We start from the raw sequence: 46,568 nt of genomic DNA, 5'->3' as shown, positions 1-46,568 counted from the left end.
GCTCGATCTCTAGATCTTTTTCGCCTAGGAGTTTAATCGCAGTGTCCATCTTGTCCTCTAACTCCTGAACACGTTTTGCATCTTCGATACGTTCGCTAACAGAGGGTGTTGCCTGCTCACCGAATCGTTCTTTGTAGAACTTCACCCAGTTCGCAATCGTGCTCGGAGAAACTGAATACTTACGGGCAAGGAAAGATATCTTTGTTCCATTAATCGCTTCTTGGGCAACTTTGATCCGTTGTTCGTCGTACAACTTATTGCTCTTCATGTTCCTCATCCCCTTCTCTATTAGTGTACCTTATGCATCTTGAGGACTCCAATTCGATTAGGGGGCTTGAGAGAAAATCCCACTATTGAGCCGCCACCCCACAGCCCGCGGCCGGCATCAGTCATAGGCAATAATCCCCTTGACCTGCCCCCGCAGTTAAGCCGTTCCTCCCATCTTGCTGCAAAACGCCGCGCAACGCTTGAATAACGGCTGTCGCCAGCCGATATAAATCATGATTACTTAAAATTTTGATGATTTTGATTCAGTAAATTTAAAAATTTATAAGTCTTTTATTATGTATGCAAATATTTGGTTGTCATAAACGATTTACTGAAAAAGGTGGCTACAACATGTACAAAGTTGAATCGCTGGAACAGCTCATGGCGGCGGTGCCGGTGATCAGGGCGGCCGTTCCTGCCGACTTATCAATCGCGATCTGCGACCTGGAGAAATTCCTCGCCTATTGGCCGGGAGAAAATATAAATTTGCATATCCAAGAGGGCCAGCTTCTTCATGCCGAGGAGCCGCTGACGGCAGCCATCCGCAATAATACGCCACTTAGGGCGGAGGTTCCTGCTGAGTTTTACGGCTTCGAATTCACCGGGACGGCCACCCCGATCCATGACACGGAGGGCCGCGTCATCGGCGGTATTGCCGTGCAGCTGCGCCGCCAGCGTGAGCTGCGGATCATATCGGACCAGATCGCCGCGTCGCTGGCCCAGGCGAGCACACGGCTGATGCAAGTGGCAGACGGCGCGGGTGAACTCGCCGCCTCTACCCAGGAGCTGCTTGCTCTGGCACAAAAAAGCGGAGAGCAGGTTAGCGAGACGGATAAGGTAGTGGCGATTATAAACAATGTGGCCAGCCAGACGCATCTGCTGGGCATTAATGCTGCGATCGAAGCAGCCCATGCCGGCGATAAAGGCAGGGGCTTCGGGGTCGTAGCCCAGGAGATCCGCAAGCTGTCGAATGAAACGGTCAGCCGGGCCAGGACGATTCAGGACACATTGGGAGCTTTCAAAACGGCAACGTCACAAATGGGCGTCTCTATAGAACGGATCGCTTCGATTGTACAGGAGCAGGCCGCAACCTCGGAGCAGATATCGGCCTTCATTGAAGAAATCCAGCAGATGTCCGAAAAGCTGAACGCCTTCGCCCAAAAGCTGTAGGCAATAAGCAGGGCTGCCCGAAACGAGGCAATAAAAGTTTGTGTTAATGCCACATTTCAGCTGGAACGATCAGGGGGATTGGCCTAACGATTACCTTGTTATTTAGGCCGCCCGCCCTCACAATGAGGGATAGTATTTTGGAGAATGAGGGAGTTACAGCGAATGAATGATATTTGGGCCAGGAACAAAGTGAAAGTAACCGGAGAGGGTGAGCGGACCATTGTGTTTGCCCACGGCTTCGGGTGTGACCAGAGCATGTGGCAGTTTATAACACCGGCTTTTGAGCAGGAGTACCGGCTGGTGCTTTTTGATTATGTAGGCTCGGGTAATTCCGATCTAAGCGCATATAGTTCTGAGCGGTATGGAAACTTCAGCGGATATGTACAGGATTTGCTGGATGTTATCGGACTGCTGCAGCTGAGCGATATTATTTTTATAGGACATTCTGTCAGTTCCATGATTGGGATGCTGGCTTCCATTGAACGGCCGGAGCTGTTTGCCAAAATGGTGATGATCGGCCCGTCCCCCCGGTACTTAAATGATGGTGAGGACTACTTCGGCGGATTCGAGAAAAGCGATATTGCCGAGCTGCTGGAGATGATGGAAATGAATTTCAGCGGCTGGGCCAGCTTTATGGCACCGCTTGCTATGAACAATCCGCATTTGCCGGAGCTGACCCTGGATCTACAGCGCAGCTTTATTTCAGCCGATCCGGTGATTACCCGGGAGTTCGCCGAGGTTACATTCCTGTCGGATCACCGCGGGTCGCTGGCTGAAGCCGCAGTGCCTACGCTGATTCTGCAGTGCTCGGATGACAGTATTGTGCCTATTGAAGTAGGTGAATACCTGCATAAGCACTTGAAGAACAGCGAGCTGCGGCTGATGCAGGCCAAGGGGCATTATCCGCATATCAGTCATCCGGAGGAGACCATTGCGCTGATTCAAGGCTATCTGTAAACAGATTTTGAACACTATGCAGTATTGTGAGGTTATTTAAAAATGGATGAACGGCTGGAATACGCCCCGTGCGGATATTTGTCGATTACACATCAGGGCATCATTACGGATATGAACCATACCTTCCTTTTCTTGATGGGATACACACGGGAGGCGCTGCTGCATAAACATATTGAATCGATTATGTCCAAGGCGAACCAGCTGGTTTTCCATTCTTATTTCTACCCGAATATCAAGCTGCATGGTCATGTAGAAGAGCTGTTTATCAGCCTGAAGGACGTAAGCGGTGGGACGGTTCCCTACATTCTGAACGGGCGGAGTCTGGTGGTTGAGGGTGTGGCGGTGATAGACTGTGTACTGGTGCAGATGAGCAAACGGATGGATTACGAGCAGGAGCTGCGTTCGGCCAAGAAACAGATCGAAGAGGCTTACTGGGAAAAAGAGCAGGCGCTGGCCAGACTGGGCCAGATCCATACCGAAATCCAGCAGAAGCAGAGTGAGCTGATGGAGCTTAATGCCATTCTGGTGGAGCGGTCCACGACGGACAAGCTTACAGGACTCAGGAACAGGCGTTATTTGGAAGAGAAGCTGAGCGGGCAGCTGGAGCTGTTCCGGGAGACAGGGGAGCCGTTTTCTCTGCTGATGATAGACATTGACTACTTTAAGCGGATCAACGATACCTTCGGGCATCAGACAGGTGATTATGTGCTGGAGAAGCTGGGGAGCCTGCTGAGATTTCATTCCCGGGAAAAGGATACGGCCGCCCGGTACGGCGGAGAAGAGTTCGTGCTGATTTTGCCTGATATGGCTGCTGACGAATCCAGGCTGGTCGCTGAGAATCTGCGGCAGGAGGCCGAGCTTGCTGTCTGGGATACCGGACGGCTTACGGTCAGCATCGGAATCGCTACATGTACGGCCGGGGATTCGGAAAAAACGCTGCTCCACAAAGCCGACACTGCGCTCTACGCATCCAAAGAAGGTGGAAGAAACCGCGTGACGCACTGCTTTGATTTTACCGCGAAGCTATAGTATGCCTTATTACTCATATACAAAAAAAGCCCTCAACAGACACCGTCCGGTGACATCTGCTGGGGGCTTTTGCTGCTGCCGGCGGGAGGCCTGCTGCTAAGCTACAAAATTCTGCGGGCGGTCACAAAGCGTTTTTTCCACTGGCCGTCAAAATCTTCTGTGTGAACGCCCTCTTTGGAGGAATAGGTGTGCAGAATCTTGTTGTTTCCGGCGTAGATTGCTACATGGCCGATATCAAGACCCCGCGCGGTAAAGAACAGCAGATCGCCCGGACGCAGCTCGTTCAGCTTGACCTTGGTACCTTCCTTTGCCTGATTGTAGGATACGCGGGGCAGCTCGACGGACAGGATATCCTCGAACAGGCGCTTCACAAAGGAAGAACAGTCAAACGTATCCGTCTGGTCGGGGGAGGCGCCGAATTCGTAGGGCGTGCCGTTAAAAGTCCTGCCGTATGCGAGCAGAGCTGCAGCCTGCTTTTCGGTGAGGGAAGAGCTGGTGTAGTCGGTAAACTTCGGCTTGGCCGAGATGTAGCCGATCAGGTTGTCCTCTGTCCGGACCTTCAGCCAGAGCGCGTCGGCTACACTGATTACGTGCACTTTGGTTCCTGCAGACAGCAGGTTCTCCGTAACGGGCTTGCTTTCACCATCCGGCTTGCTGCGCAGCGTTACACCCTGGAGGATCGAGGTTTCATAAATGACCGCTGCCGATGAGATCTGCACCGACTGGGTGGCTGGAACCCAATTCACGGTATTGCCCAGGGCTTCGCTGGCCATCCGCAGGGGAATCATCGCCGTATCGTCAGCGATTACGCCGGGAACATCCATCTCAACGGGCTGGCCGTTCAGATTGGCAGAGGAGGTGCCCATCTGATAAGTGAGCGTGGTATCGTCTTTGGATGCAGTGACCGTCTTGCCGGTGTTGTCCCAGCTCAGCACAGCTCCCTGCGCCTCGAACAGCCCGCGCATCGGCACGAGCACTGTTCCGTCGACATTCAGGGGCGGCACCTCTGAACGAAGCGGCTGGCCGTCCAGATAGACTGAGATAGCCGGAGAATCCACCTGCTCCTGTGGAAGCGCGTCTGCATAGGCGGCACCTCCCCCGCATAGCGATAGAAGGAGCAGTGGAAGAAGGGCGGGATTGCATTTTGTCATGTGTGTATCACCTTGGCCTATAGATTTATTGTCTATAGTTGGACGCTGGCCTGGCGCATTGGTTTTGTGGTAAATGATGGGTGAATTAGTGCGGTATAGAGAGGGCTCAGTAAAAAACCTTTTGCTGCAAAAGCCCAAGCGCCTGCCCGATCTCCCGGCGCTCCTCCTCCGATAGATGGGCAATACGCTCCTCAAAGCGGCGGCCGATGGTCTGGAAGGCTTCACCCATCATTACCTCTCCGGCAGGTGATAGAGTAATGCCCTGCCTGCGGCGGTCAGACGGATCAGTAACTCTGGAACAGAGCTGCTTTTCGGTCAGCTTCTTCAGTTCGCGGCTCGTATTGGGCATCGACATATGCATGCAATCGCTGATTTCGCTTAGGGTCACAGGCTGGCTTACTGCAATGTATTCGAGAATTTTATATTGGACAGGAGTCAATGCCCCTGACTTCACATCCTTGGTTAAATCGCTTGTAACCTGATGTACGGCTGTAGTAAAGGTTACGATTTGCTGGAATAACAGGTTATTGTCCATGGGATCACCTCTGCCTTGACGATAGCAAAAACATTATCATAAAACAATTATCATTTGACAACTAATTTTCGGATGTGCTAGGATTTTGTTATCAAATGATAAGTAAAGGGGTGCCGACATGAATACACTGGTAATCTACACACATCCGAATCATCAAAGCCTGAGCTATGCTTTTTTGCAGGAGGTGCTGCGGGGCAGCCGGGAAAATGAAGCCGTAACGGATATACAGGTGCTGGATTTATACGGGGAAGGCTTTGATCCGGTGCTGGTATTCAACGAACAGAAGCGGCGGCGGGATATGCATAGTGACCCGGGGCTGGCCAAATACCGTGAGCAGCTGAGCTGGGCTGACCGGATTGTACTGGTCTACCCGATCTGGTGGGGACGGCCTCCGGCTATGCTAATGGGCTATATTGACAAGATGTTCGCCTCCGGATTTGCCTACAGGGACAAGAGCGGGCTGCTGCCCGAGGGGCTGCTCAAGGGAAAATCGGTAGTGTGTATTTCGGTGATGAAAGGGCCGGCGCATTATCCGCTGCTGTGGCTGGGAAATGCGCACAAGATGTTGATGCGCAAGGCATTGTTCAACTTTGTCGGCATACGCAAGGTGAAGTTTTTCGAATTCGGCAGCATGGAAAGCCCGCGCGGTAAGCATGCCCGCAAGCTGGAGCAGGTGTACCGCTACTTTAAGACGGCGCGGTAGCAATATGCACAGCAGCCCCGCGGAGGGATTATCCCGCGGAGCCGCTTGTCAGGAAGTAAAGGATGGATGTGCAGGGCTTAGCTGTTTTGCTCCACATACCAGTCAATTATTTTGCGGGCGATGCTGACCCGCGGCGGGATATTCGGCAGGCTGTCCGGCCGGAACCAGGCGGCATGATCGAGCTCAATCCCGTCCACGCTGATTTCACCGCTCTCATATTCGGCCAGGAAGCCAACCATCAGTGAATGGGGGAACGGCCACTGCTGGCTCCCGAAATAGGTGATGTTCTTCACCGTAATTCCGACTTCCTCCCTGATCTCGCGCGCCACACAGTCCTCCAGCGTCTCACCCGGCTCGACGAACCCGGCAATCAGCCCGTACATATTGTTCTGGAAATGGGGGGCGTGGGCGAGCAGAATCTGGCCGTCCTTCAGGATAGCTGTAATAACCGCCGGGGCCAGGCGCGGATAAAAGAGCTGCCCGCACGCAGGGCAGCTGCGGACATGCTCTGCAGCGGAGAGTACCGTTGCAGAGCCGCATTTGCCGCAGAACTGATGGGTCTCATCCCACGCCAGCAGCTGCAGTGCCCTTCCGGCCAGATGGAACACATCCTCATCGAGCACATCGTATAAAGTGCGCAGAGGGTGGAAAGCCATGCCCGGCGGCTCGGGCGTATCGGCTGGAACATCTGCAGCGAAGCAGGGAATGCCTGCAAGAGAGCCGAGATAGAGCGTGCGGTTCGGAACGGCTGCAAGCAAGTCAAGCGAAGGCAGCAGGGGAATGGAGGTCTGCTCAGGTGACTCTGTTACCAGCAGCCTGCCGGAATGGGTGACAAGCCAGTAGACTGAGCCGGTATATTGCGGGTCCGGCGTAACGGACGGAAGGTAGCGTGCATAAATAGATACTCGAGGTTTAGACATGAGGACAGAACCTTTCTTATTCGGTATAAGTACATGTTGTAAGAATAGCACCATGCGGGAAAGCTAACAAATACATACACTGCAGCGGGTCTTTCGGAGGTGGGAGGGCCTTTTTTTATTTGCAGGAACAAAGGGTTTGACAAATGATCAAGTTGTAACTACAATGGTTACAGGAGCGATGAATTACGTAATAAAAGGAGATACAAGCAGTATTTCTTATAAAAAATAAATGGGTAATGGAGGAGTTTAAGATGAAGATCGGATTCACAGGAGCAACAGGACAATTTGGTGCTATTGTAGCAGAGGCTTTGCTGAAGGCTGTACCGGCTGACAGTCTAGTAGCCAGCGTTAGAAATCCTGAGAAGGCAGAGAGCCTGCGGGCCCTCGGCGTGGATGTCCGCCATGGCGATTTTGATCAGCCGGACACTTTGGATCAGGCTTTTGCCGGTGTGGACCGGCTGCTGATTGTTTCGGCAGACGGGGACAACGACACCCGTATCCGCCAGCACAAAGCGGCAGTAGATGCGGCTGTCCGTGCAGGCGTAGGCTTCATCGCTTACACCAGTGTCGGACATGCGGAATCAAGTACACTGTTCCTTGCGCCGGTACACAAGGCAACTGAACAATTCATTCGTGAATCCGGCATTCCGTATGCTTTCCTCCGCAACAACTGGTACCTGGAAAATGAGGCCGGCTCCATCCATGCAGCAGCTGCCGGAGCGCCATGGCTGACCTCCGCCGGTGAAGGCAAGGTAGGCTGGGCAACCCGCCGCGACTATGCAGAAGCCGCCGCCGCTGTTCTTACCGGTGAAGGCCATGAGAATGCCGTATACGAATTATCCGGCAAGCCGCTTACCCAGGCAGAGCTGGCTGCTATTGCCGGTGGTGTGCTCGGCAAAGACATCCCTGTGCAGCAGGTGGATGATGCCACCTACTCAAGCGTAATGGCCGGAGCAGGCGTACCGGAAGCGGCCCTGCCGATCGTCGTAGCTATCCAGGCAGCAATCCGCGAAGGCGCGCTGGACATCGAGAGCGGTGACCTGGAAAAGCTGCTTCAGCGCCCGCAGACCCCGCTCAGCGAAGGAATCAGTGCCCTGGTGAACAGCGCGCAGGCATAAGCTTGCAAGAGACAGCGGTTGAGCTATTTGGCTCTATAGCTGAATAAGATCATATAGCGGAATAGACAAAAGGCTGCCCTCCGGTCAATGACCAGGGGCAGCTTTTTTTGCATATAGTCCGGGGGAAGTGGAGTTACAGCACCTGCTGGCTGCGGGAATAGAGGGCGTAAATCCTATAAAGTAGCTCTATCAGCGCTGCTGGCGGCAGGGATAGTGGGAAAAATCCTATAAAGTAGCTCCATCAACCCCGCTGGCGGCAGGGAAAGAGGGAGGAATTCCACAAAGCTCGCGGGGACGGGGCTTTCTTGCATAATTAGGTGGAAAAACGCCACTTAATTCGTGCATTTTTAAGGTTTTTCAGGTTTTAAGTGGATTTTCGCCACTTATTTTCTCCGATATCGTGAATATAAGGAGAAAGGGGAAGATTTAAGTGGCGAATTTCCAACTAATTCTCCGATAGTGGAAATTTTCAAGGATTTAAGTGGTGAAAATCCACTTAGTCCCCGGCCCCCGCCATACAACACACCGCCCAACTAGTATGCTCTACACACCCGTTCCCGCACACCGCCCAACTAGCCGCGCCCTACACACCGCTCCCGCACAACACATTAGCTGTGCCACTAGCTTTGCCCTACATACCGCTCCATTCGCGGTGCCCCTTCTCCACAAGGCGCCAACTGAAGAAGCCGGCTGGCTAATCTACCTCCTCCAGCTGCTCAAGGCAGTCTGCCAGCAGCTTGACCACGGCGTCTGCCAGCAGAGACTCGGGTGCAGCGGCAAGCCATTCCGGCGGGATAATCAGATAGTTGCCGGAGCTGCTCTTGAGGTAGCTGTAAATTATCTGCGCTTCATCAATGGTGTGGCGGTTAATTGTACCGGCACCCTCGGGAGCCTCAGCGGTGAAATGCTCAAAAATAGCTGAATGGACCGCAGCCTGCAGCCGCTCATGGTCCATATGCCGCAGATCCAGTGAAGTCCTGTATATAATCCGGGCACCTTTAATCAGGATCAGCTTGATTACGTCTCCGTCCATCGGCTCCAGCACGGCGATATTATTGTTCTCGCCGGTGAACCGCGAGACCTTTTCTTTCTGAAGCAGCGCCTGAACCGCTCCCGCGTAGTCGCGGTATTTGGCTGCTGCCTCAAAGTCGAACCGCTCCGCTGCCTCGTTCATGCGCTGCTCCAGATCATTCAGTATACTCAGATCCCGCCCGTCCAGCAGCGCGATTACTCTGTCTATAATCCTGTTATAGGCTTCCATCGAAGCGCCTCCGCCGCACATGCCAATGCAGAGGCCGAGCGAATGGTTGAGGCAGAGGGAGCTCCGGGTATGCGGATTGCTGCAAAGAATCCGCTGGCTCTCCTTGATGCCCTGCAGCGCCCGCTCCACAGTGCTCCTGCTCGTATAGGGGCCGAAATGCAGCTTTTCTCCGGGAGGGCCGGGATCATAGCTGACTTCAAGCTGGCGGCGTACTTTATCCTCACGGACCGAGATGTAGCTATAGGCCAGCGGATTTTTCATTTTCCGGTTATACATCGGTTTGATTTCTTTAATCAGCTGGCACTCCAGCATGAAGGCTTCAAATTCCGTATCGGTCAGCCGGTACTCCAGGTCCCTGATATTGCGGACAAGCTGGACAACCTTGGGGGAGTGGCCTTTGTTATTATAAAAATAAGACTGTACCCGTTTGCGGAGCTGCTTGGCCTTACCGACATAAATAATGTGGCCAAGACTGTCCTTCATCAGGTAGACGCCGGGTGTTAAGGGGAGGCTGTGAACTTTTTCCTTCAGATTCATTGAGGAATCACCTCTGCGTATAGCATAGATTGGTATATTGTAAGTATATACGAGATTTAGACCGGCAGGCGACTGGAAAAGCACATGCCTTAGCCCTACAATGGGAGTAATCTTTGCGATTTGCATTCGGACTGGAGGTATTCAGATGAAGTTCCGGACAACAGTAATCCTTGGCGGCAAGACAGCTACGGGCATTCCCGTTCCTCCCGAAGTGGTAGCCAGCCTGGGGTCAGGCAAGAAGCCGGCGGTCAAAGTAACGATTAACGGCTATACGTATGCCAGCACGGTAGCGGTAATGGGCGGACAGTTCATGCTCCCGCTCAGTGCGGAGAACCGGAAGGGCGCGGGCGTCAGCGCCGGGGAGGAAATTGAGGTAGAGCTTGCACCCGATAATGAGCCGAGAGAAGTGGCGGTGCCGCCGGATTTCAGTGAGGCGCTGGACCGTGAGCCGGCGGCGCGCAGCTTTTTTGACGGATTATCCTACAGCAACAAACGGCGGTTTGTATTATCCATCGAGGACGCCAAAACGGCGGAGACACGGCAGCGGCGTATCAGCAAATCCGTTCAGACGCTGAGCGAGGGAAGGATTCAATAGGTTTGATCTAACAGTATAAGTGGACAAGGGCGGCCTGCGGGCCGCTTTTTTTGCTGCAGCCAGCCGTGTGATATACACCACAAAAGCTTCCAGACGAACCAACTATCATGAAGAGTATAAATAACATGAAATTTCGGCAAAGCTGGGGGGCTTTTTATGAAATATTCAATAGGGGAGTTCGCATCGATCCTTGGCATAACGGCGGATACGCTGCGTTTATACGAGAAACACGATATTGTCAGGCCGGAAAAGGGCTGCCGTAACAACTACAGGTACTTCAATGATCTGGATGCCAGGAATCTGCTGTCGAGCCGCTGGTACCGCAGTATGCAGATACCGCTGCAAAATGTGGCCGAGCTGATTAACGAGGCGCCTGCAGAGCGGGTGGTGGACTCCATATACGCCGCACAGCTGCAGCTGGAGGAGGAGATCCGGCGGAGCACCATGCTGCTGGACAAGATCAACAGCATCCATGACGAGCTTAAGGGGCTGGGGGAGGCGCTTTATACATGCCGGATCAAGCAGATGCCGGGAATGTACCGGATTCAGCAGACGGATAAGAACCAGCTCCTGCAAAAGGAGTCCCTCAAGCAGACGGTACAGGCCTGGATGGAGCTGCTGCCGTTCACCTTCTATTCCTTTCGCACGGAGAATACGGACAGCCTCAGCCGGGACGGGGAGCTTGATTACGGCTGGGGGCTGGCGCTTCTCGAAGAGGATCAGCACAAGCTGGGCGTACGCATCAATGACAGCATGCAGTACATTCCGCCCGGCGTATGCATCTCATCCGTCATCATAATCTCCTATGAAGATTACCTTGAACGTAAGGACTTCCAGTTTATGCTGGATTACGCAGGGGAGCAGGGCTACACCGTGAACGGCGGTGTTTACGGCAAAATCTTGTTCACAGAACGGCTGGAGGACGAGAATAGGACGTATCTGGAAATCAATATTCCAATCAGCACCTGATGATCCGGACCCTTCCGCACACCTGGCTTTGAGAAAAAATTCACAACTCCTTCATTGACCTTGGTGCTGCACCAAGGTTTACACTCGGTGGCATCAGCATTAAGTATGCAGCATTATGCGACAGGGGGAAATTGAAAGTGAGAAAGCCAAGCTTAACCAGAATGTTCAATGTGTCCATCAGTCTGATCATGATCCTGGCCGTCATCGGCGGCTGCAGTGGAAATTCCGCAGAGCCGGCGGCAACCGGGCAGCCGACAGCATCGCCCGAGGCTACGCAGCCGGCGGCAGACAGCAGCGGGATACCGGCTTCTTTTAAGGCGGGGACCTACACAGCAGAGGCGGACGGCAAGGACGGCAAAATCCAGGTAGAGGTCACATTGGACGACAAACAGACCATTACGGACATCAAGGTCGTCAGCCAGACCGAAACCGCCGGAATCGGCGTTGAGGCGATCGACAAGATCAAGGAGCAGATTATTGCCGGGCAGACGCTGAAGGTGGATGCCGTCAGCGGAGCTTCCGAGTCCAGCAATGCCATTCTGGCTGCCGTTGAGGATGCCCTTAACCAGGCAGGCGGCGACGTTGCCGCCTTCAAATCCCGGGAAGTTGCCAAAGCAGGCGCAGGCAAAACAGAGCAGCTTACGGCTGACGTAGTCGTTGTCGGTGCAGGAGCATCCGGCGTGTCGGCGGCAGTATCGGCTGCGGATAAAGGCGCCAAGGTGATCCTTATCGAAAAAACAGCGACCATCGGCGGGGCGAGCAATCTGTCCTGGGCGGGGAAATTTTATAACTCCTCAGCCGCAGTCAGCAGCGGACTTAAAGTGAGCGTCGAGAAGGAAATTTCCGACTGGATCGTTAACAATCACTGGCGGGTGGATGCGGCAGCGGTCCGTCAATATGTAACCAAGTCCGGTGAAACCTACGACTGGCTGACCGGGAAGGGGTATCAGACGACCTTTATCAATTTTGGCGGCGAACAGCTGCATATGCTTCCGGCTTATGAGACACGCCAGGATCTGCTGCGGGCCATGCTGGCTGAATCAGTGGAAAAAGGAGGCGGCCAGGTCCTCACCGAAACGACTGCCAAGAAGCTGCTTACCGGCGCAAGCGGTGAAGTAACCGGAGTAGTAGCCGAGAAAGCAGACGGCACGACCCTCGAAATTACCGGCAAAAGCGTTGTAATGGCAACCGGCGGTTACGCGGCTAATAAGGAAATGGTCAAGGAGGCCTTCGGGTTTGAAGGTGTAAACGGCGGGCTGGGCCAGAATATCGGGGAAGGCCTGAAGATGGCCTGGGAAGCCGGAGCCAAGGTGCCGGATAATTTCGGGGGACAAATGCTGCACCAGACGCTGGCCAGAGCAACAGAGAAGCTGAAGGCCCAGTACGAGCCGTTCCAGGCCAGTTATCCGCTGATGACAACCTATCTGCCTAATTTCATGAACGTTGGCCCTTCGGGAGCGAGATTCAGGGACGAAGCGGCGACGCTTACCGCTGTAGCGGCGGCGAATACCAGTGCTTTTAACGGAGCCTATCATCTGGTTATCGTCTCAAAGGCACAGCTTGACGCGCTGAAGACAAAGGGGATGAACGGGGTAAAGGCACCAGCCCTGCCGGGAATGCCGCCGGAATTCTACGCGGCCTTCACAGACAAGTTCACCCTGGACAATCCTTGGAAGGACGCGGACAAGGTATTTGATGCCATGGCTGCAAACGGTGACGGATTTAAAGGCAATACGATCGAAGAGCTGGCTGCAAATGCCGGCATGGATGCCGTTGTGTTCAAGGAGGCCTTCACCAAATATGAGGCGGCTGCCAAGAGCGGTGTGGATACGGAATTCGGCAAAGCAAAGGAATATCTGCTGCCGATGGGTGAAAGCGGCCCCTATTATGCGGTAATTGCAGAGATCAACAATCTCGGTTCGGTCGGCGGCCTGCTCGTAAACACCAAGTTCCAGGTGCTGAACGACAAACGGGTGCCGGTTAAGGGACTGTATGCCGTCGGTTTGGAATCCGAAGGTGTGCTGTATAATGATACCTATGTCGGCAACGGCGTGGGCCTCGGCTACTCCTTTACCTCCGGACGTCTCGGCGGCGAAGATGCGGCTGCAGCTGCACTAGGAAAATAGCTTCTAGCAGAACACCAAAGTATGCAAGCAGGGGGAGCCGTCAGGCTTCCCCTTGTTGTATCTGCATGCTACTATGAAGAGGTGACACCAGCTTACTCATTTGAAGGTGAGGGAATTGTGATGGTGATTAAACGAGGTAACTGCCCGGTGCAGCCAGACTGATCTGATAACAGGATCGCACCGGGCCATAGAAGAATACAACTTGTTATCAGGCTGGTCTCTTGGCTGCACCTCATTCGCAAAGCTTACATTATACACATGCGAGAGGGGCATTATGATGGGAACAGACAAAATGGATATGGATTATTGGAAAAAAAGCTGGCTGCAGGAGGAGCAGCGCTCCTTCCGGGGCTGGGATTTCTCCGCGCTGTCCGGGCGAATGGATGAGGAAGCGCTGCCCTGGGATTACGAAGCAGCCGTTAGAACATATATGAGTGCAGCAGCAGGCAACCTGCTGGACATGGGCACAGGCGGCGGAGAGTTTCTGCTGTCACTGTCGCCTCCGCCGGGGCGGACTTACGCTACAGAGGCTTATCCGCCTAATGTGGAGATTTGCAGTAAGCTGCTTCCGCCTCACGGGATTGAGCTGAGGCAGGTGTATTCGGATGATGCACTGCCGTTTGCGGACGGATCGTTTGAGCTGGTTATGAACCGGCATGAGGCTTTTTCTTGCCGGGAGGTGCACCGGATTCTGCAGCCGGGCGGGGTCTTTATTACCCAGCAGGTCGGAGGCCGGAACAACAGGGCTTTATCGGAGTTTTTGCTTGGTGAACACGCAGCTCCAGCCGATCATCATTTCTGCATGGAGCCGGTCTGCAGTGAACTGCAGCGCAGCGGGTTCAAGGTTATAGAGGCTGCTGAGGTGTTCCCGCTGCTGCGGTTCAGGGATATAGGGGCGCTGGTGTATTTTGCAAAAATAATAGAATGGGAATTCCCCGGCTTTTCGGTTGAGAAATGTTATGACCGGCTTGTTCTGCTTCAGCAGCAGCTTGAGCGTGACGGCTATATTGAAAGCGTGGAACACCGCTTTATGATCACTGCAGTCAAAATATAGGATCGATTTGGGCCGCTCCGGCAACGGGGCGGTCTTTTTGGTGTGCTGCCGGCATGGGCGCGAATATTGTCACTTCAGCCCGGAACCTGCGAACATACGCCCAGCCTCCTGCATAACATATAGCACCATTCTGCTGTAGAAGAAAGGGGGCGCGCTTCACAATGGGTATCCATTTAAGTGCAATCCACTATGTATATCTGGTCTTTATCGTGTTCATCCTGGCGCTGCTTATCCGGCGGCGTGATACGACGATGATCTGTGTGGCCGGAATTTTTGCCTTGGGGCTGCTTGCTACGACAACAGTTACCGGCTCTGTATCGGGGATATTCAATTCGTTTATTTATGCTACCAAGGAACTGATGGGCACTATTATGATCATCTCCATTATTGTTGCGATGAGCCGCATTCTGATCATTACAGGTATTAATGAAATGATGGTCGCTCCGTTAACCCGTTTCCTGCGGACGCCGGCGCTGGCTTACTGGGGAATCGGGCTGATCATGATGGTAACCTCCTTCTTTTTCTGGCCCTCACCGGCAGTGGCGCTGGTCGGTGCTGTGCTGCTGCCGGTTGCAGTCCGGGTAGGCCTGCCGGCGCTCGGTGCGGCGATGGCAATGAATCTGTTCGGCCATGGCATCGCCTTATCCGGGGATTACATTATTCAGGGTGCGCCCAAGCTGACCGCCGATGCAGCCGGCCTTCCGGTATCCAGCGTGATGCAGGCCAGTGTACCGCTGGTCATTGTGATGGGGCTCGTAACCACAGTTACAGCCTTCTGGATGATGCGCCGGGACCAGAAGAACGGAACGTGGAGAGACGGGCTGGTTACGGGAAAAGGGCCGGCAGACCTCGCGGCATCCGGAGCGGATGAGGCGGCGCCGGTCTACATGAGTGCAGGGCTGCGCAAAGGGCTGGCAATCGCTATTCCGCTGCTGTTCCTGCTGGATGTCATCTGCATGTTCGTTCTGAACCTGCAGGGAGGGGATGCGACAGCCCTTGTAGGCGGCACAGCCGTGCTTATTCTGATCGTGACGACGCTGCTGGCACACCGCAATCAGGGGCTTGAGAAGACTACCAGCTACCTGATCGAAGGCTTCGTCTTCGGCTTCAAGGTGTTCGGCCCGGTTATCCCGATCGCCGCCTTCTTCTATCTCGGCGACTCTGCGTTTACCGCGCTGTACGGCAATGCGCTGCCGGACGGCTCGCACGGCATCGTCAACGACCTCGGCGTCGCCCTGGCGGAGCATGTGCCGCTTAACGGCGCAGTAGGAGCCGTAACGCTGACGGTGATCGGCGCGATCACCGGTCTCGACGGCTCCGGCTTCTCCGGCATCTCGCTGGCCGGCTCGATTGCCCAGATGTTCGCGGCGGCGATTAACTCCGGCGCCGCCACGCTGACCGCCCTTGGGCAGGTAGCCGCCATCTGGGTCGGCGGCGGCACCCTGATCCCGTGGGCGCTCATTCCCGCTGCCGCCATCTGCGGCGTCAGCCCGTTCGAGCTGGCCCGGCGCAATCTCAAGCCGGTCCTGCTGGGGCTGGCGGCCATGACAGTAGCCGCCATGTTCCTGATCTAGACCGCCATGCCTGCAGGCAATCAACCGGGTATAGGCCGCCCTGCCGCAGGCAGGTGCATAAGAACGCCTCCCCTTATCCATCCTAAAGAAGAAAGACAGTGTGAGAAAAGGGGGAGTATCCAGCATGAAACCACATTACGAGTCCAGCCTGCGGACCAACAGCACCGTGGATCAGGCCCATGATTCGGTTACTAAGCTGCATAATGCAGTCTCACAGGCGTTAAGCCATCCTGATGAGCAGACGATTGCCCAGGCGGAAAACAGTCTGGAACATGCAGAGGAAGCCGTCAGTCATGCACCGGAAGGCTCGGTGGACGACCATGGCGTAGAGCTGGTAGAAGAGCGGCTGGCCGATGAACAGGAAAGGCTGGCGGGCCTGAAGCAGCAGCCGGGCGGATTTGAGGACTAGAGTATCGCTGTGCAGCATACCTCCGGCATTTCCGGCATTGTCCGGGAATGCCTTTTTCTGCAACAGTAACAAAGGAGGCAGATTATCCGGCATCCCGGCATTCAAGCAGGCCATTTGCGGTTAATTCTCTTAGAGATGATGAATATGGAGGGGATCGAATGCCGGACAACACAGGGAAGGCTGCATCATTGGAGACGCGGGAGGAACTGCTCAGCGCACTTTCCGGGATTGCTGCGTGGGAAAAGGAACAGAATAAGCTGATGATCTGGGACCGGATTACCCGTCTCCCGTTCAAACTGCTCGACAAAGTCACCCCAAAGGTCATTCATGAAAAAATAGGCAGGCTGCTGGACGAGCTGGGCAGCTATATTCAGAACGGCGGCAATTATCTGGTAGCCGGACGCAAGGTAGGGCAGCTTGTAGAGGCTGCAGGCAGAGCTGCCGGGGCTCCGGAGCATGGGCCTTATCCTCTGGCGGTTATGGATGCCGCTGCGGAGAAGCTTAGCGGGAGCAGCCGGAACGTCGCCACCGTGCAGGGCGCGACAACGGGCTTCGGCGGGGTATTTACGCTGGCTGCAGATATCCCGGCCATTCTGGGGCTGTCGCTGAAGGTGATTCAGGAGATCGGCCTGTGCTACGGCTATGATCCGACTGATAAGACCGAGCGGATCTTTACGGTAAAAGTGATGCAGTTCGCTTCCTCCGATGTGGTCGGCAAGCGGACTATACTGCAGGAGCTGAATCTGCAGGCCGGCGGCAGCGGCGATATTACAGCCGGCGCCAATGCCGCTGTCTCCAAAATCCAGGGCTGGAAGGAAGTCATCACCGTATACCGCGATAACTGGGGCTGGAAGAAGCTGCTGCAGACGGTTCCGGTAGCGGGGATGTTCTTCGGTGCGTATACTAACCGCAAGGCGCTCGAGGATGTGGCGGAGGCGGCGCAGATGCTCTACCGAAAGCGGAGAATTATGGCGAGGCTGGCCGAGCTGGATGAGGAATAGGTAAAGCTGCCCCCTGCGCCTTTGATTCAGGGGGCAGCCGGGCGTACCAGTCGGCTGGACGCAGGAATGATCAGGCTCCGCCACGGATAATAACAGACTAAATGCCATTGCTGAAGGTTAACCCTTTTCCGCCGACCGGCTGGATTTTTGTTGACTCCACACCGGCAATCAGCGGCATCGCCCGCCCGATTGCAGCTCTTGTAGCGTCAAGGGCAAGCGAGGCTGCATGGGCCTCCCGGCTGCTCCAGACCTCTGTTACCCAGAGGACATCAGGCTCTGTCTCAGCATGATTGATGATGTACAGCTCACATTCTGCCACCACTTCAGCCGCTGCAGCACTTTCCAGCAAAATGGCCGAGAGTGCATCCCGTTCACCAGGCTTGGCGGTGAACTTGGCATACATACCGAATTTGCTCATCATTTACCCTCCACTACTTTGGATTTAGAACACTGTCAGCCTTCCATATTCAACAGCTGCTCTGTTTTTTCCTTGATAACGTCTGCATTTGAGGTGAATAATAGATAAGACCGTTGCTTTGTCCGGATAACAACCCTGCCGGTGGTTCCATAAGGTGTGCCGATACGGATAGCTTCCTTGTCTGAGCCTCCATAAGTGTCATCCAGCGTTACTCCTGTTATTTCCGTAACCGGCACTTCAATTTTTGTTAACTGCCAGCGGATGATGAGGGTTTCACCTTGACGATTGATTTTAATTCCCGGCATATCGCAGCTCCTTTCTATCATTGATATCCAATAATTAACTGTCCAATAATAATATACGATTCCCGGATGATTTACACTATTCGCAGGAAATACGCAGGAAGAGGACCATATGGAAATGAAGACCCGCGAAACAGCAAGCATGGAAGAATTAATAGAACAGGCCGAGTCGTTCCTCCGGCAGTGTTACAGTGAATTAGAGAAATCACCTGCTGAGCTGAATGGACGCATAGAGGCAGTACATAAAGAAATCAGACAGACGGGAACCTATCATCATACAGCAGATGAGCTCACGCACGGTGCCAGAATGGCCTGGCGGAACAACAGCCGCTGTATCGGCAGGCTATTCTGGCATACGCTGGAGGTTAACGATGCCCGTCAGGCTAACACAGCCCCACAAGTGGCGGAAGCGCTGCTCAGGCATCTTGAGCGGGCGGGCAACGGCGGCCGGATCCGTCCGGTCATGACCGTGTTCCGCAGCGGTACTGAGCCGGACAGAGCCATCCGGATATGGAACCACCAGCTGATCCGCTATGCCGGATACCCGGCAGCAGACGGGCAGCCCCGCCGCGGCGACCCGGCCTCGGATGCCTTTACGGCAGTCTGCCGGAAGCTCGGCTGGCAGGGCAGCGGCGGCGACTTCGATGTGCTGCCGCTGGTCATCAGCATCGGGGAAGAGCCGCCGCGCTGGTTCACCATACCCGGTTCGCTGGTGCAGGAGGTGCCGCTCAGCCATCCGGAGATTGAACGCTTCGGCGAGCTTGGGCTGCGCTGGTATGCCGTTCCTGTCGTATCCGATATGCTGCTGGAGATTGGCGGAATCCGCTATCCGGCAGCACCTTTTAACGGATGGTATATGGAGACGGAAATCGGCTCCCGTAATCTGGGTGATTACGGACGGTACAACCGCCTTCCTGAGGTAGCTGATCTGCTGGGACTGGACCGTTCGACGAACACTTCGCTCTGGAAGGACCGGGCGCTGCTGGAGCTTAACCGCGCTGTACTGCATTCCTTTAAGCTGGCAGGAGTCAGCATTGTGGATCATCATACGGCCGCCGACCAGTTCGTCCGGTTTCAGGAGCAGGAGAGGCAGAAGGGCCGGGAGGTGTCCGGCAAATGGCACTGGCTGATCCCCCCGATGTCACCCTCCTCGACACCGATCTGGGAAGACAACAAGCTGAGGGAGCTTAACCTCAGTCCGCGCCTGATTTATCAGAAGCCCGCTTATGCTGGACGGGACAGCAATCCGGAACGTGACGAACCCGCCGGCCAAGAGGCATCTGCGCTGCCTGTCCAGGAGATGAAGTGCCCTTTTCATCAATAGTCAGGCCGTTTGATCTGTGATACTATTTAAGCTTAGTCCAGTAAAAAAAGGGAAGTGAGCACGAATGATTAATATTACAATTCCTGCACCGGATGTTACGATCATCAAGCAAGAGAACCCGGTGCTGAGCCATATTTACGGATTTACCGATTTTCACCTGATTACGCGGGAGGCAGGCGGCATCTTTATGTTCTATAACGATAAGGACGAGCTGCTGTTCGTAGGCAAAGCCAGAAAGCTTAGACCGCGGATCAAAAAGCATTTCGAGGATAATGTCTCTGTAATGAAGCCTCACCGGGATGAAGTAACCAAGATTGAGGTCTGCATCGTGGAAGATCCGGTGGACCGGGAGATCTATGAAACGTACATTGTGAACAAGCTAAGAGCAAAATACAATGTAGAAAAGGTACTCTATAAATAAACTGCCCTGTGCAGATGAGCGTAGTCCTTTCGGGCTGCGCTTTTTGCTGTGCCGGCAACCGGTTGTCGGTCTAAAGACTGGGGTAATTATCCCTTTTGGAGGAAGATGGTCCTTTGGATATACAACGGAAAGTTAGACAATTCGGCTCACTTCCGGACCAGGTAAATCATCTATAATAATCTCGTAAATGCTCGACATTTTTTGACATTTTATCTCGAGGTGATGGATAGATGGCAGGTTCTTTTTTTAGGAAAAAGGATGCAGCAGAACGGACGCTGAATCCCGGAGCAGCGGCGGTGCCGCAGGCGGAGGAAGCAACTGCAGGGGAGCCGGACAGCAGCGGGCACAATGACAGCACAGACGGCCTGATCTCGGCAGGCAAAACACAGCTGGATAAGAAATCGCTGGATCTGATTTTTGCGGTGGAACAGATGATTCAGGCCAGAGCGCATGCCGAATCAAGCAATTATGAGCTTCAGGACCGGCTGAACCACTCTAACAGCCATATTGAGCGGCTCGGCAAGGATCTTAGATATCTGAACAAGGTCATTGAGGACCGGGAGAAGGATATTCTGGAGCTGGAACAGCGCCTGGCCGAGAAGAATCTGAAAATGGACCAGGTGCTGGAGGATCACCGCGAGCTTCAGGACACAATGTCAGCCAAGGCCGATGAGCTCAAAAGCACGATTGATCTGGAGCAGCAGAAGTACGCCAAGCTGATGCAGAAGCATCATGAAGCCCATGTGGATAAGCACAAGCGGATTATTGAGCTGGAGGACCGGATCAGCCGGCTGGAGACAGAAAACGGGCATTTGCGGCAGAAGTACGAAACAGTGCGGCAGGAGAAGGCTTACCTCTCCGGAATGATCAGTGATTTTACGAGCCGGATGACTGTTCCCTTCAGTGCCGGCAGTGCTGCCGCAGAGCGTAATGAAGAATACGGGGATACATAACGGGTATGGCTGCACATGATGATAACACCGGCCTGCTGGCCGAACTGCTGGCGCTCGGCAACCGGGACGGAAGCTGTCAATTGGAGCTTGGAATAACCCGCCGGGACAGCTGCAGAAGACATATACTCAGCATTGATGAACATACATATCTGCAAATCGCTGCACTCGGCCCCTTAAGCGGGCATAAGGTGCGGCTGTCGTTATACATGAAATGGGACCCTTTCCGCCGTACGTATTTCAGCTGTCTGATCAGGATAAGGGACACCTTCAGCGAAACCCTCTACTTTGACTGCTCAGAGAGCTACGGGCGGCAGCTGCTTGAGCTGAAGGCACAGGAATATGCTCTCTCCCTGCAAATGGACCGGCAGGAGGCTGCGGCGGATGCCCGCATCATGCCTGTGCTGTCAGGGTATAAGCAGGCGGCGCTACCAGGTTCTAAATATAAACGGAAGGTTCTGCTGCGCGGCCTGATGTTCGGTTTTCTGCTGGTTCTGCTCCTGCTGCGCATGGATGTGGGAGAGACCTGGCTGTTTGCAGACAGCGTTGAAGCCAGGCACACGAATACGAATGCAGACACGGCATCCTCAGGTGCATCAGCGGCGGACAGGGAGAGGACGGGAGGTACTGGCATTGCTGCTGCCGCTAAGGAACCCGTACATAACGTATCAGAGGCACCGGAAGCAATCCGCCCGGAAGGGCTACAGCTGCTTCCGCTTTCGGGCGTGGCCCAGGCTGCTCCGGCACCGGTGGACCAGTCCGCGCAGCCGCAGGCGCTTTATGAGACGATTGAGCTTTCCGGAGACAGCTATACCTACAGCTTGCCGGAGGGCTACGTAGCCCTCACCTTTGATGACGGCCCCTCATCCTATACCAGACAGCTGGTAGATATTCTGGTGAAGGAAGGGGTGGCGGCAAATTTCCTGTTCATCGGCGTGAATGTCAGCCGTAATCCCGGGGCGGTCCGCTATGCCGATGAGCATGGCATGCCGGTCGGGAACCATTCCTGGGATCACAGCGATATGACAGCTAACCCGGCAGAGGAGAACCGGATTAACCTGGAACGGGCAAGCCGGTCGCTGGAACAGCTTACAGCTGCACCAGTTACAATCTTCAGGCCGCCCTATGGAGCGGTGAACAGCCGGCTCGCCGAAGAGGCGGACAGCCGGCTCGCCGAAGAGGCGGACAGCCGGCGGCTAAAAGTTCTGCTCTGGAACCGTGACCCGGAGGACTGGAAAGCGGCAGGCCCGGAGGATATTCTTGACTACTTCAAGGAATCTGAACCGTCGGGCGGCATATATCTGCTGCATGAGAAGCAAATGACCCTGCAGGCGCTTCCCGAAATCATTGCCTATCTGAAAGGGCGGGGGCTAAAGTTTGCTGTTTTTAAATAATCCAGCCTGAATAACCAACTGTACAAGCAGCGTGTCCTGTAGAAGAAGCAGGAGCGCTGCTTCTTCTACAGGACACGCTGCTTCTTTATGTGCATAAACGTTTGTTATATCAGCGCTCCTGTGAAAGCTTTGTGTAATCTTGCAATTGAAGCTCCCGGAGTGCGGATTGCTCTTGTTTTAATAAGTAAAATTTGAGAGAATGAGAAGATATTGTTGTTGGCATATAAGGCTATGAAAGCTACAATAGAAAGTTGGAACGGATTTAACTTTAATGTTTTGAAAAGAGGTAAACCATGGATAAAAAATCCATTTATGGATTAACTTTAGAAGAGTTGACGTCATGGCTGATGGAGCACGGGCATAAGAAGTCCCGCGCTGCCAAGGTCTGGGAATATGTGTACCGCAAACGGGTTACTGATTTTGAAGAGATGACAGAGGCCAACAAGGAATGCGTCCGGCTGCTGTCCGAGCATTTTGTCTTTCAGACGATGGAGGAGCATGTGAAGCAGGAGTCAGCTGACGGTACCGTCAAGTTCCTGTTCCGCCTGTATGACGGCAATTTGATTGAAACCGTGCTGATGCGGCAAAAATACGGCCTGTCCGTCTGTGTGACCACCCAGGTCGGCTGCAACATCGGCTGCAGCTTCTGCGCGAGCGGGCTGCTGGCAAAGAGCCGTGACCTGTCGAGCGGAGAGATTGTCGAGCAGATCATGAAGGTCCAGCTGCATCTGGATCAGGCCGGCCTGGGCCAGCGGGTCAGCCATGTTGTAGTCATGGGGATCGGCGAGCCGTTCGATAACTTCACGAACCTGCTGAAATTCCTGACAACCGTCAAGGATCATAAGGGACTTGCGATCGCCGGCAAGGGCATCACCGTATCGACAAGCGGCCTGGCCGGCAAAATCAGAGAATTTGCTGATGCCAACACGCAGGTGAATCTTGCCATCTCGCTGCATGCGCCGAATAACGAGCTGCGGACCTCGATCATGAAGATTAACCGCGCCATTCCTTTGGAGAAATTGATGCCGGCGATTGACTACTATCTGGAGAAGACGAACCGGCGGATTACGCTGGAATATATTCTGCTGAAGGATATCAATGACCGGCAGGAGCATGCGCTTGAGCTGGCCGAGCTGATCGGCGAGCACCGCCGGCAGCTGGTTAATGTCAACCTGATTCCGTACAATCCGGTCGATGAGCACAGCCAGTACCAGCGGACGGACCGCGAAGTGGTGCGAGCCTTCTTTGATACCCTGAAGAAGCAGGGAGTCAGCGTCAGCACACGGCTGGAGCATGGAGTGGACATCGACGCCGCCTGCGGACAGCTGCGCAGCAAGCAGATCAAGAAGACCCAGGAAGCTATCTAAAGAAAGAAGGTTCGTATGTGCTGATATTTACAAGTTATACGGTCGAGGATGTTAAAGATCCGTTTGGCATTCTGAGCGGCAAGCGGTATGAGTTCATGATTAATCTGGATATTCCGGAAGAGGATGAGCTGTTCGAGGAGAACGGGGTATCTGTACGTGCTGTAGTCAAGGCAGAAGCGGGTGAAGCGGTGCTGGTCACTTACGATCTGCTGGAGACAACTACCGGCAGACTGCTGGAGTTCGACCTGGAGGATGAAGAGGAAGCCGAGCTGGCACAGTTCTGCAAGGAGCATCTGCCGGAGTAACCTATTGCCACATTAACAACCAAGCAGCCCCGGAGCCAAGGCTCCGGGGCTTTCTGCTCGCGTAAATATTTTTACAAAACGCCGCTTATATAATAATAAATCTGCCTGTTCCACCAGTACCAGTCGTGATCCACATCATACCCCCAGTAATCCACCTGCGCCGGAATGCCTTTTCGCGTAAGCAGCTCCTCGATCAGCCGGGTTTCATGCAGCATTTCATCTTCGTAGGCACCCTGGCCGACACACAGGATAATCCTGCTGCTACGGTACTCGTTCAGGTAATCCTCATCCGCAAGGTTCGGCAGGTAATGGAGCGGAGAGTTGTAATAGACATTTTCACTCATATAATCGCCGAAGAAGTAATAAGTGGAATACACGCCGCTCAGGGCGATCAGCGTATCGAAAAAGTGCGGATAACGGAAAAAGAAGCTGCCGCTGTAATAGGCGCCCATCGAGCAGCCGGAAATCAGGATTTTCTGATCATGTCCGCCGTTGTTCCCTTTGCTCTCATGGAGGATAGCGGGAATAAGCTCCTGCGTGATGTATTTGTCATACTGCTCATGCCGGACCGCCTTATCTTCATGGTTCCAGTGGGAGGAGAAAAACGTCTCCTCATCAATGCTGTCGCAGGCCCAGATCTGCAGCTTGCCCGCTTCGATGAAACTGGAGAGGGTCGCAATCATCCCCGAGTCCTCATATTGATAAAACCGGCCAAGCGAGGTGGGGAAGACAAGCATCGGTTTGCCGGCGTGGCCGTATACTTTATACTCCATGTCCCTGTTCAGGTGACGGCTGTATTCCTTGCGGTAGCTTGTCTTCATCCGTAAGCACATCCTATCCTTCTTCTTGTTGTATATACTTCACGATTTCTCTGACAGTCTCAAGGTCCGGGGAGCGGAACTGATAGGCGCTGTTGCCCATCGCTCTGCTGAACACCTCTTCGATCTCTGCGTAGTTTACGATTTTATCACCATAGGTACGGTAAATGTCTTCATGGCTGTGGGTGTAGTGCTTGTGCCGCTTGCGGCTGGCATAGCCGGTGTAGTACTTGCCTTCATACGGGCCGCCGACCTCATTCCTGGCCACCATCCCTGCCCATTCCTTATACACGTCCACATCATAGGAGAAGTTAATGGCATCCGTCATCCAGGCGCCCGGCGGCCGCATATTCACTTCGAGCGCGATGATCCGTCCTTCCTTATTCGATTTGAACAGCTCGATATGGAAGAACCGTTCCCTGATGTCAAAAGCTTTCAGGATGCTTCTTCCGGCTTCCTCAACCTCCGGACTAATGTCCTTCAGACAAAAATAATAGAGATGGTTGTCCGTATTCACGACGTCCATGACGCTGTTCTCAAACAGATGGCTGACGGCAAAGCGTACCTCTCCATTTCGATCAACCAGACCGTCATAGGTAAGAATCACTCCGTCGATAAACTCCTCAATAATAAACGAAACATCCGCAGGCTTGTGGTCAAAAAAATGCTGCAGCTCAGCTTCGTTACTGATCTTGAAGGTGTTGCTGGCTCCTGAGCCGAGGTCAGGCTTCACCACCAGCGGGAATCCGGCGCTTTGAATAAATTCATTCACACTTTCACGGGTGGTTCCGGTCGAGAACTGGACGGTGCTTACCCCGCTTTTACGGAAAAATTCCTTCATCCTGGACTTCTGCTTGAGGTTCTGGACGAAATCGTTTTTGGTGCCGTAGATGTTAAAATCGGTCCGGATCGCGGCATCCTGCTCCAGCCAGTATTCATTCAGCGACTCAAACCGGTCAATTTTACCGTATTTATGGGTGAAATAGCCGACAGCCCGCAAAATTTCTTCGTAATTTTCGAGGTCCGATACCTTATAGTATTCCGTCAGCGCAAGCTGCAGCCGATCCTCCAGATGATCATATTCGGCATCGCCGATCCCGAGCACGAACACCCCCTGGCGCTGCAGCTGGATACAGAAATCAGCACTGTTTCTGGGGAAATGAGGGGAAAAGAAAACAAAGTTAATGGTGACCAGCCCCTTTGGCTAAAATGTAATTCCGAGTCAATCCGTGTGATTAATTTAATCTAATCTACCAGCTGCGCTGCTTTTCGTCAATCCTTTTACAGAACACGAATATAGGGTAGAATACAATAAAGCAGGCAAAAATAGGAGTTGTGATCATGTCCAATGAAGAAGTATTCTTGACCAAAGAAGGTTTGGCCAAGCTTGAGGAAGAGCTTAGAGAGCTTAAGGAAGTAGGGCGCAAGGAGCTTGCAGCCCGGCTTAAGCTGGCGATCAGCTATGGCGACCTGAAGGAGAACAGCGAGTATCATTCGGCCAAGGAAGATCAGTCCTTCATGGAGACCCGCATCATGATCCTGGAGAAGATGCTGACCAAGGCGCAGATCGTCGACTCCAGCAGTGTGGATCTGAGTACCGTGAGTGTAGGCACCGTTGTCATCCTTAACGATGTGGAGTTCGCCGAAAAGATTGAATACAGAGTAGTCGGTCCCGCTGAGGCCGATGTGCTGAACAACAAGATTTCGTATGAAAGCCCGCTGGGTAAAGAGCTGATCGGCAAAAAGGTCGGCGATGTTATAGCAGTCAACGCTCCTATGGGTGTCATTCAATATGAGCTCCTGGAGATCAAAGCAGATTAAAGACAGAAATCCCTGTTTCCCGGTATTCCGGGGACAGGGATTTTTTGGTGTGCCTGCCTATAGTATTCAGTCTCTCCATAGGCGTTGTCTATTAAGCATATTGTCTCCAAATCTTGGACGCTGCCTGCTTCCAGGGGTATAGTAGGGAATAACTATAGCATAGAGGAGTCCTGGAACGTGATTCAGCAGGTATTATCGACCTTAGTGGAGGTTATCGTGCCGCTGGCCATCCCCGTTACGGCAGGGGCGCTGTTGGCCCGCTACAAGAATCTGGACACCAAGCCGTTACTGACGCTTTATCTGTACTTTCTGACCCCGGCGATCATTCTGGATACGCTGGCTAATGCCGAAATTTCCTTTGGCGATGTATATCAGACGATTGCCTTCGCGCTGTTAAATCTGCTGCTCCTGTGGGTTGTGTCGCTGGTGCTCGGCAGGCTGCTGAAGCTGGCTCCGCCGGAGGCAGCCGGGCTGACCCTGATCTCCACCTTCACAAACAGCGTCAATTACGGGCTGCCGCTTGTCCTGCTGGCCTTCGGCCAGCTTGGACTCGACAAGGCCTCGGTCTATGTGATCGTCCAGATGGTGATCGTGAATACGATCGGCGTCTATTTTGCAGCCCGGTCACAGTTTAATGTAAAAAGCGCAGTGAAGTCCGTCTTTGCCCTTCCCGCCGTCTATGCCGCTTTGCTCGCTCTGCTGCTGAGAGGGCTTGGCCTGCAGCTGCCGCAGGAGCTGGCCTCAGGCGTCTCCATGGTAGCAGGTGCGTATTCGCCTGTGGTCCTGGCGATTCTCGGCGCCCAAATGGTCAGGGTCCAGGCCGGCCACACCGAACGCAATGTGCAGATGGCCTTCTGGACTGGCCTGTCCGTCCGCCTGCTGCTGTCACCGCTGATTGCCCTGCTGGTCCTGCTGCTGCTGAATATTTCCGGCACCCTGTTCTCGGTGCTGCTGGTTCTGGCCTCCATGCCGGTCGCCGTCAACTCTGTCGTGCTGGCTGAGCGGTTCGGCAGCTCGCCTTCACTGGTGTCGCGCTGCATCGTCTGGACCACGCTGGCCTCTTTCCTGGTGCTGCCGGTGCTGATTACGGCGGTGGGTAGTGTCCAGCCTTAGAAATCAAAGTTATCCGGGTCCGGACCGACCCGCTGATCACGGTTTAAGCCGTCGATGACGGCCATTTCTTCATCGCTCAGCTCGAAATCAAACAGCGCGGCGTTCTCCTGAATCCGCAGCTCCTTTGTTGACTTCGGAATCGTAACAATGCCGTGCTGCAGGTCCCAGCGCAGAATAACCTGGGCGACTGACTTTCCGGCTCTGGCAGCGATGCTCTGCAGGTCAGGCTGATCAAGCAACCCGCCCTGCATCAGCGGCGACCAGGCCTCGATCTGAATGCCCTGCTCACGGCAGTAGCTTCTGAGCGCCTGCTGGGACAGGTAGGGGTGGAGCTCGACCTGGTTAACTGCCGGGCGGATTTCCGCATCCTTCAGCAGATCCTCCAAGTGATGAATCTGGAAATTGCTGACCCCGACCGCTTTAACCCGGCCTGCCTTGAAGAGCGTTTCGAGTGCTCTCCAGGCCTCTTTGTATTTATCCTTCACCGGCCAGTGGATCAGGTACAGATCCAGATATTCCAGGCCGAGTCTTTCCAGGCTGGCCTCATAGGCGGCCAGCGTTTCCTCATAGCCAAGATCGGCATTCCACACTTTAGAGGTGATGAAAAGCTCTTCACGCCGCAGGCCGTTCTCCGCCAGTGCCTCGGCAATAGCCTGTCCTACTCCCCGCTCATTCTGGTAAATGGCCGCTGTATCAATGCTCCGGTAGCCGTGGGCAATGGCCGATTTGACCGCCTGCACCAGCTCTTCGCCGTCCTCCACCTGGAATACGCCCAGGCCGAGCCACGGCATCTTTACGCCTCCCGTTAATACGGTTGTATCCTGCAAATGCTGTGCTGTATGCTGTGTCATTAGAAATAACCTCCGAGACGGATTAGTATAATCCGGATTTAGTTGATCTTGCAGTGTAATAAATGGATACTTCCCCATCAGGCAGTTGTACGATGCGTCAGCTGTTCATCTCTGCGCTCGAGCGAACGGCTCCGCGCGGTAAGTACCACCGCTCCAAGCACCATGACCGACCCCACCCAGGCTGTATGAATCAGGCCCAGCTGCTCTGTGACCATTCCACCTAGATAGGCGCCGATGGCGATGCCGGCATTGAAGGCGGCGATGTTAACCGCAGAGGCAATGTCTCTGGCTCCAGGCGCGTAGCGGTCAGCCAGCATTACAACATAGGATTGCAGCCCGGGTACGTTCATGAATGCGAGCAGCCCCATGAAGATGATGCTGATGAGTGCGGCGGTTTTGAACGGAGCTGTGAAGGTCAGGATGAGCAGTACAACTGCCTGCATGGCGAACATATAGAACAGGGCATTCATCGGCTTATGATTGGCGGCTTTGCCGCCGATAATATTGCCGGCGGCAATCGCTAAGCCATAAACGAGCAGGATTACGGCAACGGTCTGCTCTTTGAAGCCGCTGATTTCATGCAGCAGCGGAGACAGATAGGTGAAGACGGCGAAGGTGCCGCCATATCCGAGGGCTGTTATGGCAAAAGCCAGCAGCAGCCGCCCGTTCGTCACCAGCTTGATCTGCTCGCTGAGGGGTGTACGCTGACCCTTGCGTAATCCGGAAGGGATGAGCAGCAGATTGGCGGCAAGTGCAGCAACACCAACAGCGGCAATAGCGACAAAGGCTGCCCGCCAGCCCAGGTGCTGTCCCAGCAGCGTGCCAAGCGGTACGCCTGTTACGGTGGCGACGGTCAGGCCGGTGAACATGATCGAGATGGCACTGGCCTTGCGGTTCTCCGGCACAAGATCTGCGGCGATCGTCGAGGCGATTGACATGAACAGGCCATGGGACAAGGCGGAGATGACCCGGGCTGTCAGCAGCAGGGCAATGCCGCTTGAAGCGGCTGCAAGGCTGTTGCCGAGAATGAACAGCATCATCAGCGCCAGCAGCAGTGTTTTGCGGGACACCGCCGTTGTCAGGGAAGTCAGGACAGGCGCCCCGAAGGTAACGCCGAGAGCGTAGAGGGTGACCGTCAGTCCAGCCGCCGTTACGGATATATGCAGGTCATCAGCGATCAGCGGCAGCAGCCCGACACTGATAAACTCGGTTGTTCCGATAGCAAAAGCGCTGACTGCAAGCGCCAGCAGCGCAAGCGTGCTTCTTTTTTGATTCAGGGACATGTTTTCCACTCCTGTAGTATGGTAATCACCGGCCGGTAAATGCTATTATGAAGCATGTAGGCGGAAGTGGATAGTACGTACTTGAAAGTACTATAGGTACTAAAAAGTACCTATAGCATGCTAACAAAACCTTTAGGAGGACCCCATGTCCAAAAAATATAATATCTCCGTTGAAGCTACTCTGGAAGTGATCGGCGGCAAATGGAAATGCGTAATTCTCTGCCATCTGACCCACGGCAAGCTGCGGACCAGTGATTTAAAGCGGCATATGCCGAACATTACACAAAAGATGCTCACTCAGCAGCTCCGCGAGCTGGAGGAGGACGGCATTGTTAACCGGATCAGCTACAATCAGGTGCCGCCCAAGGTGGAATATGAGCTGAGTGAATACGGACAGTCGCTGCGCACCATTCTTGATTCGCTGTGCGCCTGGGGCGAACGGCATATTATCAGGGAGTATGGTGATAAATTCGCTGTGCTGGAGGACAATGTGCTGAACCATAAGGACCTGGAAGACCAGCCGGACGGTATAGAACAGCTGTAGTTATTCCGCGGATAAGCTGAATGATGACACAAAAAAACCGTAAGTGCTCCTTCCCGGAGACTTGCGGTTTTTTTGGTAGGGGAGAAAAAAGGAGCTTAATCCGGTCTGCCTTCCGTGACCTGAATGGTGAACACAAAGGCTGCACCCTGCTCCATGCCTGTTCTGGCATAGATCGTGCCGCCCATCAGCTCGACGAGCATTTTGCAGATGGACAAGCCAAGGCCGGTCCCGCCGAATTTCCGGTTAATGGTTGCATCAACCTGGGTAAACGGCTGGAACAGATATTTCATTTTATCGTCCGGAATTCCTACGCCGGTATCCTCAACCAAGAATTCCAGCTGCAGTACGCCGTCCATCGCCTGTCTGAGACGGGCATGCACCTTTACACTGCCGCTGGCGGTGAATTTAATGGCATTCCCGATCAGGTTGTTAAGCACCTGTCTCAAGCGGTTGGAGTCTCCTACCAGCAGGGCGGGGATGTTGGGGTCAATCCGCATCTCCAGTGCCAGGCTGCGTTCCATCGCCAGCGCCCTGAACAGGTCGAGCGTTTCCTTCAGGCAGGAATGGAGGTTAAACAGCTCGTAGTCCAGCTCCATTTTGCCGGATTCAATCTTGGTGAAGTCCAGGATATGGTTGATTACCGACAGCAGGGCATGACCGCTGGTATGGATAATATCGGCCATCTCCAGATCATCTGATGACAGCTCCGAGGTCCGCAGCATATCAGACATGGCGATGATCCCGTTGAGCGGGGTTCTGATCTCATGGCTCATCATGGCAAGAAAGCCGCTTTTGATCCGCAGTGCCACCTCGGCCGTATCCTTCAGCTCGGTGAGCACGACATTGGCCGACTCCAGCTCCTGCGTTTTGAGCTGCAGCTCCTTGCGGGTCTGGAACATGCGGACGAATCCGTCAATCTTGCTCTTCAGCACCAGCGGATGGAACGGCTTGGTCAGGAAATCTATAGCTCCCGCCGTGTAGGCCATCATATAATTCTCCAGCTCCGAGGTGAGCGAGGTCAGAAAGATGATCGGAATATCTTTTGATTTTTTGCGCATCTTGATCCGTTTGGCTGTCTCAAAACCGTTCATATCGGGCATCAGGACATCCATAATGATCAGGGCAAATTCCTGCTCCAGCAGGTGCTTCAAGGCATCCATCCCCGAGGTGGCATGTACGAGCCGGTACGGTTTATCCGCAAGCAGAGCTTGAACAGAGAGAAACTCGTCGGGACGATCATCTACAATCAAAATATTAACAGGATAATCCATAGTTCCTCCCAAGACAAGTTAGAATGACAATGACAGATGGCGATTAGTTAGAGCTATTGGATTAACCATACCTTTAATACAGTAACCAACTGGGTAGTGTTGATTGGCTTGGAGATATAATCCGAGGCTCCGGCCTGCAGACATTTGGTCCGGTCCTCCTCCAGCGCACGGGCGGTCAGGGCAATGATAACGATATGATCATAAGCCGGGTTCTCGCGGATCCGCTTCATCGTCTCATAACCATCCATTTCCGGCATCATAATGTCCATGAACACAAGCTGGGTTTCCGGATGCTGCTCCAGATGCGCGAGCGCCTCCAGGCCGTTCTGGGCAAAGCTTATCTCCATATTATAACCCTCAAGCACACTCGATAACGCAAAAATATTACGCATGTCATCGTCGACCAGCAGAATCTGCTTGCCGGCAAAGGCCGCTTCCGGGTTATGCAGCTTCTCGATCAGCTGCTGCTTGTCCGGCGGCAGGTCGGCGTGTCTGCGGTGCAGGTACAATGCTGTTTCATCATACAGCCGTTCCATTGAGCGCACATTCTTGATGACGATGCTCTCGGCATAATGCTTCAGGCGCTGCTCATCGGTTTTGCTGAGATCCTTGCCTGTATAGATGATGACCGGCAGTGTCTGCAGCTTGCGGTTGGTCTTGATCTGCTCCATCAGATCGAAGCCGCTGATATCCGAAAGTCCAAGATCGAGCACCATGCAGTCAAAATGATGGCTGCTCAGCTGCTCGAGCGCTTCGCGGCCGGTGCCGACGGCGACCACCCTGACGTCCGGATGGGCAATGAATTCCACCAGACTGCTGCGCAGCACCTGGTTGTCCTCCACGATTAGAAGGCTCTTGACCGGACGGCGGATATAAGTCTCTATCTGAAGGAAAGCTGTCTCCAGCTCTGTCTGGTCACTCGGCTTCTTCCAGAAGGAAAGAGCACCCATCGCCAGACTCTGCTGGTTCTCTTCTGCAGTGGAGATAACATGGACCGGAATATGGCGCAGCTCCGGACGGCTCTTCAGCCGGCTGATAATGGCCCAGCCGTCGAGTACCGGCAGATGCAGGTCGAGCAGGATGGCATCCGGCTTGTAGGCATGGGCGAGGGCAAGGCCCTGGTCGCCCTGGAAAGCCACAATGGCCTTGAAGCCTCTGCTCCGCGCCAGATCAAGCAGGATCGAGGCGAACTCCGCATCCTCCTCAATGATCAGGAGCAGGGTATCACCGCTCTCGAGATTATTCCGGTCATCATCCATCTCCGCATACTGAAGAAGTTTCGGATTGGAAATCGAAATGTCCGGAACAAAGGATTCACGGAATGAAGGATGCTCTTTAGCGGCAGGAGCCGAATCCGGCTCATATACCTGGCTGGCTGCTGCAGCAAAGGTGGAAGCGGCCTGGGACAGGGCAAGCTCATCAGGCAGCTCGGCAGGCAGAAGCAGCGAGAAGGTGCTTCCCTTGCCTTCGACGGAATCGACTTCGATTCTTCCGCCCAGCAGGCCGGCCAGCTCGCGGCAGATGGTCAGGCCGAGGCCCGTACCGCCGTATTTGCGGCTGGTGGTTCCGTCCGCCTGCTGGAAGGCCTCAAAGATACTCTCCAGCTTGGAGGCGGGAATGCCAATGCCGGTATCGCTGACAGCGAAGACAATCTCGCTCCCGCTTGTCCGGATCGACAGCGAGACGGAGCCGTCCTCCGGCGTAAACTTAAGGGCATTGGAAAGCAGGTTGTTCAGAATCTGCTGCAGCCTGTGTCCGTCGGTCAGCAGATGCTCAGGCAGCCTGCTGTCACAATGAACGTCAAAGCGCAGATGCTTGGTCTTCGCCTGCTGTTCAAACCGGCGGTACAGATGGCTGCTGATATCCTGCAGCGGCACCGGCTCCAGCACAGGCGTCATTTTACCGACTTCAAGCTTGGCCAGGTCAAGAATCTCATCGATCAGCTGCAGCAGATCTTTACCTGCAGAGAAGATAGTGTGCACATATTCCAGCTGCTTGACATCCAGATTGCCCTCTTTGTTCTCGGCCAGAATCTGGGACAGAATCAGCAGGCTGTTCAGCGGTGTACGCAGCTCATGGGATACATTGGCCAGGAATTCAGACTTATACTGGGCAGCCATGAAGATTTCTTCCGCCTGCACCTTGATTTCTTCCTTCTGCTGCTCTGTCAGCTCCATCTGCTGCAGCAGGCTGCTGTTGGAGACAGCGAGCTCTTCGGTCTGGACCTGCAGCTCTTCTGTCTGCGCTTCGAGCTCCTGAGCCTGAGCCTGGAGCTGCTCCTTCTGATCCTGCAGCTCTCTGGTCTGTGCAAGGAGCTCATCGGCCTGCACCTGAATCTCTTCCTTCTGCCGTGCGGTGATTTCCATCTGCCCGCGCAGCTCGGCAGCCTGTCCTTCAATTTCAAGCTTTTGCCGGGCTGTGAGCTCCATCTGCTCGCGGAGGTCTTCCGTCTGGGCCAGCAGCTCCTCCGTCTGCGCTTCGAGCTCCTGAGCCTGAGCCTGGAGCTGCTCCTTCTGATCCTGCAGCTCTCTGGTCTGCGCAAACAGTTCATCGGCCTGCTCCTGAATTTCTTCCTTCTGCCGTGCGGTGATTTCCATCTGCTCACGCAGCTCGGCTGCCTGGGTTTCGATTTCCGACTTCTGCCGTTCGGTCAGCTCCATCTGGTGCTGCAGATTCTGATTGGAGGTATGCAATTCCTCGGTCTGGGCCAGGAGCTCCTGTGCCTGAGCCTGAAGCTGCTCCTTCTGGTCCTGCAGCTCCTCGGTCTGGGCGAGGAGCTCATCGGCCTGCGCCTGGATTTCCTCTTTCTGCTGTGCGGTAAGCTTCATCTGATCCTGCAGGCTGCTGTTGGAGGCAGCCAGTTCCTCGGTTTGGGCCAGCAGCTCGTCCGCCTGATCCTGAATCTCCTCTTTCTGGCGTGCCGTCAGCTCCATCTGGTGCTGCAGATTGCTGTTGGAGGTAGCTAATTCCGCGGTCTGGGCGATTAACTCCTCAGTCTGCGCCTCCAGCTCCTGGGTCTGTGCCTGGAGTTCTTCCGTCTGGGCTTCCAGCTCTTCTTTTTGCAGCTGGGTGTGGTTAAGCAGCTCTTCAATCCGCGCAACATCAGCCAGGGTATTAATCAGTACCCCCATGTTCTGGCCGGTCCGCTCGATCAACTGCCGCTCCTTGTCGCCGAGTTCCTTCAAGGTGGCCAGCTCAACTACGGCGACAACGTCATTCTCATAAAGAACCGGAAGTACAATCAGTGTCGACGGAGGGGCTTCCCCCAGTCCGGAGTGCACTCTTACGTAATGCTCCGGCAGATCGTTCAGGATAATCATCTGCTTGTCAACCGCGCATTGGCCCACCAGCCCGCTGCCGAGTGCGAATGGTTCACGGCTTACAGAGGCCTCATCAAAGGCATAGCCGGCCGTGAACTGCAGCCGGTTGTGCTGGAGCATGTACATGGCGCCATAGCTCCCGCCGACAGCTGTGGCCAGCCGTGAGATGAAGATGCGCGCTGCAGTCTGCAGATGGACGGAGCCTTGAAGGCGCAGTGCCATCTCCGAGACCTCTGTGTTGATCCAGGCCTGATCCTCGGCCTTCAGGCGCAGAATGCGCTCCTCGGCAGTCTTGTGATGCAGGTCAACTCCCAGTCGGTAAAAGGACTGGGCCAGCTGCCCGAATTCATCACTGCGGGTAGTCATTCCCGAGGCATCGAGTGTGCCGCCGGCAATATCTTCGGATATCGTCCTGATCTGTTCAATGCCCTGCGTTACATTACGGTGAATCTGTGTCATGAAATAGGCACAGAGCAGAACACCTGCTACACCTGTTCCTAAGACCAGATATAGAGGTGCTCCTTCAAGATAGATCATTGCTATAGTGATCATACTGCTGAGCAGCAGTATGGAAGTAACAGCTGCTAACCAAATCTGTTGTTTTATTTTCATGCTCGCCCGCCTTTATCTAGCTAGTTTTATTAATTATACTTTTAATAGAGAAGGGATGATAGAGGAAACGCAGGAAAACGCCAGTTAAACCAAAAATTAGCCTGATTATCTGGCGTTTTTATGACAACTGCTTTTTTACCCTTTACCGGGGGCGTCTGCGGGCCTGTTTCCGGCCGGAAGATGCCCGGTTTACGGCATGGCCGCCTGCGCCTCCGCCTACCGCCTGCTGCTGTCTTGTATATGGGCTCTCGATAGCCGAGTTGGTGCCGCCCGTGCTGTATGTGCCGCCTCCGCTTCCTACCTGGGTAGCAGAGGAGCTCTGGCTGCCTTTGGGCAGCTTCACTGTCTGGTTATTAACCACAATGACGATTTCCTTGCCCCCGGCAATCAGCGGAAGCCGAGCGTTATGGCGTCCCCGGTATCTCTTGCCTTTGCTGCCGCGGTTAACCGCATCTCCTCCGGCGCCGACGCTCTGCTGCTGGCGGGTATAGGGGGAGGCGATGGCCGAGTTGCTCCCGCCCGCACTGCTGCGCCCTGCGCCGCTGGCAATCTGTGTAGTATTGGCGGCATTAGTATACTGGTTATTGATCACAAACACCAGCCGGCCGACCCCTGCAAGCGGAGTGCGGGTCACAATCCGCCGTTTTCCCTTTTGAATGATGACCAGAATCCCGTCTTTTCTGCTTAGCCATCTGCATCGTGCCTTCCCGTTTGGACTTCTATATCATTAATGCGCCGGCGGAAAATGCGTGAGCAATACGGGTCCGGCGGAGCACGAAATCAACGCCTGCCTACAGGTTGGATGAAAATAGATGAATTACATGAAAAATTGTCAAAATTAATGACTGATTTTCAAAATTGGGGGCTTGTAAGGAGCGTACAGAGCGTGTAAGATATACGAAGGTTTAACTACGGATATTCATATAACAACTCATATAATCTTGGGAATATGGCCCATAAGTTTCTACCGGATAACCACTGTAAATATCCGACTATGAGTGAAATAGCGCATCTAGGGTTCCGCTTCTGTCTGTCGTCCGGCCGGCAGAAGGCTGGTCCAAGCGATGCGGACACTGCTGATGTGTTACACCGCTTAGGGATAAAAACCCAGAAGGACAGATTCACTTGAGAGAAACGCTCAAGTGAATCTGTCCTTTTTTTTGTTTCTGCCGGTCACTCAGCTGCCACGACTATTGAAGGAGAGAAGCTGCCATTATGAAAGTGTTGGAGGAACGCATTAGAGAAGAGGGCCGGATTCTCTCGGATACCGTGCTGAAGGTGGACTCGTTTCTGAATCATCAGGTGGACACCGGGCTTGCCCTGCAGATCGGCCGGGAGTTCAGGGAAGTGTTCGGTGATTTGCCGGTTACCAAAATATTGACGGTTGAAGCCAGCGGTATACAGTTCGCGATGGCTGCGGGGATTGCATATAAGGTTCCCTTTATTTATGCCAAGAAAAAGAAGGCTGTAACCTTGTCCGAAAGCGTCTATTCGGCCCCGGTGCATTCCTTCACCCGCCAGGAGGACTACCGAATCAGCATCTCGCAGAACTATCTCGGACCGGATGACAAGGTGCTGATTATCGATGATTTCCTTGCCACCGGCGCAGCGCTGGTGGGCCTGGCCGATATTGTGGAGCAATCCGGCGCACAGCTGCTGGGTGTCGGCTGCGTGATCGAAAAGAGCTTTCAGGAAGGGCGGAGCCTGCTGGAGAAGAAGGGGATTGCGGTGCATGCACTGGCAAGAATCTCGTCCATGGCTCCGGGAGAAGTTCATTTTATTGCAAATGAAGAGATGATTAAGGAGAGTGCAGGATGTTAAGCAAGCAAAAGATTTTCGCTCTGGGGCTGCAGCATGTGCTGGCCATGTATGCCGGAGCTGTTATTGTACCGCTGGTCGTCGGAGGCGCACTGAATTTGAGTCCGGCGCAGATGGCCTATCTGATCGCAGCTGATCTGTTTACCTGCGGACTGGCCACACTGCTTCAGGTAATGGGCAGCAAGTATTTCGGCAGCGGGCTGCCGGTCGTGCTGGGCTGTACCTTTACTGCCGTCAGCCCGATTATTGCCATTGCTTCAGGCTCAAATCTCGCGACCGCCTATGGCGCAATCATTATATCCGGCCTGTTCGTTGTACTGGCGGCCCCTATCTATGGCAGACTGCTGAAATTCTTTCCTACAGTCGTTACCGGATCTGTGGTGACCATCATCGGGCTTTCGCTTATTCCTGTTGCCATGAACAATGTGGCCGGCGGACAGGGCAGCCCTGACTTCGGACAGCCGCGCAATCTGCTGCTGGCTTTGATTACGCTGCTGGTTATCCTTGCCGTGAACCGTCTGGCAACCGGCTTCCTGCGTTCTGTTTCCGTACTGGTGGGTCTCGTCATCGGAACAGCCATTGGTTATTTTATGGGGATCGTTGATTTCTCTTCTGTCGGCACCGCATCTTATGTAAGCATTGCCCAGCCTTTCTACTTCGGCTGGCCGCAGTTCAGCGTAACGGCAATCTTCACGATGATTATCGTCAATATTGTATCCATGGTTGAATCGACCGGCGTATATTTTGCAGTCGGCAAGGCTACAGACCAGAAAGTGGAAGACCGGCAGATTGTAAACGGCCTGCGCTCGGAAGGGCTTGCCATCATGCTGGGCGGCCTTTTTAATGCATTCCCTTATACGGCATTTTCACAGAATGTCGGATTGTTGTCTCTGACCCGTGTCAAGACGCGCAATGTCATTTTCGCTGCGGGCGGGATTATGGTGGTGCTGGGTCTGCTTCCCAAGCTGGCTGCACTGACCACCGTTGTGCCCAATGCCGTGCTGGGCGGTGCGATGATCGTTATGTTCGGTTCCGTTGCCGCCTCGGGAATGTCGATTCTGTCCGAGGTTGATCTTCGCAAGGACGGGAATCTGCTGATTGCCGCCTGCAGTATTGCCGTGGGCCTCGGCTCGGCTGTCCTGCCTTCCATGTTCGACCAGCTGCCGGAGTTTGCCAGAATGCTCCTGCAGAACGGGATTGTATCGGGTTCCCTGACAGCGATTGTCCTGAATATTTTCCTCTCCAGATCACAGGATCACACCGGCGCGGCAGCACCGGCTGCAGCGCCCGAATTGAAATAAAACTTACCAGTTTTGAAGTATAACAAGATCAGCCGCCGATTCCGAAATATAAGGGATCGGTTTTTTTCTTTTTTATAACAGCATTCCAATGTATAATTTTTTGGAAAATATTAAATTTTTATAAGCTTGAATTTTAGGAGGGGGCCCTGAGTATGAGGAAGTACTGGCTGAGCGTGCTGGCCAGCCTGCTGCTGGTCTGCATAGTGCCGCTGTTCTCCATCCTTCAGAATTTAACGGGTTCTCAGGTGCTGCCTGTGTCGAGGCAGGGGGTAATCGATCTGCGGGACTGGGATTTCCGGCAGGACGGGGCGCTGAAGCTGAACGGGGAGTGGGAGTTTTACCGCGGCAGGCTGCTTACGCCGGAAGATTTCCAGCCTGCCCGTACAGGGAGGTCTGCTCCCGAAGTATCCGCGATGATCAATGTGCCGGATAAATGGAACGACTACCTGGCAGATGACGGTACCAGCCAGGCCAAGGGCTATGCCACATACCGCCTGCAGGCCATGATTCCTGACGGCAAGTCAGTCGTATACGGCTTGCGTTCGCTAAATATCCGGATGGCCAGCAAGATCTTCCTGAACGGCCAGGAGATTGGAAACAGCGGCCTGCCGGCATCCTCCCCTTCCGAGAGCAAGGCCAACAATATTCCCTATATGGGATTTGCCGGTGTAGACGGCAGCAGGCTGGAGATTATTGTACAGGTGGCGAACTATAACTATTCTTCCGGCGGCATCATTCAGCCGATTATTATCGGTGATCAGGCATCGATCCTGAAGCACCGGGAGTTCGCCTTGTTTGTCGACGGGGCAACCATATTCGGTTTTTTTGCCCTGGCCCTGTTTCTGCTGATGTTCTCCAAGGTAAAGGCCAGCCGGGGGATTACCCTGTACCTGGGCCTGTTCAGCATCGCTGCCCTGGTGTATATTCTGACGCATGGTGAAAAGCTCATTGCCGCCGTGCTTCCCGGACTGTCGTATGAAATTGTACTGAAGCTCCAGCTGGCATCCTCCACACTGGTTTATTATTACCTGCTCCGCTATGTGGCTAATTCAATCAATTATCCGATGCCTCAGGCGGTTATGAAGGCATCAAGGGCAATTACGGCAGTGCTGCTGCTGATTGCCGTGTTCGTTCCGGCACAGTATTTCAGTTATCTGGAAGGGCTGCTGCTAACCTGGGGCGTTGTTGCCATAAGCTTTGTGCTTTACTCTATGATTACGGGTACACTGCAGAACCGCAAAAACAGGTTTATGATGATGGTCAGTATAGAGAGCCTCAGCGTAGTTATCATCTTTTATCTGGTCAGCTTCAGCAGCATGCCCTTTCATTACTATGTGCTGTCCTATGAAATTATCCTGTTCGGCTTCTTTCAGGCCATTCTGATGACCCGCCAATACGCTGCCTCTTTCCTTGAAGTAGAGCAGCTGTCCCGCAGGCTGCAGACACTGGATGGGCTAAAGGATGATTTCATGGCTGATACCTCCCGCGAGCTGCGAGATCCTCTGCAGGGGATCGTCAATATTGCCCAGACGATGGCAGAAGGGGCAGCAGGACCATTGACCGCCCAGCAGACCGGACAGCTGTCGATGATTGTATCGGCCGGGAAAAGGCTGTCCGCTCTGATCAATGATATGTCAGATTTCGCCAAGCTGAACCACGGGGATCTGTTTCTGCAGCGGCAGGCGGTTAACCTGCGCAGTGTCGCATCCTCTGTAATGGAGGTTACCCGTCATGTCACGGGCAATCCCAAGCTCAGCTTCCGCCTGGAGCTGCCGGAGTCGCTGCCGCTGCTTGAGACGGATGAACAGCGGCTGGCGCAGATCCTGTTCAATTTGCTGGCAAATGCTGTGAATTATACCCAGCAGGGTGTGATTACTGTATCCGCTGAGGTTAAAAAGAAATATGTGGTTATTCAGGTGGCTGATAACGGATCGGGACTGCCGCCGGAGCGGCTGCGGACGATCTTTGATGCCTATGATCCGCAAGGGGCCTCAGCCCAGAAGCTGTACCGTGAGAACGGGCTGGGCCTCAGCATTACCCAAAAGCTTGTAGAGCTTAACGGCGGGATGATTGAAGGAGAGTCTACCCTTGGCCAAGGGACTGTATTCCGCTTCACCCTGCCGGTGATGGAGGAGCGGGCAGTGCTTCTCAATGACGATTATCTGGAGGTTACCGGCTGGGAAACCGCCGCAGCCTCCGAGCTGAAGGCGGATGAACCGGCGCTGCTGCAGGACGCGGAATGCTGCACCATCCTGGTCGTTGATAATGATCCGGTTAACCTCCAGGTGCTCTCCAATGCCCTGCGGCTGGAAGGTCATCTGGTTATTACGGCAGTCAGCGGTCCGCAGGCGCTGCTGCTGATGCAGGAGCAGCCGGATATCGACCTTGTTATTATGGACTGGGCGATACCGGAAATGCCGGGGCTGGTTCTGTGCCAGGCCATCCGGGAGCGGTTCATCCTGTCCGAGCTGCCGATTCTTGTTCTGGCTGCGGGAACCCGTGCGGAGGATATTCAGGCTATCTTTGAAGCGGGTGCTAACGACTACCTGATCCAGCCGGTGGAGCTGAGGGAATTCCGGGCCCGGGTGCAGACGCTGCTTGATATGCGCAAGCTGATCCGCAAGTCCGTGGAGACGGAGATCGCCTTTCTGCAGGCGCAGATCAAGCCGCATTTTTTGTATAACGCGCTTAATGCCATTATCTCCGTGTGCCCTGATGATCCGGACAAGGCCACGGACCTGCTGCTGGATCTCAGCATGTATCTGCGCAGCAGCTTTGATTTTCAGAACCGCGGGCAGACCGTGCCGATTGAGAAGGAGCTTGAACTGGTCCGTTCCTATCTGGCTCTGGAGAAGGCAAGATTCGATGACAGGTTGAAAATCGAATTTGATCTTCCGGACCCGATCCGGGAACTGGTTCCTCCGCTGAGCATTCAGCCGATCGTGGAAAATGCCGTGAACCATGGGCTGATGAAGAAGGAAGCCGGCGGGACCGTCACGCTGTCGATCCGTCTGCTGCCGCGCCAGCTGGTGGTAGCCGTAACGGATAACGGTATCGGCATGTCCCGGGAGCGGATCGGCGAAATTCTGTCTGAAGAACGCACCGAAGGCGGAATCGGCTTGAGAAATATCCAGCGGCGGCTGCTCAAGATTTATGGTACCGGACTGATAATAGAAAGCGAGCCTGGCACCGGAACCCGGATTTCCTATGCTATTCCGCGGACCGGCCCGGTGCTCGAATGACCTGACAAGAGGTGAACCTGGCTTATGAGGGCAATATTAATAGATGACGAAAAACCCGCACTGCAGCATCTTGAACGGCTCCTTGCGAAAGACGGACGGCTGCAGGTTGCCGGTAAATATACCTCGGCAAGGCTGGGGCTGCAGCATCTGGAGCAGGAGAAGGCCGATATCATCTTCCTGGATATCGGAATGCCGGAAATGAACGGCCTGGAGGCAGCCGAGCATATTATGAAGGTGGACCGCAATATCCGGATTGTTTATATCACGGCATACAGTGACTATGCGATTGATGCCTTTGAGCTGAATGCGGCGGATTATCTGCTGAAGCCGGTCACGGCACAGCGGCTGAACAAAACGCTGGAGCGGCTGGTCAGCCGTGAGGAGCAGGCCGCTCCGCAGCCGGCTGCCGCGGAACAGGCTGATAACCCGTGGATTCTTTGCTTCAAGCGGCTGGAATTCATGGACAGGAACGATGCCGGCAGAAAAACGCTTTGGCGGACCAGCAAAGCGCAGGAGGTGCTGGCGCTGATGCTGCACTACCGCGGGCAATGGGTGCTCAAGGATATGATTGTGGATCTCGTCTGGCCGGATTTCAAGCCGGAGAAGGCGGTGACCAATCTGCATACAACGGTGTACCACATCCGCAAGCTGCTCAAGACGTGGGGGATGGAGGTCACGGTTGAATTTTCACAGGAACGCTACCGTCTGGTCACCGGAAATGCTCCGCTCGACGTGGAGCAGTTCGTACAGGGCTGGCAGGGCGGTGCCGTGAAGGACGAACAGGACTGGGAGCGCCGGGAGGCTGTACTGGCATTATACCGCGGGGATTATCTGGGTGAGCATCATTACAACTGGGCAGAGGCAAAGCGCAAGGAGCTGCAGGCCAATTATATTCAGATGTCGCTGCGGTCGGCTGAATATGAGCTGGATACGGATCGTCCGCGGCAGGCGCTTGCCCGGTTGTCCGCATTGCAGGAGGTTGACCCCTATTCGGAGGATATCTGCCGGCTGGCCTTGCGGAGTTATGCCGCACTAGGCGATTTCCCCGGATTCCGGAATCATTATGATCATTATAAAATGCTTCTGCAGAATGATCTGGGCATCGGTCCGGGCAGTATAATGGACAGCTGGGTTCAAAATGCCTTTTAGCAAAAATTCATGGTCTGTAGCTTTATGTAGCTGAGTTGCCCGCATTGCCATATGCGCTGCTGTTCAGCTATTTTTCTTCCGCCGGAACTGCACACAGGTGCTTTGGAAGATGAAACGGAAAGAGGATATTTGCGTATCAGAAGCGTAATAGTTAACAGGAAGGAAGTGTCATTTAGTGGATAATGGAATGAGCGTCATTTTGTTTGAAAAGCTGCCTGAAGGTGACCTGCGCGTCATTGAGGAGCGGGTATGGAGCATGAACATGATTACCGCCCTGGAGCATGTCAATTACCTGGTGGTCGGCAGCAAGGAATACGAGACGGTGGAAGGAAGACTCAATGTGGATCAAGGGAAGCTGGAGCTTCTGCTTGTTCCGATGCGCACTGAGGGTTAGACAGCGCTAGAGAAAGGAGGCAATGATTGTGGAAAATGATGAGAAAAAGGCAAAGGAGCCTGCCAGGGACAGCGGCGGGCCCCGATTGCTGAACGCGGAAGGCAAGCCGCTGCGAGTTCTGTCAACCTCTCTGGGCATCGCCCTGCTGGCAAATGCGATGTTCGTTCCCGGGGGCGTTCACGCCACCGGCGGGAGCACAGGCAGCGAGCCGCAGCTGGTATCGTGGTCGACTGAAGAGGTCAAGGCCTATTTTGACGCAAATGTGGACTGGAACATTCCTTATCCGGAGGAGAATACCGAGGAGACCGTGCAGGAGGGAACCGGCGTTGTTTCTTCCGGCGGAACGACGGTAATCAACAATTACGGCGGGTACAGTAACGGCTTCGGCTGGGATGATCTGCTGCTGTACCACATGCTGTTTAACAGCGGATCCAACTACTCCTCCAGGGGCTGGTACAATGACCGGCCCACTTATTACGGAGGCACCCGGACCACCTATAAGCCGCCGACGTATAACAGCGGAAGCTTTCAGAACAAACAGGTCACCGGGTCAGTCGTTAAACCGAAGACATCTACATCCTCAACCGGCTCGATCACCCGCAGAGGCTCCTCCTCTGCCGGCGGAGTGGGCGGGAAATCAAGCGGACTGGGCTCCTCATCGGGCTCAAGCAGCAAGTCAAGCTCATCTGTCAAATCAGGCAGCTCCAAGAGCTCATCCTCCAAGAGCTCAAGCAGAAGCAGCGGTTTCGGCGGATGAGCCCGGGAAGCAGCGTTTTTCAACTGCTGGACCAGTCGGGTCTGGAGCGTGCGCCGCGGGTAGAACGGCTGCGTGAGCTTGGATTCACGTGGGCCGATCTTGAGGAGGAGGAATACTGGCTGGACGCTATTGCTGTAATGTCAGCAGAGACATACAGGGAGCTGGCCGATGCCTCGGAGAAGCTGTGGGGAATTCTGGATAAGGCAGTGCGTTATGTCCACCGCAGACAGGATTTATATGAGCTGCTCGGCATTCCGCCGGTACTGTGGCAGATGCTGGATGATACACCTCTGCCCGAACCGGGGCTGATCAGCCGGTATGCCCGGTTTGATTTTGCCGTAGCGGATGACGGGACGATCAAGCTGCTGGAGCTGAACGCAGACACGCCGACAGGATATGTGGAAGCGTCCATCGCGACGCCGTGGATCTGTGAGCAGGCCGGAATCGGAAGTCCGAACGGGGAAATGAAAGAGCTGCTGGCTGCAGCCTGGGGCCATGAGCGTCCGGACACCGCTGCCTGTGTTGCTTACGGCACCCACCAGGAGGATTCAGGGACCATTGAGGCACTTGTACACCACAGCGGTCTGGATATAATGTGTGTGGACTGCCTCGAGCTGTGGATTGATAACGGCAACGTGTATGACGGGCAGAACCGGCGTATTGAGCGGATGTTTGCCCTGTATCCCAAGGAATGGATGGCAGTAGATGAAGGCGGCGATGCGCTTGCCTACGCCGTAGAGACAGGGCGGCTTCAGCTGTTCAACGGGCCGCACAGCATCCTGCTGCAATCCAAGGGCCTGGTTGCCGCCGTATGGGGCATGTATGAGCTGGGGCTGCTGTTCACAGAGGAGGAGCGGCAGGTAATCTCCCGCTATGTTCTGCCGACGTACAACAAGCCGGTATTCTCGGGAAGCTTCGTGTCCAAATCGGTATTTGGCCGCGAGGGCGGATCTGTACGCCTGTTCAATGACAGCGGCGAGCTGGAGCTTGCGGACGAGGAAGGCTTTGACAGCAGTGTCTTGTTCCCGACCGTATACCAGAAAAGAGCTGAGCTTGCCCGGATCCATACTTCCGAGGGTGAGCTTCACCTGCTGACCGGTATGTTCGTGATCAACGGGAAGCCCTGCGGGCTGCTCGGGCGGGCTGGCGGACCGATTACAGGCAATGCCAGTCATTTTATTGCGCTAGGAGTGAGTGAGCTTGAATAGGAATAGAGGGAATATGGGGCGGACTGCAGGAATGGCAAGAGCCCGGCTGGCTGCGATGCTTGGCATGCTGATGATTGCCGTGCTGCTGCTCAGCGCCTGCTCCAGCAATGAGGACAGTGTTTTTCACACCGGCACTTCAGCGGAGACCACGGACAGTGTCTCGCGTGTACCCTGGGATTACCGGGTGGTTGAGAGCACGGTGGGCGATCTGATCGGCAGTGACATGACCGTTTTGCCGGATAATGAGCTGCTGCCCAACGACGGGAACTATGCTACGGGCGACAAGATCTGGACACTGCAGTTCATGGATGCCGAGATGACGACCACTGCCGATCAGAAGAACGAGGTCCGGCTGTCTGAATGGATGACGCTTAAATCGTATCCTGACCAGAACACCGCGGCAGAGGATCTGAAGAATCTGAAGGTATCGATTACAACGGATGTGGACCTTGTCGGGGTATACAAAACGAAATACCAGGAGAAGACAAGAAACTTTGCGGTGCTCGAGCTGCCCTCCGGCAACCGGATCAAGCAGCCGATAGATGACGAGCGCTACAAGGCACTGGAGAAGGCCAAGACAGCTTCAGTGGTGCTGGAGGAAGTGCATGATTTTGCCGACTATGATTCGGCTTATGCGAAATTTCGGGGGTGGGCGAATTGACGATAGTAATTAATCTGGTAGTCAGTGTCTTAACGATTATTCTGCTGCAGGTGCTTGGCATGGTCGTCTTTACGCTGATGACGCCATTTAAGGACATGGAGGAAATCAAGAAAGGCAATGTCGCAGTTGCGCTGGCGCTCGGCGGCAAGTTCCTGGCTACGGCGATCATTCTTGGTGTAGCGGCATATACGAATACGTCGATCTGGCATATGATGCTGTGGTTCGCTGTAGGGTATGTCTGCCTGATTGCGGCGTACTGGATCTTTGAGCTGTTCACTCCGGGCTTCAGAATTTCAGAGCAGCTGCAGAAGGGGAACACGGCTGTGGGAACCATGCTCTGCCTGGTATTTATCGGAACGTCTTTTGCGGTCAGCAGCCTGATTATCTGATCGCTTTGCATTTATCTGCGGCTGTACGCCGTCCATAAACCGGCGGCAGCCACATTAACTAGGGAAGAGGGGGCGGGCAGGTGCATTTTCTCCTCAAATTATCCGGCAAGCTGGTCGCATTGAAAAAGAAGACCATTGCTGTCATGATCCTGTGCTTTG

45 protein-coding genes and 1 riboswitch (1 of these 46 only partly in view) are annotated in these 46,568 nt (G+C 54.3%); of the genes, 31 read left to right on the top strand and 14 right to left on the bottom strand.

Translation table 11 applies throughout. The annotated features are described in order from the left end of the window. The coding region (locus BLR64_RS16155) for a transposase (RefSeq protein ID WP_167360699.1) at positions 1–268 on the bottom strand (268 nt) is incomplete at its 3' end. Positions 269–618: 350 nt separating this feature from the next. Between BLR64_RS16155 and BLR64_RS16150 the strand changes: the two genes are divergently transcribed. From BLR64_RS16150 to BLR64_RS16140, 3 genes are all read left to right on the top strand, one after another. Then, complete coding sequence (locus tag BLR64_RS16150; RefSeq protein ID WP_090715679.1) at positions 619–1,437, top strand: methyl-accepting chemotaxis protein; 819 nt, start codon at positions 619–621, stop codon at positions 1,435–1,437. Between the two features lie 162 nt (positions 1,438–1,599). Then, entirely contained in the window at positions 1,600–2,394 is a 795-nt protein-coding gene (locus tag BLR64_RS16145) for an alpha/beta fold hydrolase (protein ID WP_090715677.1), read from the top strand. Positions 2,395–2,436: 42 nt separating this feature from the next. Then, the gene (locus tag BLR64_RS16140) at positions 2,437–3,423 is read left to right on the top strand and encodes a sensor domain-containing diguanylate cyclase (RefSeq protein WP_090715676.1); all 987 of its coding nucleotides are present in this window, start codon (positions 2,437–2,439) and stop codon (positions 3,421–3,423) included. Between the two features lie 101 nt (positions 3,424–3,524). Here the strand turns inward: BLR64_RS16140 and BLR64_RS16135 are convergent, their stop codons facing one another. Both BLR64_RS16135 and BLR64_RS16130 read right to left on the bottom strand, forming a co-directional pair. Beyond that, complete coding sequence (locus BLR64_RS16135; RefSeq protein ID WP_090715674.1) at positions 3,525–4,574, bottom strand: C40 family peptidase; 1,050 nt, start codon at positions 4,572–4,574, stop codon at positions 3,525–3,527. Positions 4,575–4,680: 106 nt separating this feature from the next. Then, entirely contained in the window at positions 4,681–5,109 is a 429-nt protein-coding gene (locus tag BLR64_RS16130; RefSeq protein ID WP_090715673.1) for a MarR family winged helix-turn-helix transcriptional regulator, read from the bottom strand. Between the two features lie 118 nt (positions 5,110–5,227). Between BLR64_RS16130 and BLR64_RS16125 the strand changes: the two genes are divergently transcribed. After that, complete coding sequence (locus BLR64_RS16125) at positions 5,228–5,812, top strand: NAD(P)H-dependent oxidoreductase (RefSeq protein ID WP_090715671.1); 585 nt, start codon at positions 5,228–5,230, stop codon at positions 5,810–5,812. A gap of 77 nt (positions 5,813–5,889) precedes the next feature. Here the strand turns inward: BLR64_RS16125 and nudC are convergent, their stop codons facing one another. After that, positions 5,890–6,732, bottom strand: coding sequence for an NAD(+) diphosphatase (gene nudC, locus BLR64_RS16120; protein WP_090715670.1), 843 nt, complete (start codon positions 6,730–6,732; stop codon positions 5,890–5,892). Between the two features lie 251 nt (positions 6,733–6,983). Here nudC and BLR64_RS16115 point away from each other — a divergent pair, with 251 nt between their 5' ends. Then, positions 6,984–7,850 carry an SDR family oxidoreductase gene (locus BLR64_RS16115; protein ID WP_090715668.1) on the top strand — a complete coding sequence of 289 codons (867 nt, stop codon included), beginning with the start codon at positions 6,984–6,986 and terminating at the stop codon, positions 7,848–7,850. A 694-nt stretch (positions 7,851–8,544) separates the two neighbouring features. Here BLR64_RS16115 and BLR64_RS16110 read toward each other — a convergent pair. Continuing rightward, positions 8,545–9,648 carry a UvrB/UvrC motif-containing protein gene (locus tag BLR64_RS16110; RefSeq protein WP_090715666.1) on the bottom strand — a complete coding sequence of 368 codons (1,104 nt, stop codon included), beginning with the start codon at positions 9,646–9,648 and terminating at the stop codon, positions 8,545–8,547. 145 nt (positions 9,649–9,793) lie between these two features. On the opposite strand from BLR64_RS16110, the gene BLR64_RS16105 reads away from it, so the two are divergent. From BLR64_RS16105 to BLR64_RS16075, 7 genes are all read left to right on the top strand, one after another. Further along, entirely contained in the window at positions 9,794–10,243 is a 450-nt protein-coding gene (locus tag BLR64_RS16105; RefSeq protein WP_090715664.1) for a YdeI/OmpD-associated family protein, read from the top strand. 156 nt (positions 10,244–10,399) lie between these two features. Further along, on the top strand, positions 10,400–11,212 hold the full coding sequence (locus tag BLR64_RS16100; protein ID WP_090715662.1) for a MerR family transcriptional regulator: 813 nt from the start codon (positions 10,400–10,402) through the stop codon (positions 11,210–11,212). 137 nt (positions 11,213–11,349) lie between these two features. Next, the gene (locus tag BLR64_RS16095; protein ID WP_090715660.1) at positions 11,350–13,338 is read left to right on the top strand and encodes an FAD-binding protein; all 1,989 of its coding nucleotides are present in this window, start codon (positions 11,350–11,352) and stop codon (positions 13,336–13,338) included. A 274-nt stretch (positions 13,339–13,612) separates the two neighbouring features. Next, a complete protein-coding gene (locus tag BLR64_RS16090) occupies positions 13,613–14,392 on the top strand; it encodes a class I SAM-dependent methyltransferase (RefSeq protein ID WP_244157729.1) in 780 nt (259 codons plus the stop codon). 161 nt (positions 14,393–14,553) lie between these two features. After that, complete coding sequence (locus BLR64_RS16085) at positions 14,554–15,966, top strand: hypothetical protein (protein ID WP_090715658.1); 1,413 nt, start codon at positions 14,554–14,556, stop codon at positions 15,964–15,966. Positions 15,967–16,090: 124 nt separating this feature from the next. Continuing rightward, positions 16,091–16,375 carry a hypothetical protein gene (locus tag BLR64_RS16080; protein WP_090715657.1) on the top strand — a complete coding sequence of 95 codons (285 nt, stop codon included), beginning with the start codon at positions 16,091–16,093 and terminating at the stop codon, positions 16,373–16,375. 158 nt (positions 16,376–16,533) lie between these two features. Next, on the top strand, positions 16,534–17,376 hold the full coding sequence (locus BLR64_RS16075; protein WP_090715655.1) for an EcsC family protein: 843 nt from the start codon (positions 16,534–16,536) through the stop codon (positions 17,374–17,376). A 97-nt stretch (positions 17,377–17,473) separates the two neighbouring features. On the opposite strand, the gene BLR64_RS16070 is transcribed toward BLR64_RS16075, so the two are convergent. Further along, positions 17,474–17,797, bottom strand: coding sequence for a putative quinol monooxygenase (locus BLR64_RS16070; RefSeq protein ID WP_341833385.1), 324 nt, complete (start codon positions 17,795–17,797; stop codon positions 17,474–17,476). Positions 17,798–17,829: 32 nt separating this feature from the next. Beyond that, entirely contained in the window at positions 17,830–18,099 is a 270-nt protein-coding gene (locus tag BLR64_RS16065; RefSeq protein WP_090715652.1) for a SunI/YnzG family protein, read from the bottom strand. 109 nt (positions 18,100–18,208) lie between these two features. On the opposite strand from BLR64_RS16065, the gene BLR64_RS16060 reads away from it, so the two are divergent. The 6 genes from BLR64_RS16060 (at position 18,209) to BLR64_RS16035 (ending at position 23,857) form a co-directional block, all read left to right on the top strand. Continuing rightward, entirely contained in the window at positions 18,209–19,420 is a 1,212-nt protein-coding gene (locus BLR64_RS16060) for a nitric oxide synthase oxygenase (RefSeq protein ID WP_244157728.1), read from the top strand. A gap of 64 nt (positions 19,421–19,484) precedes the next feature. Further along, the gene (locus BLR64_RS16055) at positions 19,485–19,841 is read left to right on the top strand and encodes a nucleotide excision repair endonuclease (RefSeq protein WP_090715649.1); all 357 of its coding nucleotides are present in this window, start codon (positions 19,485–19,487) and stop codon (positions 19,839–19,841) included. Positions 19,842–20,071: 230 nt separating this feature from the next. Continuing rightward, positions 20,072–20,794, top strand: coding sequence for a hypothetical protein (locus BLR64_RS16050; protein ID WP_090715647.1), 723 nt, complete (start codon positions 20,072–20,074; stop codon positions 20,792–20,794). A 5-nt stretch (positions 20,795–20,799) separates the two neighbouring features. After that, entirely contained in the window at positions 20,800–22,185 is a 1,386-nt protein-coding gene (locus BLR64_RS16045; RefSeq protein WP_090715646.1) for a polysaccharide deacetylase family protein, read from the top strand. Between the two features lie 293 nt (positions 22,186–22,478). Beyond that, positions 22,479–23,552: a dual-specificity RNA methyltransferase RlmN gene (rlmN, locus tag BLR64_RS16040; RefSeq protein ID WP_090715645.1), complete on the top strand. Its 1,074-nt coding sequence runs from the start codon at positions 22,479–22,481 to the stop codon at positions 23,550–23,552. A gap of 17 nt (positions 23,553–23,569) precedes the next feature. Next, complete coding sequence (locus BLR64_RS16035; protein ID WP_090715643.1) at positions 23,570–23,857, top strand: DUF6509 family protein; 288 nt, start codon at positions 23,570–23,572, stop codon at positions 23,855–23,857. Between the two features lie 71 nt (positions 23,858–23,928). Here BLR64_RS16035 and BLR64_RS16030 read toward each other — a convergent pair whose 3' ends face one another. After that, the gene (locus BLR64_RS16030) at positions 23,929–24,678 is read right to left on the bottom strand and encodes an esterase family protein (RefSeq protein WP_090715642.1); all 750 of its coding nucleotides are present in this window, start codon (positions 24,676–24,678) and stop codon (positions 23,929–23,931) included. A 13-nt stretch (positions 24,679–24,691) separates the two neighbouring features. Next, entirely contained in the window at positions 24,692–25,780 is a 1,089-nt protein-coding gene (locus BLR64_RS16025; RefSeq protein ID WP_244157727.1) for an ATP-grasp domain-containing protein, read from the bottom strand. Positions 25,781–26,016: 236 nt separating this feature from the next. Here BLR64_RS16025 and greA point away from each other — a divergent pair, with 236 nt between their 5' ends. Both greA and BLR64_RS16015 read left to right on the top strand, forming a co-directional pair. Further along, the gene (gene greA / locus BLR64_RS16020; RefSeq protein ID WP_090715639.1) at positions 26,017–26,496 is read left to right on the top strand and encodes a transcription elongation factor GreA; all 480 of its coding nucleotides are present in this window, start codon (positions 26,017–26,019) and stop codon (positions 26,494–26,496) included. 177 nt (positions 26,497–26,673) lie between these two features. Further along, positions 26,674–27,609 carry an AEC family transporter gene (locus BLR64_RS16015; RefSeq protein WP_090715637.1) on the top strand — a complete coding sequence of 312 codons (936 nt, stop codon included), beginning with the start codon at positions 26,674–26,676 and terminating at the stop codon, positions 27,607–27,609. Here BLR64_RS16015 and BLR64_RS16010 read toward each other — a convergent pair. Then, positions 27,606–28,460 carry an aldo/keto reductase gene (locus BLR64_RS16010; protein ID WP_090715636.1) on the bottom strand — a complete coding sequence of 285 codons (855 nt, stop codon included), beginning with the start codon at positions 28,458–28,460 and terminating at the stop codon, positions 27,606–27,608. The two genes, BLR64_RS16015 and BLR64_RS16010, sit on opposite strands and share 4 nt — an antisense overlap. 77 nt (positions 28,461–28,537) lie before the next feature. Next, the gene (locus BLR64_RS16005) at positions 28,538–29,743 is read right to left on the bottom strand and encodes an MFS transporter (RefSeq protein ID WP_090715634.1); all 1,206 of its coding nucleotides are present in this window, start codon (positions 29,741–29,743) and stop codon (positions 28,538–28,540) included. Between the two features lie 145 nt (positions 29,744–29,888). Between BLR64_RS16005 and BLR64_RS16000 the strand changes: the two genes are divergently transcribed. Next, positions 29,889–30,287 (top strand): winged helix-turn-helix transcriptional regulator, encoded by a 399-nt coding sequence (locus BLR64_RS16000; protein ID WP_090715632.1) that lies wholly within the window; start codon positions 29,889–29,891, stop codon positions 30,285–30,287. Positions 30,288–30,382: 95 nt separating this feature from the next. Here BLR64_RS16000 and BLR64_RS15995 read toward each other — a convergent pair whose 3' ends face one another. The 3 genes from BLR64_RS15995 to BLR64_RS15985 form a co-directional block, all read right to left on the bottom strand. After that, the gene (locus BLR64_RS15995) at positions 30,383–31,558 is read right to left on the bottom strand and encodes an ATP-binding protein (protein WP_090715630.1); all 1,176 of its coding nucleotides are present in this window, start codon (positions 31,556–31,558) and stop codon (positions 30,383–30,385) included. 53 nt (positions 31,559–31,611) lie between these two features. After that, positions 31,612–35,490, bottom strand: a complete 3,879-nt coding sequence (locus tag BLR64_RS15990) for a response regulator (protein WP_090715627.1) — start codon at positions 35,488–35,490, stop codon at positions 31,612–31,614. Positions 35,491–35,632: 142 nt separating this feature from the next. Then, positions 35,633–36,124 carry a hypothetical protein gene (locus BLR64_RS15985; RefSeq protein WP_244157726.1) on the bottom strand — a complete coding sequence of 164 codons (492 nt, stop codon included), beginning with the start codon at positions 36,122–36,124 and terminating at the stop codon, positions 35,633–35,635. Between the two features lie 277 nt (positions 36,125–36,401). After that, positions 36,402–36,505, top strand: a riboswitch (purine riboswitch). Between the two features lie 200 nt (positions 36,506–36,705). Between BLR64_RS15985 and BLR64_RS15980 the strand changes: the two genes are divergently transcribed. The 10 genes from BLR64_RS15980 to BLR64_RS15935 form a co-directional block, all read left to right on the top strand. Further along, positions 36,706–37,311 carry a xanthine phosphoribosyltransferase gene (locus BLR64_RS15980; protein ID WP_090715623.1) on the top strand — a complete coding sequence of 202 codons (606 nt, stop codon included), beginning with the start codon at positions 36,706–36,708 and terminating at the stop codon, positions 37,309–37,311. Further along, positions 37,305–38,609, top strand: coding sequence for a nucleobase:cation symporter-2 family protein (locus BLR64_RS15975; RefSeq protein WP_090715621.1), 1,305 nt, complete (start codon positions 37,305–37,307; stop codon positions 38,607–38,609). Before BLR64_RS15980 ends, BLR64_RS15975 begins: the two co-directional genes overlap by 7 nt. A gap of 152 nt (positions 38,610–38,761) precedes the next feature. Then, positions 38,762–41,851, top strand: coding sequence for an ATP-binding protein (locus BLR64_RS15970; RefSeq protein ID WP_090715620.1), 3,090 nt, complete (start codon positions 38,762–38,764; stop codon positions 41,849–41,851). 24 nt (positions 41,852–41,875) lie between these two features. Beyond that, complete coding sequence (locus tag BLR64_RS15965; protein ID WP_090715618.1) at positions 41,876–43,000, top strand: response regulator; 1,125 nt, start codon at positions 41,876–41,878, stop codon at positions 42,998–43,000. A 175-nt stretch (positions 43,001–43,175) separates the two neighbouring features. Then, on the top strand, positions 43,176–43,394 hold the full coding sequence (locus BLR64_RS15960; protein WP_167360698.1) for a hypothetical protein: 219 nt from the start codon (positions 43,176–43,178) through the stop codon (positions 43,392–43,394). 28 nt (positions 43,395–43,422) lie between these two features. Beyond that, the gene (locus tag BLR64_RS15955) at positions 43,423–44,151 is read left to right on the top strand and encodes a hypothetical protein (RefSeq protein WP_415841081.1); all 729 of its coding nucleotides are present in this window, start codon (positions 43,423–43,425) and stop codon (positions 44,149–44,151) included. Then, positions 44,148–45,359, top strand: coding sequence for a glutathionylspermidine synthase family protein (locus BLR64_RS15950; protein WP_090715617.1), 1,212 nt, complete (start codon positions 44,148–44,150; stop codon positions 45,357–45,359). Before BLR64_RS15955 ends, BLR64_RS15950 begins: the two co-directional genes overlap by 4 nt. 31 nt (positions 45,360–45,390) lie before the next feature. Continuing rightward, positions 45,391–46,020 (top strand): hypothetical protein, encoded by a 630-nt coding sequence (locus BLR64_RS15945; RefSeq protein ID WP_090715688.1) that lies wholly within the window; start codon positions 45,391–45,393, stop codon positions 46,018–46,020. Next, on the top strand, positions 46,017–46,409 hold the full coding sequence (locus BLR64_RS15940) for a DUF350 domain-containing protein (RefSeq protein ID WP_090715615.1): 393 nt from the start codon (positions 46,017–46,019) through the stop codon (positions 46,407–46,409). The genes BLR64_RS15945 and BLR64_RS15940 overlap by 4 nt, the downstream gene beginning before the upstream one ends. An 80-nt stretch (positions 46,410–46,489) precedes the next feature. Next, positions 46,490–46,568 carry the 5' portion of a potassium channel family protein gene (locus BLR64_RS15935; RefSeq protein WP_090715613.1) on the top strand. 935 nt of this gene lie beyond the right edge of the window, so 79 of the gene's 1,014 nt are visible here — the first part of the coding sequence; it begins with the start codon at positions 46,490–46,492; the stop codon falls past the right edge of the window.

The organism is Paenibacillus typhae (assembly GCF_900099765.1).
Taxonomy (GTDB): Bacteria; Bacillota; Bacilli; order Paenibacillales; family Paenibacillaceae; genus Paenibacillus_AQ; species Paenibacillus_AQ typhae.
The sequence above is the reverse complement of the archived record's forward strand: the minus strand, read 5'-3'. Positions and strand labels throughout refer to the sequence as shown.

What these genes read in the sequence shown, in the direction of transcription:
- BLR64_RS16150 (WP_090715679.1), top strand. Translation starts at nt 619, where the DNA reads ATGTACAAAGTTGAATCGCTGGAACAGCTCATGGCGGCGGTGCCGGTG.
- BLR64_RS16145 (WP_090715677.1), top strand. Translation starts at nt 1,600, where the DNA reads ATGAATGATATTTGGGCCAGGAACAAAGTGAAAGTAACCGGAGAGGGT.
- BLR64_RS16140 (WP_090715676.1), top strand. Translation starts at nt 2,437, where the DNA reads ATGGATGAACGGCTGGAATACGCCCCGTGCGGATATTTGTCGATTACA.
- BLR64_RS16135 (WP_090715674.1), bottom strand. Translation starts at nt 4,574, where the DNA reads ATGACAAAATGCAATCCCGCCCTTCTTCCACTGCTCCTTCTATCGCTA.
- BLR64_RS16130 (WP_090715673.1), bottom strand. Translation starts at nt 5,109, where the DNA reads ATGGACAATAACCTGTTATTCCAGCAAATCGTAACCTTTACTACAGCC.
- BLR64_RS16125 (WP_090715671.1), top strand. Translation starts at nt 5,228, where the DNA reads ATGAATACACTGGTAATCTACACACATCCGAATCATCAAAGCCTGAGC.
- nudC (WP_090715670.1), bottom strand. Translation starts at nt 6,732, where the DNA reads ATGTCTAAACCTCGAGTATCTATTTATGCACGCTACCTTCCGTCCGTT.
- BLR64_RS16115 (WP_090715668.1), top strand. Translation starts at nt 6,984, where the DNA reads ATGAAGATCGGATTCACAGGAGCAACAGGACAATTTGGTGCTATTGTA.
- BLR64_RS16110 (WP_090715666.1), bottom strand. Translation starts at nt 9,648, where the DNA reads ATGAATCTGAAGGAAAAAGTTCACAGCCTCCCCTTAACACCCGGCGTC.
- BLR64_RS16105 (WP_090715664.1), top strand. Translation starts at nt 9,794, where the DNA reads ATGAAGTTCCGGACAACAGTAATCCTTGGCGGCAAGACAGCTACGGGC.
- BLR64_RS16100 (WP_090715662.1), top strand. Translation starts at nt 10,400, where the DNA reads ATGAAATATTCAATAGGGGAGTTCGCATCGATCCTTGGCATAACGGCG.
- BLR64_RS16090 (WP_244157729.1), top strand. Translation starts at nt 13,613, where the DNA reads ATGATGGGAACAGACAAAATGGATATGGATTATTGGAAAAAAAGCTGG.
- BLR64_RS16085 (WP_090715658.1), top strand. Translation starts at nt 14,554, where the DNA reads ATGGGTATCCATTTAAGTGCAATCCACTATGTATATCTGGTCTTTATC.
- BLR64_RS16080 (WP_090715657.1), top strand. Translation starts at nt 16,091, where the DNA reads ATGAAACCACATTACGAGTCCAGCCTGCGGACCAACAGCACCGTGGAT.
- BLR64_RS16075 (WP_090715655.1), top strand. Translation starts at nt 16,534, where the DNA reads ATGCCGGACAACACAGGGAAGGCTGCATCATTGGAGACGCGGGAGGAA.
- BLR64_RS16070 (WP_341833385.1), bottom strand. Translation starts at nt 17,797, where the DNA reads ATGATGAGCAAATTCGGTATGTATGCCAAGTTCACCGCCAAGCCTGGT.
- BLR64_RS16065 (WP_090715652.1), bottom strand. Translation starts at nt 18,099, where the DNA reads ATGCCGGGAATTAAAATCAATCGTCAAGGTGAAACCCTCATCATCCGC.
- BLR64_RS16060 (WP_244157728.1), top strand. Translation starts at nt 18,209, where the DNA reads ATGGAAATGAAGACCCGCGAAACAGCAAGCATGGAAGAATTAATAGAA.
- BLR64_RS16055 (WP_090715649.1), top strand. Translation starts at nt 19,485, where the DNA reads ATGATTAATATTACAATTCCTGCACCGGATGTTACGATCATCAAGCAA.
- BLR64_RS16050 (WP_090715647.1), top strand. Translation starts at nt 20,072, where the DNA reads ATGGCAGGTTCTTTTTTTAGGAAAAAGGATGCAGCAGAACGGACGCTG.
- BLR64_RS16045 (WP_090715646.1), top strand. Translation starts at nt 20,800, where the DNA reads ATGGCTGCACATGATGATAACACCGGCCTGCTGGCCGAACTGCTGGCG.
- rlmN (WP_090715645.1), top strand. Translation starts at nt 22,479, where the DNA reads ATGGATAAAAAATCCATTTATGGATTAACTTTAGAAGAGTTGACGTCA.
- BLR64_RS16030 (WP_090715642.1), bottom strand. Translation starts at nt 24,678, where the DNA reads ATGAAGACAAGCTACCGCAAGGAATACAGCCGTCACCTGAACAGGGAC.
- greA (WP_090715639.1), top strand. Translation starts at nt 26,017, where the DNA reads ATGTCCAATGAAGAAGTATTCTTGACCAAAGAAGGTTTGGCCAAGCTT.
- BLR64_RS16010 (WP_090715636.1), bottom strand. Translation starts at nt 28,460, where the DNA reads ATGACACAGCATACAGCACAGCATTTGCAGGATACAACCGTATTAACG.
- BLR64_RS16005 (WP_090715634.1), bottom strand. Translation starts at nt 29,743, where the DNA reads ATGTCCCTGAATCAAAAAAGAAGCACGCTTGCGCTGCTGGCGCTTGCA.
- BLR64_RS16000 (WP_090715632.1), top strand. Translation starts at nt 29,889, where the DNA reads ATGTCCAAAAAATATAATATCTCCGTTGAAGCTACTCTGGAAGTGATC.
- BLR64_RS15995 (WP_090715630.1), bottom strand. Translation starts at nt 31,558, where the DNA reads ATGGATTATCCTGTTAATATTTTGATTGTAGATGATCGTCCCGACGAG.
- BLR64_RS15990 (WP_090715627.1), bottom strand. Translation starts at nt 35,490, where the DNA reads ATGAAAATAAAACAACAGATTTGGTTAGCAGCTGTTACTTCCATACTG.
- BLR64_RS15980 (WP_090715623.1), top strand. Translation starts at nt 36,706, where the DNA reads ATGAAAGTGTTGGAGGAACGCATTAGAGAAGAGGGCCGGATTCTCTCG.
- BLR64_RS15975 (WP_090715621.1), top strand. Translation starts at nt 37,305, where the DNA reads ATGTTAAGCAAGCAAAAGATTTTCGCTCTGGGGCTGCAGCATGTGCTG.
- BLR64_RS15970 (WP_090715620.1), top strand. Translation starts at nt 38,762, where the DNA reads ATGAGGAAGTACTGGCTGAGCGTGCTGGCCAGCCTGCTGCTGGTCTGC.
- BLR64_RS15965 (WP_090715618.1), top strand. Translation starts at nt 41,876, where the DNA reads ATGAGGGCAATATTAATAGATGACGAAAAACCCGCACTGCAGCATCTT.
- BLR64_RS15950 (WP_090715617.1), top strand. Translation starts at nt 44,148, where the DNA reads ATGAGCCCGGGAAGCAGCGTTTTTCAACTGCTGGACCAGTCGGGTCTG.
- BLR64_RS15945 (WP_090715688.1), top strand. Translation starts at nt 45,391, where the DNA reads ATGGCAAGAGCCCGGCTGGCTGCGATGCTTGGCATGCTGATGATTGCC.